Consider the following 55925-nt stretch of genomic DNA (forward strand, 5'->3'; position numbering starts at 1 on the left):
GACGTCACACCTGCCTTGCGCACCTACGTCACGAGCAAGCTGGACCGGATCACCCGACATTTCGACCAGCTCGTCGATGTGAAGGTGATCCTCACGGTGGAAAAGCAAAAGGAAAAGGAACGCCGCCAAAGGGCGGAATGCAACATCCACGTCAAGGGCAATGACATGTTCGCGGAATCGAGCCACGCTGATCTCTACGCCGCGGTCGATGAACTGGTCGACAAGCTCGACCGCCAGGTGGTGCGCCACAAGGACCGCCTGCAGGACCACCATCACGCCGCGCCCAAGCGCGTGATGTAGGAGGAGCCCTCGGGCTCGCATCCAAGGCCGCCTTCGGGCGGCTTTTTGTTTTCCGACTGCAGCGGTGGGGCTTTGGCAAGCTCCCAGAGGGCGCGCGAGGCCTCTGGGCAACATGTAGACAGAAAGTAAATAGGGGGACTGGGGGTTTTTACCAAGCGGGTGCATAATCGCCCCCGCCCTGCACCCACCATGAATCGCCTCGCGTCCATCCTGCCGCCCGCTCAAGTGCTTGTGAGCGTTGACGCTACCAGCAAGAAACGTGCTTTCGAAGAAGCCGGCCTGCTGTTCGAAAGCCTTCACGGTCTGGGCCGTGCCCTCATCACCGACAGCCTGTTTGCGCGCGAGCGCCTCGGTTCCACCGGTCTGGGCCATGGCGTGGCCATTCCGCATGGCCGCATCAAGGGCCTCAAGGCGCCGATGGCGGCCGTGTTCCAGCTGGCCAATCCCATCGGCTTCGACGCACCCGACGAGCAGCCCGTCGCGCTGCTGATCTTCCTGCTGGTGCCCGAAGCGGCCACGCAGAAGCACCTCGAAATCCTCTCTGAAATCGCCGAACTGCTGAGCGATGCCAGCCTGCGCGAACAGATCAAGTCCAGCACCGACGCGTCCGTCCTCCACGGCCTGATCGCTGGCTGGCAATCCACGCAAGTCGCCTGACCTGTGGCTCGCCCCCAGGCTTCGCGCACTTCGTGTCGCTTCGCCAACCCCCTACCGGGGGCAATACCAGCGGCCCGGCAAAGCCGGTTCCGCGGTATTCTGGCCTGCCCCAACTCTGGTGCGTGAGCGCCGTCTCCTGAACGCATGAAGCCGACCGTCATCAGTGCCGATGCCATGTTCGAGGAGTTCCGCGGGTCGCTCCGCTGGGAATGGCTCGCAGGGCTCGGCGCTTCAGAACGCCAGTTCGACTCCGAAGTCATCAGCCGGGCCCAATCGGCGGCCGACCTCGTCGGCTACCTCAACTACATCCACCCCTACCGCGTGCAGATCCTCGGCGCCCGCGAGGTGGCCTATCTGACGCGCGGCAGCGAGGAAGACTGCGCCCGGCGCATCGCCCGCATCGTCACGCTGGAGCCCCCGATGCTGGTGCTGGCCGACGGCCAGGCCGCGCCGGACGAACTGCTGTCGATCTGCGAACGCGCCCAGCTGCCGCTGTTCGCCACGCGCGAGTCGTCGGCCTTCGTGATCGACCTGCTGCGCGCCTACCTGTCCAAGCACTTTGCCGAGCGCACCTCGATGCACGGTGTGTTCATGGACATCCTGGGCATGGGCGTGATGATCACGGGCGAATCGGGCCTGGGCAAGAGCGAGCTCGGGCTGGAGCTGATCTCGCGCGGCAACGGCCTCGTGGCCGACGATGCGGTCGATCTTTTCCGCATCAACCAGAACACCATCGAAGGGCGCTGCCCCGACCTGCTGCTGAACCTGCTGGAAGTGCGCGGCATCGGCCTGCTGGACATCCGCGCGATCTTCGGCGAGACGGCGGTGCGCCGGAAGATGCGGCTCAAGCTCATCGTGCACCTCGTGCGGCGCGACAGCTTCGAGCGCGACTACGAGCGCATGCCATCGGCGCCGCTCACGCAGGACGTTCTGGGCATTCCGGTGCGCAAGGTCATCATCCAGGTGGTGGCGGGGCGCAATATCGCCGTGCTGGTGGAGGCGGCGGTGCGCAACTCGATCCTGCAGCTGCGCGGCATCGACACCTATGCCGACTTCGTGGCGCGCCACCACAAGGCGATGGAAAACGGCCGCGAAGGGGACTGACCGGTTGGGGGTATGCGGCCGCCGCCGGGCCGCCCCAAGGCGGGCCGCGCCTCCCCCTCGGGGGGGATTTACACGCAGCGAAGCGCAGTGAAAAGCCGGGGGGTCAACGTTTCTTGGCGCAGTCCCCGCAAAGGCCGTACAGCGACATGGCATGGTCCTGCAGGATCCAGTCCTTGTCCTTGGCGATCATCTGCTGGCGGCGTTCGATCTCGGCGTCGTAGAACTCCTCGACCTTGCCGCACGAGGTGCAGATCAGGTGGTCGTGGTGCGTGCCTTCGTTCAGTTCGTAGACCGCCTTGCCGCTTTCGAAATGGCTGCGCTCGAGGATGCCGGCCTGCTCGAACTGCGTGAGCACGCGGTAGACGGTGGCCAAGCCGATGTCGGAGTGTTCGTTCAGCAGCACGCGGAACACGTCTTCCGCCGTCATGTGCCGTTGGCTGCCGGTCTGGAAGATCTCGAGGATCTTCAGGCGTGGCAAAGTGGCCTTGAGGCCGGTATTCTTGAGTTCGTCGATGTTGGCCATGTGATTCCTGCGCCCTGGGCTGCGGCAAAGGCCCTGAAAAGGGCCAGCCGCTACAATGGCCGATCATATCGCTACCCCCCTTTTTCCTCCCATGCCTGCCATTCTCCAACGCCGTCCCTGGCTGCTGGTTGCTGCCGTTGCCGCAACGCTCTGCCTTGGTGCCTGCAGCGGTTTCAGCGATCGCACGCGTGGCGCGCTGGCCGCCGTCACTCCGTACAAAGTCGAAGTGGTGCAGGGCAATTTCGTGTCGAAGGAACAGGTCGCGGCGCTCAAGCCGGGCATGTCGCGCCAGCAGGTGCGTGAAATCCTCGGCACCTCGCTGTTGAACGACGTGTTCCACGCCAATCGCTGGGACTACGTGTTCACCATTCGCCGCCAGGGCGTGGACCCGCAGGAACGCCACCTGACCGTGTTCTTCAACGGCGAACTGCTCGACCGCTTCGAGGGCGACGAGATGCCCAGCGAGGAAGAGTTCGTCGCCACGCTCGACACCCGCAAGAAGTCCGGCAAGGTGCCCACGCTCGAGGCCTCGGAAGACGAGCTCAAGAAATTCGCACCCTCCAAGGACGAGAAAAAAACCGACTCCGCCGCGGGCGCATCGGCCTCCCTGCCGCCGCTGCCGGCTGCCTATCCTCCGCTCGAAGCCGCGCGCTGAGCGCGGCGCGAGCAGCATCGGCAGCGGGCGGCGCCCGCCGAGCCAGGCGGCGTCCGTCCCGTGTGCATGCATGCCATTGGCCGTTTCGAAATCCTCGAAGACTGAATCCGCGTGACTGAATCCAACTCCACTCCTGCCAATTCCACTCCCGCGCCACGCCGCATCGCCGTCGCGGGAGCATCCGGCCGCATGGGCCACATGCTGATCGAGGCGGTGCGCAATGCGCCTGACCTGCGCCTGGCCGGCGCGCTCGACATTGCCGGCAGCCCGGCACTCGGCACCGATGCCGGCGCCTTCCTGGGCTTCGAGAGCGGCGTGTCCATCGTGTCCGAACTGCGCGCAGGCCTGAAGGACGCGCAGGTGCTCATCGACTTCACCCGCCCCGAAGGCACGCTTGCGCACCTCGCGGCATGCCGCGAGCTCGGTGTGCAGGCGGTCATCGGCACCACCGGCTTCAGCGACGCGCAGAAGGCCGAGATCGCCGAGATCGCGAAAGACATCGCGATCATGATGGCGCCCAACATGAGCGTGGGCGTCAACGTCACCTTCAAGCTGCTCGAAATGGCGGCCAAGGCCATGTCGACCGGCTACGACATCGAGATCATCGAGGCGCACCACCGCCACAAGGTCGATGCGCCCTCGGGCACCGCGCTCAAGATGGGCGAAGTCATCGCCGATGCGCTGGGCCGCGACCTCAAGGACTGCGCCGTGTACGCCCGCGAAGGCATCACCGGCGAGCGCGATCCCTCCACCATCGGCTTCTCGGCCATCCGCGGCGGCGACATCGTGGGTGACCACACCGTGCTGTTCGCGGGCACCGGCGAGCGCATCGAGATCACCCACAAGTCGTCGAGCCGCGTCACCTACGCGCAGGGCAGCCTGCGCGCGGTGCGCTTCCTGGAGGGGCAGCGCGCCGGCCTGTTCGACATGTACGACGTGCTGGGCCTGCGCTAGCTCAAGGGACATCGATGAGCGTGCTCGAACTGCTGACCCATGGCGACGGCGTCAGCCGTTCGGTGGCGGCGCTGCTGCTGGCGATGTCGGTCGCGAGCTGGGTCATCATTCTCTGGAAGGCGTGGCTGCTGCGCGGCGGCACGCGCGATGTGCTGCGCAGCATCGCGGCGTTCTGGCAGTCGTCCACGCTGGCCGACGCAGAGCAGAAGCTCAAGGCCTTCGACCGCGCGACGCTCGTGTCGCCTGCCGTGTCGGCCATCAAGAGCGTGGCCGCCGGTGCGCCGGCCGGCACGCTGGGCGCCACGGTCGACCGCAACCAGCGGCTCACGCGCGTTCTGCGCGACGCCCTGCACGGCGCGCTGCGCCGGCTGCAGGCGGGGCAGATTCTGCTCGCCACGGTTGGCGCTACGGCGCCCTTCGTCGGATTGCTGGGCACGGTCTGGGGCATCTACGGCGCGTTGACGGGCATTGCCGGCCAGACCGGCGGCTTCACCATCGACAAGGTGGCAGGCCCGGTCGGCGAGGCGCTCATCATGACGGCCTTCGGCCTCGCCGTGGCCATTCCGGCCGTGCTGGCCTACAACGTCTTCGGCCGCGTCATCGGCCGCATCGAAGCCGAGCTCGAAGGCTTCGCGCACGACCTGCTGGGCAGCTTCGGTGAGGCGGCCGGGCCCGCGGCACCGCCGCCGGCGCGGCCGATGCCGGTCTAGGGAGCGCACGCGCCATGGCCTTCGGTCGCACTTCACTGGGCAGCAGCGCCGCAGGTGGCGGGCGGGCCATGGGCGCCGGTGCGCAGCGGCCGCTGTCCGACATCAACGTGACGCCCCTGGTCGACGTGATGCTGGTGCTGCTGGTGATCTTCATCATCACCGCGCCGCTGATGGCCAGCTCGATCAAGCTCGACCTGCCGCAGACCGATGCGGGCCAGCCCAACGACACGCCCAAGTTCGTGAGCCTGTCGGTCGACGCCTCGGGCAAGGTCTTCTTCAACGACAAGGCTGTGACCGACGAGGAACTGGCGCAGCAGCTCGAAAAGGCCGCCGCCGACAGCAAGGACACCGAGGTGCAGCTGCGCGCCGATCAGGCCGTGCCCTATGGCAAGGTGGTGGCGCTGATGGGCATCGCGAACAAGGCAGGGCTGAGCCGCATCGGATTCGTGACCGAGGCAGAGCCGGCAGGCGAGAAGAAGCCGCGCTGACCCTGTCTTGCTCCTTCCCCCTCTGGGGGAAGGCTGGGATGGGGGCTCGGCGGCATCGGCGGCTGCGCGGCGGTGGAGGCCGTCAGCCCCCACCCCAACCCTCCCCCAGCGGGGGAGGGAGCAAATATCGGATGCTCAGCTCAACACCACCGGCTTGGTGTGCCAGATCTCATGCGCGTACTGCGCAATGGTGCGGTCCGACGAGAACGCCCCCATCCCCGCCACATTGAGGATCGCCATCCGCGTCCAGGCATCCGAGTCGCGGTACAGCGCATCGACCTCGGCTTGCTTGGCCACGTAGCTCGCATAATCGGCCAGCAGCAGGTAGTGGTCGCCCCAGTTCACCAGCGCGTCGTAGATGCCCTGGTAGCGCGCCGGTTCGCCCGCTGAAAACGCGCCGTCCCGGATCGCGTCGAGCACGCGCTTGAGTTCAGCGTTCCCTTCGTAGATCTCGCGCGGCTGGTAGCCCCGCGCGCGGATGTCGGCCACTTCGGGCGTGGTGTTGCCGAAGATGAAGATGTTCTCCGGCCCTACGTTCTCGCGCATTTCCACGTTGGCGCCGTCCAGCGTGCCGATGGTCAGCGCACCGTTGAGCGCGAACTTCATGTTGCCGGTGCCCGATGCCTCGGTGCCGGCCGTCGAGATCTGCTCCGACAGGTCGGCCGCCGGCATGATGGTCTCGGCCAGGCTCACGCTGTAGTTCGGCAGGAACACCACCTTCAGCAGCTTGCCCACGCGCGCGTCGGCGTTGATGGTGCTGGCAACGTCGTTGATGAGCCGGATCACGAGCTTGGCCATCGCGTACGCCGACGCCGCCTTGCCCGCGAACACCACCACGCGCGGCACGATGTCCAGCGGCGTGCCCGCGGCCTGCGCGTCGAGGATGCGGTGGTAGCGCGCCACCACGTGCAGCACGTTGAGCAGCTGCCGCTTGTATTCGTGGATGCGCTTGACCTGCACGTCGAACATCGCGTCGGTGTCGATGTCGATCTTGAGGTGCTGCTCGATCCAGTTGGCCAGTCGCAGCTTGTTCTCGCGCTTGGCATGGCGGAATGCGCGCACGAAGGCCGGTTGCTCGGCCATGGGCCTGAGCGCCTCGAGCTGCGACAGGTCGCGCCGCCAGCCCTTGCCGATGCGCTGGTCGAGCAGCGCCGCCAGCGGCGGGTTGGCCTGCGCCAGCCAGCGGCGCGGCGTGACGCCGTTGGTCTTGTTGTTGAAGCGCTCGGGAAAGATCTTCGCGAAGTCCGAGAAGATCGACTGCTTCATCAGCTCCGAGTGCAGCCCCGACACGCCGTTGATCGAGTGGCTCGCCAGCACCGCCACGTAGGCCATGCGCACGCGGCGCTCGCCGGTCTCGTCCACCAGCGACAGGCGGCGCATCAGCTCCACGTCGTTGCCCACCTTCTGCGTCACCGTGGCGAGGAACTTCGCGTTGATGTCGTAGATGATCTGCAGGTGCCGCGGCAGGATGCGCCCCAGCATCTCGACCGGCCAGGTCTCCAGCGCCTCGTGCATCAGCGTGTGGTTGGTGTAGCTGAACACCTTCTGCGTGTGCGCCCAGGCCATGTCCCATGTGAGGCCGTACTCGTCGAGCAGCAGGCGCATCAGCTCCGGCACGGCGAGCACGGGGTGCGTGTCGTTCAGGTGGATGCTGACCTTTTCCGAGAGCTGGTCGAAGGTCTTGTGGTTGCGCAGGTAGCGCCGCAGCAGGTCCTGCACGCTCGCGCTGCAGAAAAAATACTCCTGGTGCAGCCGCAGCTCGCGGCCCGAGGGCGTGGAGTCGTCGGGGTAGAGCACGCGCGAGACGTTCTCCGAGTGGTTCTTGCTTTCCACCGCCTGCATGTAGTTGCCGCGGTTGAAGGCCGAGAGGTCGATCTCTTCGGTGGCGCGCGCCGACCACAGCCGCAGCGTGTTGGTGGCCTGCGTGCCGTAGCCGGGAATGATGGTGTCGTAGGCCACGGCCAGCACATCGTGCGTGTCGACCCAGTCGGCCGCGCCGTAAGGGGCGTTGGTGCCTTCCCGCTTCTGCACATGGCCGCCGAAGCGCACGCGGTAGTTCACCTCGGGCCGCTGGAACTCCCACGGGTTCCCGCGCGTGAGCCAGTAGTCGGGTGTTTCCACCTGCTGTCCATCGACGATGCGCTGGCGGAACATGCCGTATTCGTAGCGGATGCCGTAGCCCATGCCCGGCACGCCCAGCGTGGCCATCGAGTCGAGGAAGCAGGCGGCGAGCCGCCCCAGGCCGCCGTTGCCCAGCGCCGCGTCGGGTTCGCGCTCGGCCAGTGCGTCCATGTCGACGCCGAAGTCGGCCAGCGCCTCGCGCACGGTGTCGTAAAGGTCGACCGCCAGCAGCGCGTTGGTGAAGGTGCGCCCGATCAGGAACTCCATCGACAGGTAATAGACGCGCTTGAGGTCCTGCGCGTAGTTGGCGCGCGTGGTCATCATCCAGCGCTCGACCAGCTGGTCGCGCACGGCCTGCGAGGTGGCGTTGAGCCAGTCGTCCTGGCTGGCGGCGACCGGGTCCTTGCCGACTGCGTAGATCAGCTTGTTGGCCACCGCGCGCTTGAAGGCTGCGACGTCGCGGTCGGGGTGGTCGTAGGCGAAGTCTTTGATCGTCATGATTGGCGCTCTTCGGTGTGGGTGATGGTGTTTTGCTGCCGTGCGTTTGTCTTGGGTGCGTGCGAATGACACCGAGTGCTCCCCTGCGCGTGAGCGCACCCCGAATCACGAACGCATCGAATCGAGAAGAGGCGCGTCATCCCAGTGCCTGCCGATAAACGTCGATGTACTGTGCCGCCGCAGTGGCCCAGTCGGCGGGCCGGCGCATGGCGTTGCCCCGCACGCGCCGCCAGTCGGGCGCGCGTTGGTACAAGGCAAAGGCGCGGCGCACGGCGCGTTCGTAGCTCTGGACATCGAAGCTGTCGAACACGAAACCGGTGGCGCCCCCACTGGCGAGGTCTTCGAGCGAGCTGTCGACCACCGTGTCGGCCAGCCCGCCGACGCGGCGCACCAGCGGCAGGCTGCCGTACTTGAGGCCGTACATCTGCGTGAGGCCGCAGGGCTCGAAGAGCGAAGGCACCAGCGTCACGTCGCCCGCACCGAACAGCTGGTGGGCCAGCGTCTCGTTGTAGCCGATGGTGGCACTGACCGACTGCGGCGCGGCCGCCGCGCGCTGTCTGAAGGCTTCCTCGAGCCAGGCCTCGCCGCTGCCCAGCAATGCGAGCTGGCCGCCCTGGGCGAGCAGCGCGTCGAGCCCGCCGAGCACCAGATGCAGCCCCTTCTGCTCGGTGAGCCGGCTCACGAGGATGAAGAGCGGCGCATCCGGCCGATCGGCCAGCCCCAGCTGGTGCTGCAGCACCGACTTGCAGCGCGCCTTGCCGGCCATGTGGCGGCCTTCGGGCGTGTGATAGCCCTGCACCAGCGCGGCGTCGGTCGCCGGGTTCCAGACCTGGTCGTCGACCGCGTTGAGGATGCCGGTGAGCGCGCTGCTGCGCAGCCGCAGCAGGCCGTCGAGCCCGCAGCCCTGCTCGGGCGTCTGGATCTCGAGCGCATAGGTCGGGCTGACCGTGGTGAGCCGGTCGGCGAAATACAGGCCGCCCTTCATGAACGAAACCTGCCCGTGGTACTCGAGACCGTTCATCTGGAACGCGGGGCCGGGCAAGCCGAGCTCCGCGAAGTTCCACGGCGCGAAGAGGCCCTGGTAGGCGAGGTTGTGCACTGTGAAGACACTGCCCACACGCGGGCCACCGGCCTGCCGCGCGAAGTGCAGGTAGGCCGGCGCGAGCGCGGCGTGCCAGTCGTGCGCATGCACGACTTCGGGCTGCCACAGCGGATCGAGCCCTTGCGCCAATTGCGCCGCGGCCCAGCCGAGCAGGGCGAAGCGGCGGTGGTTGTCGCCGTAGGGCTGGCGCGAGGTGTCCTCGTAGGGATTGCCGGGCCGGTCGTAGAGCACCGGCGCATCGATCACGTAGGCCGGGATGCCGGGCGCCCCATCGATGTCGACATGCCCGAGGCTCAGCCCGAAGCGCTCGCCCCAGGGCGCGTCGAAACCGGCCACGGGCGCCAGGTCGCGCACGCCCGAGACGATGGCAGGAAAGCCCGGCAGCAGCACGCGCGCGTCCTGTCCTGCGGCCATGAGCGCCAGGGGCAGGGCACCGGCGACGTCCGCCAGGCCGCCGGTCTTGAGGAGGGGGAAGAGTTCGGCGCTGACCTGGAGGATTCGCATCGTCAGTGCTGCCTCCGTGCAAGGTGGGATGGCACAAAGACCTGGTTTCTTTCAGGAATACCGCGGAACCGGCTTTGCCGGGCCGCTGGTATTGCCCCCGGCGAGGGGGTTGGCGAAGCGACACGAAGTGCGCGAAGACTGGGGGCGAATCTCATGCAGCCAGTCGTTTGAGCATCTCGCGCGTGACCAGCACCACGCCGTTCTCGGTGCGCTCGAAGCGCGCTGCGTCGACTTCGGCGTCCTCGCCGATCACCATGTCGTCGGGGATCACGCAGCCACGGTCGATCACCACGCGGTTGAGCCGGGCACCGCGCCCGACTTCCACGTCGGGCAGCAGCACCGCCTCGTTGATCTCGCAGAAGGAGTGGATGCGCACGCCCGAGAACAGCACCGAGCTGCTGACCTTGGAGCCCGAGACAATGCAGCCGCCCGACACGATGGTGTTGACCGTCATGCCATGCTTGCCCTCGCGGTCGAGCACGAACTTGGCCGGCGGCAACTGCCGCTGGTAGGTCCAGATGGGCCAGTCGGTGTCATAGATGTCGAGCTCCGGGGTGATGGAGGCCAGGTCGAGGTTGGCTGCCCAGAATGCATCAATCGTGCCCACGTCGCGCCAGTAGGCCTTGGCGTCGGGTCCGCGCGAGGCCCGCGTGACGCACGACAGGCCGAAAGGATGGGCCAGCGCGCGGCCCTGGGCCACGGCGCGGGGAATGATGTCCTTGCCGAAATCGTGGCTCGAATCGGGGTTGACGCTGTCTTCTTCGAGCAGCTGGTAGAGGTACTCGGAGTCGAACACGTAGATGCCCATGCTCGCCAGCGCCACGTCGGGATGGCCGGGCATGGCGGGCGGGTCGGCGGGCTTTTCGAGGAAGTCGGTGATCCGGCGGCTCTCGTCGATGGCCATCACGCCGAAGGCCGTGGCTTCCATGCGCGGCACTTCGATGCAGCCGACCGTGCAGCCCAGACCGTGCTCGGCATGGTCCTTGACCATGATCGAGTAGTCCATCTTGTAGATGTGGTCGCCGGCCAGCACCACCACGTAGTCGTGCTTGGTGGAGCGGGTCTGGATGATGTCGAGGTTCTGGAACACCGCGTCGGCCGTGCCGCGGTACCAGTGCTCGTCGCCCACGCGCTGCTGGGCGGGCAGCACGTCGACCATCTCGTTGAGCTCGGCGCGCAAAAAGCTCCAGCCGCGCTGCAGGTGGCGCATGAGCGAGTGCGACTTGTACTGCGTGACCACCGCCATGCGCCGGATGCCGGAGTTCAGGCAGTTGGACAGCGCGAAGTCGATGATGCGGAACTTGCCGCCGAAGTACACGGCCGGCTTGGCGCGCCGGTCGGTCAGCTGCTTGAGGCGGGAGCCGCGTCCGCCGGCCAGCACCAGGGCGATGGTGCGGCGGACCAGTTGATGGGCCTGCAGCTCCTGCGGGGGCTGCGCTTGCGGTGTGAGGTTGTCCATCCTGAGTCTCCGTTCGTTCGCTTGTTGGAATTCATTCGCCGTCAGGGTCTCTGCATCGAGACTAGCACCGCGCCGTGCGCCTGGCTCCTACGTTCTTGCGATCCCGATGCTTGAAAAAGGCACTTGCGCCGTGCCGCCGAGCGGCCGGCCCATCTCACCCGGATCGTCCTCGGGATCGGTGGACAGGCGCAGGCGCCAAGCGCCCGCGGGCAGCCTGAAGGACACAGCCTGCGGGCCTGCGTTCACCAGCACCAGCCACGAGCCGCCGTCGCCGGCGCCATCGCCGAAAAGGATTGCAAGTGCCGTGCCCGTGCGCCAGTCGCCGGCCGTCATCGGTTCGCCGTCGGGGCGCAGCCAGCGGATGCCCGGCGGCATGCCCTGCGGCGTCTCGGGTGGCCACCAGCGGGTGCTGCGCAGGGCCGGGGCTTCGCGGCGCAGGGCGGCCAGGCGCGCCACGAAGGCGCTCGTGCGGGCCGCGTCGCTGTCGGGGGCGGAGGCGCCGATCCACGCGAGCCATGTGGTCTCGTTGTCCTGGCAGTAGGCGTTGTTGTTGCCCTGCTGGCTGTGGCCCAGCTCGTCGCCGGCCAGCAGCATGGGTGTGCCCTGTGACAGCATCAGCGTGGCGAGCAGCGCGCGCTGCAGGCGGCTGCGCAGGGCCAGCACGGCGGGGTCGTTGCTCGGCCCCTCGACGCCACAGTTGTTGCTCATGTTGTGGCCATGGCCGTCACGGTTGCCCTCGCCGTTGGCGAGGTTGTGGCGCTCGTTGTAGCTCACGAGGTCGCGCAGCGTGAAGCCGTCGTGCGCGGTGACGAAGTTGACGCTCGCGGCCGGCGCGCGGCCGCGATGGGCGAACTGCGTGCTGGAAGCGGTGAAGCGATGGGCGAAGTCGCCCAGGCCGGCCCTGTCGTCGTGCGCCTGGCGCAGCCAGAAGCCGCGCTGCGTGTCGCGGTAGCGGTCGTTCCATTCGAGCCAGCCCGGCGGGAACTCGCCGAGGCGGTAGCCGCCGGGGCCGATGTCCCAGGGCTCGGCGATGAGCAGGGTGCGCGAGAGCACCGGGTCTTGCGCGATGGCGGCGAAGAAGGGCGCGCGTGGGTCGAAGCCTCGCTGCGCGTCGCGCCCGAGCACCGGGGCGAGATCGAAGCGGAAACCGTCGACACCCATCTCGCAGGCCCAGAAGCGCAGGCTGTCCGTCACCAGCTGCAGCACGCGCGGCTCGCCGAGATTCAGGCAGTTGCCCGTGCCGGCCCAGTTCTCGTAGAGGGCGCGGTCGTCGGGGCGCAGGTGGTAGTACAGCGCGTTGTCGATGCCGCGCAGCGAGAGCGTGGGACCGAGCTCGTCGGTCTCGGCGCTGTGGTTATAGACCACGTCGATCACCAGCTCCATGCCACGTGCGTGTATGGCGTCGGCCATCGCGCGGAACTCGCTGGCGGGCGTGGTGCCGGCGCGGCCGCTCCAGTAGCGGGCCTCGGGAGCGAACCAGCCGATGGTGGTGTAGCCCCAGTAGTTGCTCAGGCCCATGCGCAGCAGGCGCTGCTCGTCGGCGCGGTGCTGCACGGGCATGAGGCTCAGGGTGGTGGCACCCAGGCGCTGGAGGTGGTCGAGCACGGCGGGCTCCGCGAGGCCGGCGTAGGTGCCCCGGAGTGCCGCGGGGACTGCGGGGTGGAGCCTGGTCTGGCCTTTGACGTGCAGCTCGCAGAGCACGCGCTCGCCGGCGGGGATGCGGGCGTGGCCGGATGCCGCTGCCGGACCGGCGGGTTGCGCGACGCGGGCCTTGAGCGCGACGGCTGCGTTGTCGCGGGCGTCCCTCTGGGCCGGGTTCGCGGGGTCGTGGCCCAGGAAGATGTCGCTGCCGTCGTAGCTGCCGACGATCTCTCGGGCGTAGGGGTCGAGCAGCAGCTTGGCTGGGTTGAAGCGCTGGCCTTCGTGGGGGGACCACGGGCCGTGGACTCGGTAGCCGTAGACGAGGCCGGGCTTGCCGCTGGGCAGGTGGCCGTGCCAGATGCCGTCGGTGCATGCCGGTAGGTTGAGGCGCTGCTGCTCGCTCTTGCCGGTGCTGTCGAAGATGCAGAGCTTTACTGCTTCTGCTGTTGGCGCTGCTATTGCGAAGTTGACTCCCTGTTGCGAGGGTGTTGCGCCCAAGGGGTAGGGGGTGCCTGGGCTCAGCATGTTGCTACCTCCGGCGGGTGGTTGCTTTCCGGGGCCGGGACTCGCCCCGGCGGGCGACTCACTTTCTTTTGCTTCGCCAAAAGAAAGTGAGCAAAGAAAAGGCGACCCCACTGTCTGCGACCCCTTCGCTGCGCTACGGGGCAACCTGCGGTGCTCGCGTTTCGCGGGGTCTCGCAGAACTCGCTTCGCTCAAACAAGGGCGAGCCCTGATCCGCGAAACGCTCCGCTCCTCGGCGCAGCCAGAGGGGAGGGGAACCCTCCCGGGCCTTCGCTTCGCTCGGCCCCCATGCGGCTGCAGGCGCGCAGCGCCTGCAGCCGCCCCGCGCCGAGCGAAGCGATGGCGCGTTCGGTTTTCCAATCCCTTCTGGCTGCGCCGAGGAGCGCAGCGGTTCGCGGATCAGGGCCCGCCCTTGTCTGAGCGAAGCGAGTTTGGGCGGGACCCCGCGAACCGCGAGCACCGCAGGTTGCCCGGAGCGAAGCGCAGGGACGCAGACAGTAGGGTCGCCTTTCTTTTGCCTACGTTTCTTTGGCGAAGCAAAGAAAAGTAGGTCGCCCGCCGGGGCGAGACCCGGCCCCGGGAAACAAACCAAGTCAAGCAACGTCAAGCCAACACCCACATCACGGTAGCCAGTGGCGGCACACTGATCGAAACAGAGTCCGCCTTCCCATGCCATGGCACGGGAGAACTCTCGACAACGCCGTTACCGACCCCACTGCCCCCATAAATCGAGCCGTCCGTATTGACAATCTCCCGATAAGAGCCAGCACAAGGAACCCCCAGCCGATACCCATGCCGAGGCACCGGCGTGAAATTGCAGACCGCCACCACGAACGCCCCATCCCGAGCCCGCCGAACAAACGCAAACACCGACTGGTCCGCATCGTCATGCACGATCCATTCGAACCCCGCGCCCTCATGGTCGAGCTCATGCAGCGCAGGAAAGTGCCGATACACGTTGTTCAGGTCGCGCACCAGCCGCCGCACCCCTTGATGCGCCGCATGCTCCAGCAGATGCCAGTCGAGGCCGCGGTCGGCATTCCACTCCGCGTACTGCGCGAACTCGCCCCCCATGAACAGCAGCTTCTTTCCCGGATACGCCCAGAGGTAGCCATACAGGTTACGCAGGCCCGCGAACTTCTGCCACTCGTCGCCAGGCATCCGCCCGATCATCGAGCCTTTGCCGTGCACCACTTCGTCGTGCGACAGCGGCAGCACGAAGTTCTCGCTGTGCGCGTACATCAGCCCGAAGGTGATCTGCTGGTGGTGATGCTTGCGGTAGACCGGATCGGTGCCCGCATACGCCAGCGTGTCGTTCATCCACCCCATGTTCCACTTGTAGTGAAAGCCCAGCCCGCCGTCTTCCGGCGGCCGGGTCACGCCGGGGAAGCTCGTAGATTCCTCAGCCACCGTCACGGCCCCGGGCCGCTCGATGCCCACCACGCGGTTCATGCGCCGCAGGAAGTCGATGGCCTCCAGGTTCTCGCGCCCGCCGAGCACGTTCGGCACCCACTCGCCGGCCTTGCGGCTGTAGTCGCGGTACAGCATCGAAGCCACCGCATCCACGCGCAGGCCGTCCACGCCGTAGCGCTCCAGCCAGTACAGCGCATTGCCGACGAGGTAGTTGCGCACCTCCGTGCGTGCGTAGTTGAAGATCAGCGTCTGCCAGTCGTTGTGGAAGCCTTCGCGCGGGTCGGCGTACTCGTACAGCGCGGTGCCGTCGAAGCGGCCGAGGCCGTGCGAATCGGTCGGGAAGTGCGCGGGCACCCAATCGAGGATCACGCCCAGCCCTGCGGCATGCGCCGCTTCCACGAAATGCCGGAAGTCGCCCGGCGTGCCGAAGCGCGAGGTGGGCGCGTAGAGCCCGATCGGCTGGTAGCCCCATGAGCCGTCGAAGGGGTGTTCGCTGATCGGCAGCAGCTCGATGTGCGTGAAGCCCATGTCGCGCGCGTAGGGCACCAGCGTGTCGGCCAGCTCGCGGTAGTCCAGCCATTCGTGGCCGTTGTTCTTGCGGCGCCACGAGCCCAGGTGCACTTCGTAGATGCTGATCGGCGTATGGCGCCCGTTCGCGGCGGCGCGGCCTTCGGGCAGCTTCACCGGCGCGGGCAGGGGCTGCACCACGCAGGCGGTGTCGGGCCGCAGCTGCGACGAGAACGCGAAGGGATCGGCCTTGCGCAGCACCTCGCCCTGCGCCGACAGGATCTCGAACTCGTAGCTGTCGCCCACCGTCACATGCGGCGCGAAGATCTCCCACACGCCGCACTCGCGGCGCAGCCGCATCATGTGGCGCCGGCCGTCCCAGTTGTTGAAGCTGCCCACCACCGACACGCGCTTTGCGTTCGGCGCCCAGACGGCAAAGGCCACGCCCTTCACGCCGTCCATCTCGCGCAGGTGCGCACCCAGCCGCTCCCACGGCCGCAGGTGCGTGCCCTCGGCCAGCAGCCACACGTCGGTTTCGCCGAGCACGAACGGAAAGCGGTAGGGGTCTTCGAGCCGCGAGGTGTGCGCCTCCCAGTCGACCTGGAACGAGTAGCCCATGCGGGCCTCCGCGGCCGGGACCAATCCGCTGAACAGGTCCGATTCGGCATGCCGTGCCAGGATCGCAAGCGGCCAGCCGGTGCGCGAATGCAGCACGGCCACGCGCTGCGCACCGGGCAGCAATGCGCGCACTTCCAGGCCTTCGGGCGTCTCGTGCGGGCCCAGCACGGCGAACGGGTCGCCATGCTCCGCGCGCATCAGCGCATGGACTTCGGATTCGGGCAGCGGCTTGGAGGAGGGCATGGTGCTCAGCTTTGTCCTTCGGCGGCGGGCGTGCCGAAGAAGACGCCGTACGGCGCCAGCGCGAGCATGCGCTTTCCGCCTTCGGCCTGCATGACGGCGCTCGGCGCGAGCGGATGTCCGACGAGAGGCATCAGGGCTTCGGCCAGCGGCATCGAAACCGGTTCGCTCCCGAGGTTGAAGACCGCCTGCAGCGACGAATGCCCGTCGCGCCGCTCGAAATGCAGCAGAGGGTCGGGCGCATCGATGAAGCGGATGCCGCCGGTGCGCAGCAGGGGCTGCGTGCGCCGCCAGTGCAGCAGCGTGCGGCTGAAGGCGAACATCGAATCGGGCCGCGCGGCCTGCCGTTCGACGGCCAGCGGAAGGTGGGGGCCGTACACCGGCAGCCAGGGCGTACCGGTGGTGAAGCCGCCGTTCGGCGCCGCGGTGGTCCACGGCATCGGCGTGCGGCAGCCGTCGCGGCCCTTGAACTCGGGCCAGAACGCGCGGCCGTACGGGTCCTGCAGCAGTTCGAAGGGCACTTCGGCCTCGGGCAGGCCCAGTTCCTCGCCCTGGTAGATGCTGGCGCTGCCGCGCAGTGCGAGCAGCAGCGCCAGCCAGAGCCGGTCGCGCCGGGCGTCGGCCGGGCCGCCGTCGCTCCATCGCGTGGCGACGCGCGGCACATCGTGGTTCGACACCGCCCAGCAACCCCAGCCGCCGGTGGGCGCCAGCGCGTCGTCGAGCGCCTCGACCTGGTGGCGCAGGTGGGCGGGGCGGTGGTCTGCCGTCAGCAGGCTGAAGCTGTAGGCCAGGTGCAGGCGCTTGCCGAGCTCGGTGTATTGCGCCATGACGGGCGGCGCGTTCTCGTCGCCGACCTCTCCCAGCGCCACCGCGCCGTAATCGTCGAGCAGGCGGCGCAGGCTTTCGAGGAAGGCCAGGTTCTCCATCTGGCTCTTGTCGTACAAGTGCTGCTGCATCGCGTAGGGGTTGTCGGCGCGCACTGTGCTGACCCCGTCGATCGACGCCGGTGAGGCCGGCGGGTTGTCGCGCAGCAGCGCATCGTGAAACTGGTGGTTGCAGGCGTCGAAGCGAAAGCCGTCCACGCCGCGCTCGCACCAGAAGCGCACCTCGCCCAGCAGGGCCTCCTGCACGGCGTCGCAGTGGAAGTTGAGGTCGGGCTGCTCGGCGAGGAAGCTGTGCAGGTAGTACTGCCGCCGGCGCGAGTCCCACTGCCAGGCCGAGCCGCCGAATACCGACAGCCAATTGGTCGGCGGCGTGCCGTCGGCCTTGGGGTCGGCCCAGACGTACCAGTCGGCCTTGGGGTTGTCGCGGCTGCTGCGGCTTTCGGCGAACCAGGCGTGCTGGTCGGAGGTGTGCGAAAGCACCTGGTCGATGATGAGCTTCAGGCCCAGCGCGTGCATGCGCGCCAGCATGGCGTCGAAGTCGGCCAGCGTGCCGAACAGCGGGTCGACTGCGCGGTAGTCGGCCACGTCGTAGCCGAAGTCCTTCATCGGCGAGCGGAAGAAAGGGGAAACCCAGACGGCATCGACGCCGAGGCTGGCCACGTGCTCGAGCCGGGACGTGATGCCCGGCAGGTCGCCGATGCCGTCGCCATCGCTGTCCATGAAGCTGCGCGGGTAGATCTGGTAGATCACCGCGCCGCGCCACCATTCGCTGTCGCTCTTGCTGCCCATGCCGGCCCCTGTGGTCTGAAAATCATTGTGGCATGCGAAATCCGGGCCACCCGCGAAGCTTTCTACACTGGGCGTCGTTCCCCGCTCTTCAAGATGACATCAGATTCCGCTTCCTCCCTCGCCGCGCTCGAAGCGCGGCTCGCCCAGGACCTCGAATATCTCGGCTGGCCCGGCCGCAACTGGATGCCCGCCCGACAGGCCGGCGATGAATCCATGCTCGACGTGGCCATCATCGGCGGCGGCCAGGCCGGCCTGGCCGCCTCGGTCGCGCTGGCGCAGCTGGGCATTCGCGCCGTGGTGTTCGACCGCTCGCCCGCGGGCAGGGAGGGCCCCTGGGCGACGACGGCGCGCATGGAGACGCTGCGCTCGCCCAAGGAGCTCACCGGCCCCGCGCTCGGCCTGCCGTCACTCACCTTTCGCGCCTGGTTCGAGGCCCAGTTCGGGCTGGAGGCCTGGACCGCGATGGACAAGATCCCGCGCCTGCAGTGGATGGACTACCTGGTCTGGTACCGCCGCGTGATGGACGTGGACGTGCGCAACGACACCGCGGTGGTCGGCATCCACCCGCTGCCCGATGCGTCCGGCGTGCGGCTGGCCCTGCGCACGCCGCAGGGCGAGCGCAGCGTGCTGGCGCGCCGCGTCGTCCTTGCGACGGGGCGTGACGGCCTCGGCGGGCCGGCCGTTCCGGCTTTCGTCGACGCACTGCCGCGCTCGAAATGGGCGCATTCGTCCGACGACATGGACTACGGCCGGCTCGAAGGCCTGCGCGTGGGCGTGGTCGGCGCTGGCTCCTCGGCCATGGACAGCGCGGCCACCGCGCTGGAGGCCGGTGCGCGCAGCGTCGAGCTGCTGATCCGCCGCAGCGACCTGCCGCGCGTCAACAAGGGCAAGGGGGCGGGTGTGCCGGGGCTCACGCAGGGGCACTACGATTTGCCCGACGAGCTCAAGTGGCGCATCCGCCACTACATCAACGTGGCGAACGTGCCGCCGCCGCACGGCAGCACGCTGCGGGTGTCGGGGCACACCAATGCCTTCTTCAACTTCGGTTGCCCCATCCTCGCCATCGAGCCGCGGGGCGAGGCCATGCGCGTGTCGACGCCGAAGGGGGTTTTCGAATTCGACTTCCTGATCGTCTCGACCGGCTTCAAGGTCGACTGGCCGAACCGTCCGGAGTTTGCCGGCATCTCGGCCCACATCCGGACATGGAAAGACCGCTTCGAGCCCGCGCCCGGCGACGAAGACCAGGAACTGGCCGACTCGCCCGACCTCGGGCCCGCCTTCGAATTCCGGCAGCGCGTGCCGGGCGAATGCGCGGGGCTCGGGCGCATCCACTGCTTCTGCTACCCGGCCGCGCTGTCGCACGGCACGGTGTCGGGCGACATCCCGGCCATCAGCGATGGCGCCAGGCGGCTGGCGAGCGGCATTGCCAGCCTGTTCTACCGCGAGGACTTCGACCACCACTACGCCAACCTCGAGGCCTACGCCGAGCCGGAACTGTTCGGCGACGAATGGACGCCCGCGCTGCCGCCCCAAGAAAGAAACCGACCATGACAAGCACTCCCCACGATGTGATCGATGCCGCCGTCCCGCTGGCGCCGGACCACCCCCTCTGGGCGCTGCGGCGCCAGCGCGACAAGGTCGTTGCAGCCACGCAGGGCAGCTATGACGCGATGTTCTCGCCGGCCGTCGAAGGCCTGTCGGTAAGCGAGCGGCTGCTCGTGGCGCTGCATGCCTGCCGCGTGTCGAAGGCGGACAGCCTGGCCGCGCACTACCGCGACAGGCTGGCGGCCGAAGGCGCGGATGGCGACGTGATCGCTGCCGTGGACGCCGGGCGGCCCGTGGCCGATGCGCGCCTGCAGGCCGTGCTGGCCTTCACCGGCAAGCTGATCGAGCGCCCCATCGAGGGCGACAAGGCCGCCGTGCAGTCGCTGGCCGCGAGCGGCCTCTCGACGCCCGCCATCGTGGCGATGAGCCAGTTGATCGCCTTCCTCTCGTACCAGATCCGCGTTGCCGCGGGCCTGAAGGCGCTGGTCGCCGCGGAGGCTGCGGCATGACGGCCCCGATCCGCATCAAGGGCTTCACCACCGAGGTGCTCCAGTGGAAGCCGTGGCTCGACACGGTGAACCTCGACACCGCCACGCCGGCCCAGCTGGCCGCACTCGACGAGATGAGCCCGCAGGCGCGCAGCTCGCCGTACTTCCTGGTGCTGGCGCATCAGCCCGAGATACTGCTGCAGCGCTCCATCGCTTTCAACGCGATCATGTTCGCACCGGGCGGCATGCCGCGTGCCGAGCGCGAGCTGGGCGCCACGGTGGAATCGCGCGTCAACGGCTGCGTGTACTGCGCCTCGGTGCATGCGCAGCGCTTCGAGCAGCTGGCCAAGCGCAACGACGTGATCTCGCAGGTGTTCGAGGAGCCGCAAGGCGCCGGCACCACGGCGCGCGAGAAGGCCATCGTCGCGTTCTCGATCCGTCTCGGTGCCGAGCCCGACAAGGTCTCGGCCGACGACGTGCGCGGGTTGAAGGAGGCCGGGCTGACCGAGCAGGAGATCCTCGACCTGATCCATTCGGTCGCCCTGTTCGCCTGGGCCAACCGGCTGATGCTCAACCTCGGGGAGCCGGTGTTCCCCGAAGCCGACGCTTCATAGGCGCTCGAGCAGCCCGGCGACGGTTTCGTTCGCCAGGCCCAGCGGTTCGAGCAGGTCGTTCTCGCAGCGGAAGTCGATGCCGTTGACCAGCGAGGCCGCATCCACGATGGTACGGGTCGCGGGCGTCGGCACGCCGGCGATGGCGCCCAGCGCCTCGACGAACGCCAGGCCGTAGGGCATGTCCTCGGTGACGTAGCGGGTGTTGGCCTGCGTGGGGCCGGGCGGACCGCCGCGCTTGGCGTGCAGCTCGGCGGCGATGTCCTCCAGCTTTGCCGACGCGGTGCCGAAGGAGCGCGCGAAATGCGCTTCGATGGGACCGAGCTCGATGCCGAACGCGGCGGCCACGGCGCGCCGCTCCCGGTCCAGCGCCTCGATCACGCGCGACACGCCGGGCGTCATGCAGTGGTACTGCGGCCAGTTCTCGGCGCGCTCGATGCGCGTCCAGTTGAACACCGCGAGCGGGCCGTGGGACTGCGGATTGACGTTGGCCAGGGCGCTCGCGAGGGCGCTGCCGTCGGGGAAGAAGCCGTCACCGAAGAGGGCGGTGCACAGCGCGACGGCCTCTTCCACCCGCGAGCCGGGCAGGGCGGAGACGCCGACCGCCTTGCGCCGCGTCATCACCCTGACCTGCGTGCCGGACTCGCGGCGCGCGGTCAGCACGGTCGTGCCGAAGCTGGCGACCGTGATCCGCCGGCCTGCGCGCGCAGCTGCTTCGTGCAGATAGAGCGAGGACAGCGAGGCCATCGAGCTGACGATCACGGTCTGGCCGTCGCGCAGGAAAGGGAGCAGCGCGTCCATCACGCGCCTGTGGCCGTTGACGGGGAGGGCGAGCAGCAGCACGTCCGAAGCGGCGCAGAGCCCGGCCGCGCCGTCGGCGACCTCGACCTTCACCGAGAACGACTGGATGCCGCAGGCTTCCAGCGGCTGAGTGCGCAGCCCGTCCGCGCCCCGGCCGCCCGGCGACCACATCGTGACGCCATGGCCCGCCCGCCGCAGCCACGCCGCGCCGGCCAGCGCGATCGCCCCGGCACCCGCAATGCCGACGTGATACCGCTTCGCCGCGACCGTCACAGGCGCATCCCCATTCGTGAACACCGTGGAACCGGCTTTGCCGGGCCACCGGTGTTGCCCCCGGCGGGGGGGTTGGCGAAGCGACACGAAGTGCGCGAAGCCTGGGGGAGAGCCAAGCTAGTCAACCTTGATTCCGCCTTGCTTGATCACTTTCGCCCAGCGCTGGCTGTCTTCCGCCACCACCTTGCCCAGCGCGGCCGGGCCGCCGCAGGTATTGACCGCGCCCAGCTGGGCGAAGCGCTGCTTCGTCTCCGGCAGGTTGCACACCTCGACCAGCGCCGCGGACAGCTTCTCGACGCTCGCCGCCGGCATGCGCGCCGGCGCCATCACGCCGACCCAGACCGGCACTTCCATGCCCGGCAGGCCCGTGGCCTCGCCGATGGTCGGGGCCGTGCCCATGCCGGGCAGCGCCGCATGGGAGAAGGTGCCGAGCACGCGCGCCTTGCCGCTGGCGACCATCGGCTCGATCGAGGCCACGCTGGTCACGATGGCCGCCACCTGCCCGCCCAGCAGGTCCGTCATGGCGGGCGCGGCGCCCCGGTAGGGCACGTGCAGCAGGTTCACGCCGCTCGCCTGCGCCAGCAGCGCCCCGGTCAGGTGTGACACGGTGCCGTTGCCGGTCGAGGCGTAGGTAACCTGGCCTGGCCTGGCCTTGGCGTCGCGCAGCACGTCGGCCACGGTCTTGTAGGGGCTTTCGGTGCGCACGGACAGCGTCATCGGCGTGTCCGCCACGAGGGCCACCGGCACCAGTTCGTGCACCGGGTCGTAGGGGAGCTTGGCCTGCAGGTGGGGTGCGATGGTGATGGCGCCGCCCGTTGCCAGCAGCACCGTGGCCCCGTCCGCCGCCTTGGCCACCGCGTCGGCGGCCACGATGCCGCCGGCGCCGGCCTTGTTGTCGACGATGACGCTCTGGCCAAGCCTGTCGGTGAGCTTGGCGCCCAGGTAGCGGGCGATGACATCCTGGGCGCCGCCGGTGGCGAAGGGCACGACGAGGCGCAGGGGCTTGTCGTTCTGCTGGGCCCACAGCGGCGTGGCGGCAAGGCCGGCGGCGGCCGCGAAGGACAGGGCGAGATGTTTCCAGAGCAATTTCATTGTGTCTTTCCGTCCGCATGAGGCGGCAAGCTGGGGAGCGAGTCTAGTCCGGCGCGATAATCCGTCCTCCCCGGCCACCCCGCGCCGGGTCTTGCCGAACCCGTCATGAATCCCAGCTACAAACCCAGCGACGTCGAGTCCGCTGCCCAGGCGCAATGGAGCGCCGCCGATGCCTACCGCGTCACCGAGGACGCGAGCCGCAAGAAGTACTACGCCTGCTCGATGCTGCCGTACCCCAGCGGCAAGCTGCACATGGGCCACGTGCGCAACTACACCATCAACGACATGCTCACGCGCTACCTGCGCATGAGCGGCTACAACGTGCTGATGCCCATGGGCTGGGACGCCTTCGGCCTGCCGGCCGAGAACGCGGCGCTGAAGAACGGGGTGCCGCCGGCCAAGTGGACCTACGAGAACATCGACTACATGCGCGGTCAGCTCCAGGCCATGGGCCTGGCGATCGACTGGAGCCGCGAGATCGCCACCTGCGATCCGAGCTACTACAAGTGGAACCAGTGGCTGTTCCTGAAGATGCTCGAGAAGGGCATCGCCTACCGCAAGACCCAGGTCGTCAACTGGGACCCGGTCGACCAGACCGTGCTGGCCAACGAGCAGGTGATCGACGGCAAGGGCTGGCGCACCGGCGCCACGGTCGAGCGCCGCGAGATCCCTGGCTACTACCTGAAGATCAGCGACTACGCCGAAGAGCTGCTCGAACACACCCAGCACAAGCTGCCGGGCTGGCCCGAGCGCGTCAAGCTGATGCAGGAGAACTGGATCGGCAAGAGCGAGGGCCTGCGCTTCGCCTTCACGCATGACATCCATGGCGCCGACGGCAAGCTCATCCAGGACGGCCGCATGTACGTGTTCACCACGCGTGCCGACACCATCATGGGCGTGACCTTCTGCGCCGTCGCGCCCGAGCATCCGCTGGCCGCACACGCCGCCACGCTCGATCCGAAGGTCGCGGCCTTCATCGAGGAGTGCAAGGCCGGCGGCACCACCGAGGCCGAACTCGCCACGCAGGAGAAGAAGGGCGTGCCCACCGGCCTCACGGTGATGCATCCGATCACCGAGGAGCAGGTGCCGGTGTGGGTCGGCAACTACGTGCTCATGGGCTATGGCGACGGCGCCGTGATGGGCGTGCCCGCGCATGACGAGCGCGACTTCGCCTTCGCCAACAAGTACGGCATCGAGATCATCCAGGTCGTGCTGGTCGACGACGAGCCGCACTTCGACTATCACAAGTGGCAGGACTGGTACGGCGACAAGCAGCGCGGCGTGACCATCAACTCCGACAACTTCAGCGGCATGACCTACAAGGAGGCCGTGGCCGCCGTGGCGCATGCGCTGGGCCAGAAGGACCTGGGCGAGCTGCAGACCACATGGCGCCTGCGCGACTGGGGCGTGAGCCGCCAGCGCTACTGGGGCACGCCGATCCCGATCATCCATTGCGAAGAGCACGGCGCGGTGCCGGTCCCCGAGAAGGACCTGCCCGTGGTGCTGCCGACCGACTGCGTGCCCGACGGCTCGGGCAACCCGCTGAACAAGCACGAGGGCTTCCACGCCGGTGTGACCTGCCCCGTGTGCGGCAAGGCCGCGCGGCGCGAGACCGACACGATGGACACCTTCGTGGACAGCTCGTGGTACTTCATGCGCTACTGCGACCCGAAGAACGACGACGCCATGGTGGCCGGCGGCGCCGACTACTGGATGCCGATGGACCAGTACATCGGCGGCATCGAGCACGCGATTCTTCACCTGCTGTACGCGCGCTTCTGGACCAAGGTGATGCGCGACCTCGGCCTAGTGAAGGCCGACGAGCCCTTCAGCAAGCTGCTCACGCAGGGCATGGTGCTCAACCACATCTTCTACAAGCGCAACGAGAAGGGCGGCAAGGACTACTTCCCGCCCCTCGAAGTCACGGCGGTGCTCGACGCGCAGGGCCGCATCACCGGCGGCACGCTGGCCGACGGCACGAAGGTCGAGTACGGCGGCGTCGGCAAGATGGGCAAGAGCGAGCGCAACGGCGTCGACCCGCAGGACCTGATCGAGAAGTACGGCGCCGACACCGCGCGCCTGTACACCATGTTCACCGCGCCGCCCGAGGCCACGCTCGAGTGGAACGACGCGGCCGTCGAAGGCAGCTACCGTTTCCTGCGCCGCGTGTGGAACTTCGGCGTGGCGCAGGCGGACGTGGCGCCGGTCGCGATCGAGGGCCAGAGCTTCGGCAAGTCCGCCCAGGCGCTGCGCCGCGAGGTGCACACCGTGCTGCGCCAGGTCGACTACGACTACCAGCGCATGCAATACAACACCGTGGTGTCGGGCGCGATGAAGCTGCTCAACGCGCTGGAGGGCTTCAAGCCCGACGGCAGCACCGGCGACGCGGCCGCGCTGCGCGAAGGCTTCGGCATCCTGCTGCGCTGCCTCTACCCGGCCACGCCGCACATCGCCCAGCAGCTCTGGAACGAACTCGGCTACGACAAGGACCTGGGCGGCCTGCTCGACGCGGCCTGGCCCACGGTCGATGTCGGCGCGCTGGTGCAGGACGAGATCGAACTGATGCTGCAGGTCAACGGCAAGCTGCGCGGCAAGCTCAGCGTGCCGGCCGGCGCTTCGAAGGACGAGATCGAGAAGCTCGCACTCGCCTGCGACGACTTCGTCAACTTCGCCGAAGGCGCTCCGCCCAAGCGCGTGATCGTGGTTCCCGGCCGCCTGGTCAACGTGGTTCTCTGAACGACTCAAGCAAGCATGAACACTCGCAATGCCTCGCTGCCGCGCCGCGGCTTTCTTCTCGGGCTGACGGTGGCGGGCGCTTCGCTCGGCCTGGCGGGCTGCGGCTTCGAGCTGCGCAAGGCGCCGGTCTTCGCCTTCAAGACGCTGTCGGTGTCGGGCAACTCGGCCATGATCAATCAGATCCGGCGCGAGCTGCGGGCCACCGGCTCGGTGACGTTGGTGCCGGCCGACCAGTCCTCCACCGCCGACGTGGTGCTCGAGATCCTCGGCGAGGACCGCAACCGCTTCGTGATCTCGACCAATTCGGCCGGCCTCGTGCGCGAGCTGCAGCTGCAGTTGCGCGTGCGCTTCCGCCTGCGCACGCCGGGCGGCAAGGACCTGCTGCCGGCCTCCGAGGTTTCGCAGACGCGCGACCTGAGCTTCAACGAAACCAATGCGCTGGCCAAGGAAGGCGAGGCCGATCTGCTGTTCCGCGACATGCAGGCGGATATCGCGCAGCAGCTGATGCGCCGCCTGGCAGCCGTCAAGGAACTCTGAGGCCGCGCGCTCCGGCCTCCATTCGATTGCCATGCAACTCGCCAGCGCCCAGCTCGGGGCCCACCTGCAGAAGGGCCTGAAGCCGCTCTACACGATCCACGGCGACGAGCCGTTGCTCGCGCAGGAGGCGGCCGACGCCATCCGCACCGCCGCGCGTGCGCAGGGCTACACCGAGCGCAGCTCGTACACCGTGGCCGGCGCGCACTTCGACTGGAGCGCAGTGCTTGCGGCCGGGGGCTCGCTCTCGCTGTTCGCCGACAAGCAGATCGTCGAGATCCGCATTCCCTCGGGCAAGCCCGGCAAGGACGGCAGCGCGGCGCTTCAGCAGCTGGCCGAGGCTGCGCCGGGCAACGACAGCACGCTCACGCTCGTGATGCTGCCGCGGCTGGACAAGGCCACGCGCACCGGCGCCTGGTTCTCGGCGCTGGAGAACAACGGTGCGAGCATCCAGGTCGACCCGATCGAGCGCAACGCGCTGCCGCAATGGATCGCGCAGCGCCTGGGCCAGCAGGGCCAGCGCGTGATGCCCGGCGACGAAGGCCAGCGCACGCTGCAGTTCTTCGCCGATCGCGTGGAGGGCAACCTGCTCGCCGCGCACCAGGAAATCCAGAAGCTCGCGCTGCTGCACCCGGCCGGCGAGCTGAGCTGGGAGCAGGTCGAGGCTGCGGTCAACAACGTGGCGCGCTACGACGTGTTCAAGCTGTCCGAAGCCGTGCTGGCCGGCAATCCGCAGCGCGTGGCGCGCATGCTCGACGGCCTGCAGGCCGAGGGCGAGGCCGAGGTGCTGGTGCACTACACGATCGCGGAGGACATCCGTGCGCTCAAGCGCGTGAAGGACGCCATGGCCTCGGGGCGCCCGCTGCCGATGGCGCTGCGCGAGAACCGCATCTGGGGCCCGCGCGAGCGCGCCTTCGAGCGCGTGCTGCCGCGCCTGGACGACCGCATGCTGGCCCGGCTGCTGCGCGCGGCGCACGTGGTGGACGGCATCGTGAAGGGCCTGAAGCAGCCCGACTGGCCCGCCAGCGGCTGGCAGGCCCTGCAGCGGCTGGCGCTGATGCTGTGCCGCGCGTGCAGCAGCGCGGCGACCGCTCCGCGACGCGCCTGACTCGGCCCGCGCACGATGGCTCCAGCCATCAAAAGGCCCGTGTAAGCCGGGTCACAGGTCGGCGTGGGAAAATGAACACATGAATGCGTTCAACGTCAGCGAGCACATGCAGACCCTGGGTCTGCAAGCCAAAGCCGCTGCATTCCTCATGGCCCGTGCGGATGCAGCCACCAAAAACAAGGCATTGAAGGCGCTGGCCCGGCGCCTGCGCGAAGCCGGCCCGGTGCTGGCCGTAGCCAACCAGAAGGACCTCGAGCGCGCCACGGCCGCCGGCCTCTCGGCGCCGATGGTGGACCGCCTCAAGCTCACGCCCAAGGTCATCGAGACCGTGGCGCTCGGCTGCGAGCAACTCGCCGGCATGGCCGACGTGATCGGCGAGATCATCGGCATGAAGCAGCAGCCCAGCGGCATCCGCGTGGGCCAGATGCGCGTGCCGATCGGCGTCTTCGGCATGATCTACGAGAGCCGCCCCAACGTGACCATCGAGGCCGCGAGCCTGGCCATCAAGAGCGGCAACGCAGCCATCCTGCGCGGCGGCTCGGAAGCCATCGAGTCGAACAAGGCGCTGGCGCTCCTGGTGTCCGAGGCGCTGGCCGAAGCCGGCCTGCCGGTCGATGCGGTGCAGCTGGTACAGACCACCGACCGCGAAGCCGTCGGCCAGCTGATCGCCATGCCCGAGTTCGTCGACGTGATCATTCCGCGCGGCGGCAAGGGCCTGATCGAGCGCATCAGCCGCGACGCCAAGGTGCCGGTCATCAAGCACCTGGACGGCAACTGCCACGTCTACGTGGACGATACGGCCGAGTTCGACATGGCGCTGCGTATCGTCGACAACGCCAAGACCCAGAAGTACAGCCCCTGCAATGCCGCCGAAGGCCTGCTGGTGTCGGCCTCGGTGGCCGACGACTTCCTGCCCGAGATCGCCGCCATCTTCGCGGCCAAGGGTGTGGAAATGCGCTGCGACCCGGCCGCCGCCGCCATCCTGCGCGCCGACGGTGCGATCGATCCGAAAGCCAGGGTGGTCGATGCGGTCGAATCCGACTGGTCCGAGGAATACCTGGCCGCCGTCATCAGCATCAAGGTGGTGGCTGGCGTGGACGAGGCCATTGCGCACATCAACCGCTATTCGAGCCACCACACCGACGCCATCGTCACGCGCGACCACGTGCATGCGCAGCGCTTCCTGCGCGAGGTTGATTCGGCCAGCGTGATGGTCAATGCGAGCACACGCTTCGCGGACGGTTTCGAGTTCGGTCTGGGCGCCGAAATCGGCATCAGCACCGACAAGTTCCATGCGCGCGGACCGGTGGGGATCGAAGGGCTGACCTCGCTCAAGTACGTGGTGCTGGGCCAAGGCGAAGTGCGGACCTGATGCGCGCCGCTGTCGTGGTCTTGTCTTCGGGATGGGCACCCCCAATTCCTACAATTCCGCTCTACCTTTAAGCACAAAACCAACAAGGCCGCCCGCATGGTTCCGCATCTCGTCACCGCCCTGACCGGCCCGATCAACGAACTGGAGCAGCGGGTGCTCGACTCGATGCCTGCCATCGAGCGCTGGTTCCGGCTCGAGTGGATGGAGCACACGCCGCCGTTCTACAGCGCCGTCGACATCCGCAACGCCGGCTTCAAGCTGGCCCCGGTCGACACCAACCTGTTCCCGGGCGGCTGGAACAACCTCACCAAGGAAATGCTGCCGCTGGCGGTGCAGGCCGCGCAGGCGGCCATCGAGAAGATCTGTCCGGAAGCGCGCAACCTGCTCGTCATTCCGGAAAATCACTCCAAGAACACCTTTTATCTCGCCAACGTTGCGCAACTGGTGCGCATCTTCCATATGGCGGGGCTCAATGTGCGCATCGGGTCCATCGACCCCGCCATCAAGACTTCCAAGAAGATCGAGTTGCCCAACGGCGACACCGTGACGCTCGAGCCGGTGGTGCGCAGCAAGCGCCGCCTGGGGCTGAAGAACTTCGATCCCTGCACAATTCTCCTCAACAACGAGCTTTCTGCAGGAACGCCCGGCATCCTCGAAGACTTGCACGAGCAGTATCTGCTGCCGCCGCTGCATGCAGGCTGGTCGGTGCGCCGCAAGAGCAACCACCTGCACAGCTACGAGGAGCTGTCCAAGCGCTTCGGCAAGCTGCTGGGCATCGACCCCTGGCTCATCAACCCGATCTATGCGCGCGCCGAAGGCGTGGACGTGGCCGAGGGCCGCGGCATCGACGTGCTGACCAGCCATGTGGACGCGGTGCTGACCAAGGTGCGCCGAAAGTACAAGGAATACGGCATCAACGAGAAGCCGTTTGTGGTCGTCAAGGGTGGCCACAGCGGCAGCGGCAGTCCGGGCGTGGTGACGGTGCGCGACGCCAAGGACGTGGAGGCGCTGATCGGCAAGCCCCGCGCTGCGGCCGGCATTCCCGCCGCCAAGCCGGGCGCCAGCCGCGATCTGCGCGACCCCACCGAGCTGATCGTGCAGGAAGGCGTGCTGACCAACGAGCGCGTGCACAACGGCGTGGCCGAACCGGTGGTCTACATGATGGATCGCTACGTGGTGGGCGGCTTCTACCGCGTGCATGCCGAGCGCGCCGCCGACGAGAACCTGAAGCTGCCGGGCGCGAGCTTCGTGCCGCTGGCTTTCTCTGAAAGTGCGCACTTGCCTCAGCCCGGCGCCAAGCCCGGCGCCAGTGCCCCGAACCGCTTCTACATGTACGGCGTGGTGGGCCGGCTGGCCATGGTGGCCGCCAGCTACGAAATGGAAGCGACCGATCCGGACGCCGAAATCTACGAATGATTTCCCGGGGTGGCTGGCGGCGGCTTGCGCCGGTCGCAAGCAGCGGCAAAATAGCGGCCCCACAGCAACGGAAACAAAAGGGCGGGAGGGGTGACAATGGTGAACTAAAGTTCCCCCCGTGTCGCACCCTGGCGTGTCTGACGCGTCGATTCCAGCAGCCTGTCCTTTTCCCATCGACCTCGTGTCAGCCCCCAAAAATCTCTCAGCCGGCCTGATCGTCGGCGCCATCGGCGTCGTCTATGGCGACATCGGCACCAGCGTGCTGTATGCCGTCAAGGAAGTGTTCGGCCACGGCCATGTGCCGTTCACCGTCGGGAACGTCTACGGCATCCTCTCGATGTTCTTCTGGACGCTCACCGTCATCGTCTCCATCAAGTACGTCGTGCTCGTGCTGCGCGCCGACAACGAAGGCGAAGGCGGCCTCGTCGCCATGCTCGCGCTGGCCTCCCGCGCGGTGGCCGACAAGCCCAGGCTGCGCCACGTGCTGCTGGTGGTCGGCATCTTCGGCACCTCGCTTTTCTATGGCGACGGGGTCATCACCCCGGCCATCTCGGTGCTCTCGGCGGTCGAGGGCCTGGAGGTGGTGTCGCCACACTTCACGCACTACGTCATTCCGCTCACGCTGGTCGTGCTGTTCTGCCTGTTCGTGGTGCAGAAGCGCGGCACGGCAGGCATCGGCAAGTTCTTCGGGCCGATCACGCTGGTGTGGTTCCTGGCGATCGCCGTGCTCGGCGTGTCCCAGATCCTGCACCACCCCGAGATCCTGAAGGCGCTGAATCCGTTCTACGCGCTGAAGTTTATGTGGGACAACCCCGGCACCAGCTTCATCCTGCTGGGCGCCACCGTGCTGTGCGTGACCGGCGCCGAGGCGCTGTACGCCGACCTGGGGCACTTCGGCAAGAGCCCGATCCGCATCGCATGGTTCTCGGTGGTGATGCCGGCGCTCACGCTCAACTACTTCGGCCAGGGCGCGCTGCTGCTGGAGAACCCCGAGGCGGTGAAGAACCCGTTCTTCATGATGGCGCCCGAATGGGCGCTCATCCCGCTGGTGCTGCTGGCCACCGCGGCCACCGTGATCGCGTCGCAGGCCCTGATCACGGGCGCCTTCAGCGTCACGCGCCAGGTCATCCAGCTGGGCTACCTGCCGCGCCTGAACATCGAGCACACCAGCGTGCGTACGGCGGGCCAGATCTATATCCCGCTGGTCAACTGGGGCCTGTTCGTGGCCATCGTGCTGGCGGTGGTCATGTTCCGCTCGTCGAGCAGCCTGGCCGCGGCCTACGGCATCGCCGTGACCACCGACATGCTGATCACCACGGTGCTGACCTTCTTCGTGATCCGCTATGCGTGGAAGCTGCCGCTGGCGCTGTGCATCGCGTCGACCGCGGTCTTCTTCGTCGTCGACTTCCTGTTCTTCGCGTCGAACCTGCTCAAGCTGTTCGAAGGCGGCTGGTTCCCGCTGCTGATCGGCGGCTTCGTCTTCACGCTGATGATCACGTGGAAGGAAGGCCGCCGCCTGATGGGCGAGGCGCAGCATGCCGATGCGATCGACCTGAAGTCCTTTCTCGGCTCGGTGTTCGTGAGCCCGCCGGCACGCGTGGACGGCACGGCGGTGTTCCTCACGGCCGAGCCGGGCACCGTGCCCAACGCGCTGCTGCACAACCTGAAGCACAACAAGGTGCTGCACGAGCAGAACATGTTCGTGACCGTGCGCAACCACGAGGTGCCATGGATCCCGATGGACAAGCGCATCGAGATCGAGGCGCTCGGCCACCACTGCTGGCAGATCATGGTGCACTACGGCTTCAAGAACGACATCGACCTGCCGCGCGCACTCGAAAACGCGCGCATGCGCGGCTGCCAGCTGGAACAGATGACGACCAGCTACTTCCTGTCGCGCGACGTGGTCATCCCCACGCTCGGCAGCGGCATGGCGCCGTGGCGCGAGAAGCTGTTCGCGCAGATGCACCACAACGCGAGCGGAGCGGCGGCGTTCCTGGGGCTGCCGAACAACGCGGTGGTGGAGCTGGGGTCGAAGATCGAGATCTGAGGCCTGGCGCGGTGCGCCTCAGCCGAACTCCCCGGGCCGATCCCTCTCGAGCCTCGCCACATGCGAGGCGATCGCGCCCGGCGTGGTGAACCAGACATCGCCTCGCTCGCGCGCCTGCGCCAGGCGCGCGAGCGCGGTGCGCAGGTGTCTCAGCCGGTACGGCTGCCCGACGATGTACGGATGCAGCGCCAGGCCCATCACCAGCGGCTGCGCGCGCGACTGGTCAAGCATTTCCTCGAAGTTGTCGATCACCATGGCGCTGAAGTCCTTCGCGTCCATCAGGCGGCCGACGATCATCGGGATGTCGTTGAGTTCCTGCGGGTACGGCACCGACCACAGCGAACCGCCACCGCGCGTGCGCATGCGCAGCGGCTGGTCGTCGTGGCACCAGTTGAGGGTGTAGCCGTAGCCGGTTTCGGCCAGCAGGTCGGGCGTGAGGACGCTTTCGGAGATCCATGGCGAGAGCCAGCCGGTGGGCGCCTGCCCGCTTTCGCGCAGCATGCGCTCGCGGCAGCGCAGCAGCAGTGCGCGCTCGTGCTCCTCGTCGAGCACGCCCTGACGCTCGGCATTGCTGTGGCCGTGGCCGATCAGTTCGTCGCCGCGCGCCACCAGCGCCTGGACCAACTCGGGGCAGTGGTCGTACAGCGCGGTGTTGACGAGCGCGCCTGTGGGCAGCGCGAGCGCGTCGAACAGTTCGAGGCAGCGCCACGCACCGACGCGGTTGCCGTACTCGCGCCAGCCGTGGTTGAGCACGTCGGGCTGCGGCGAGGCCGGGCCGATGCATGCGCCCAGCCCGTCGCCGAAGGCGAAGTGCTCGACGTTGAAGCCGATGTACACCGCCAGCCGCGCGCCGTTCGGCCAGACATAGTCGGGCCGCCGCGTGATGGGCCGGTAGTCGAAGCGATCGTGCGTGGGGAGCCGGTCGGGCCAGCGCGTCGTCATGCCGCTGGCCTCACAGCACGGCGAGGCCGGCGCGCACCAGCAGCCATTCGGCGCTGTCGTTCCAGACGTCCATCTGCACGATCAGGCCGTGGCGCACCACATAACGGTCGACATAGCGATTGCCTTCGAAGGCCGTGCCGTCGGGCCATGCACCGTAGAGCGTGCCGAGGCTGTAGACCACCGTTTCCTCGGGCGTGCCGCCAGCCACCGTTTCGGTGCGCTCGATCTTCTTCTTGACCCATGCATAGCGCTTCGCGTTGAAGGCCGAGGTGTCGCCGGGCGCCTTCATCGGGCGGTTGCCGGTGAAGCGGATGCGGATGTCGGGCGCGGTGAAGCGGGAGGCCGACTGCGGGTCCGGGATCATCACCAGGCGAAGGAATTCGTCGACCACGGCGGCGGGATCGGGAGCGGGGCTGCCCTGCGAAACGGATGTCTCCACGAGGTTCTCCGGTAGTTGTCGGAGCCGGATTCATGCAATTCCCGTGCCGAATGGTTGACGTTACGAGGCCGGGATTGTTGACAATCCTGCGATTGCGGGCTCCCGGCACAATCGTCCGATGCTGCGGGTTCAAGAGGGGAAAAAGCCCCCGCCGGCAAGGACATCGCCGCTTCCGGCAACATCGCGCCCGATATCCCATGCCATTGGCCACCGTACCCCGGCACCGCAAGAAAGAACGCCTGATGAAAAACATCCTCTTCGTCGCCGATCCGCTCGATCACTTCAAGATCTACAAGGACACGACCTTCTCGATGATGCGCGAGGCGCAGCGCCGCGGTTATCGCATCGCCGCCTGCCTGCCGCAGGACATCCAGTGGAAATCGGGCGGCGTGGTCACGGCCACGGTGCAGCAGATCACGCTGACCGGCGACGCCCGGGACTGGTACGCCGTCGACATCACCGAGGCCAAGGCGCTGAAGGATTTCGACGCCGTGCTGATGCGCAAGGACCCGCCCTTCGACGCCGAATACATCTATGCCACGCACCTGCTGGAGCAGGCCGAGCGCGAGGGTGCGCAGGTGGTGAACTCGCCGCGCGCGCTGCGCGACCACCCCGAGAAGCTCGCGATCATGGAGTTTCCGCAGTTCGTCACGCCCACGTTGGTCACGCGCAGCGCGCAGGCCGTGCGCGACTTCCACGCGGAGCACGGTGACATCATCCTGAAGCCGCTCGACGGCATGGGCGGCATGGGCATCTTCCGCGTGAAGCAGGACGCGCTGAACCTCGGCTCCATCGTCGAGACGCTCAACAAGGACGGCGCCGAAACGATCATGGTGCAGCGCTTCGTGCCGGAAGTGGTACAGGGCGACAAGCGCATCCTGATCATCGCGGGCGAGCCGGCGCCTTTCGTGCTGGCGCGCATTCCGCAGGGCACCGAGGTGCGCGGCAATCTGGCGGCCGGCGGCAAGGGCGTGGCGCAGCCGCTCACGGCGCGCAATCGCGAGATCGCCGAGACCGTGGGACGCACGCTCGCGCCGCGCGGTCTGCTGCTGATCGGGCTCGACGTGATCGGCGACTCGGTCACCGAGATCAACGTGACCAGCCCGACCTGCTTCCAGGAAATCACCGAGCAGACGGGCTTCGACGTGCCGGCGATGTTCGTCGATGCGCTCGAGGCGCACCTGGCCCGGGCTTCAGCGCACTGAGCGCTGACCGTCCACGAACACATGCAGTTCGCCTGGCGTGAACTGCGTCCATGTCTCGTTGGTGGTCAGCGGTGCGGTCACGACCACGGCCACGCGGTCGTTGGGCGTGGTGTGCCGTGCGAAGTCGATCTCCAGGTCTTCGTCCGACAACTGCGCCGTCACGAAGGGATGGCGGCGCTCCACGTACCAGAGGTTGGTCGAGGCATGCGCCCACAGCGCCTGCCCGTTGGACAGCATGAAGTTGAAGGTGCCGTGCGCCGCGAGCTGCGGTGCCAGTTCGCGCAGCGTGAGCGTCAGCTCATCGATGCTCGGCACGCCCGCATGCGACTTGGCCAGCTCCTGCATGATCCAGCAGAAGGCGTGCTCGCTGTCGGTGTTGCCCACCGGATGGAAGTTGCCGTGCAGGCGCGGGCGGAATTCCTTCAGGTCGCCGTTGTGGGCGAACACCCAGTAGCGCCCCCAGAGCTCCCGCACGAACGGGTGGCAGTTCTGCAGGTTGACCTCGCCCTGCGTCGCCTTGCGGATGTGCGCGATGACGTTGCGGCTCTGTATGGGGTAGCGCCGGATCAGCTCCGCCACCGGCGATTCGCACGCCGGCTGGTGATCGACGAAGTGGCGCAGCCCGCGGTCCTCGAAGAACGCGATGCCCCAGCCATCGGCGTGATGATCGGTGCGGCCGCCGCGTTGAGCGAAGCCGGTGAAGCTGAAGGTCACGTCCGTGGGCGTGTTGCAATTCATTCCAAGCAATTGGCACATGGCGCCATTAAAGCGCGAGCGCCAGCCGCTTGGCGAATCCGCTCGCCCTTTCAGCGCACGAAGCGGCCTTCGGGCGTGACGCGCACCATCTCGATGAAGCGCGAGCCGGTGGTGCCGCCGGTCGAGAAATCGATGTCCATGCCGGCCAGGCGCAGCTTGAGCGCGCGCAGCGTCGCATGCAGGCGCGCGCGCGTCAGGTCGCGGCCGGTGCGCTTGAGCGCCTCGATCATCACCAGTGCGTTCAGGTAGCCCTCGAAGCTGCCGTAGCCCACCGGCACCTGCGCCCGCTCGGCCAGCCGGCGATAGTCGCGCGTCACGGTTTCCACCTCGCCCCAGGGATAGGGCATGACCTGCGAGATCGCCAGGCCGCCCGCCTGCAGGGACACCACCTTGGCCGTGACCTCGCCCGGCACGATCGACATGCCATAGAACATCGGCTTGCTGCCGGCGTCGTAGGTGGCCTTGATCACCTCGCCCGCCACGGTGCCGGCCAGGTACATCAGGATGGCCTGGGACTGGCTGTCGGCCAGCGCCTTGCCGGCGGCGGCGGCGTTCGAGCCGTCGCCCTTGACCATGACCGTGGCCGTCGGCGCGAGCTTGCGGGGGGCCATGGCCGCCTCGATCAGCTTGACCGCCTCGGCGCCGCCGGGGTTGTCGAGGTGGGCGATGGCGATCTTGTTCACGCCGATGGTGGCCAGGTGCTCGACCAGGGCCTGTGCTTCGCGTGCGTTGCTGGCGCGCACGAAGTAGGCCGAGCCCGCCACGCGTTCGCGCGCGCTGTCGCCCACCCCGTAGCCGCCCACGCTGGGCGCGCCGCTCTGCTGCAGCAGCTTGGCCGCAGCGGCCGTCGTGCCCGAGCCCACGCAACCGAAGAAGGCGAACACGCGGTGGTCGTTCAGCAGCTTGCCGTAGTTTTCCACCGCCTTGTCGGCCTTCAGTTCGTCGTCCAGCGCCACCATCTTGATCTTGCGTCCGCCCACGCCGCCCTGTTCGTTGACCGAATCGAACGCCAGCGCGGCACCGTTGTGCACGACCTTGATCTGCGAGCCGAGCGGACCGCTCAGCACGGCCGAGCTGCCGAGCACGATTTCACTGTCGCTCACCCCCGCCTCGGCGGCTTGCACAGACGAGAGCCGCGCGAGGCCGCCGGCGAGAACCGCCGTCGAGGCGATAAAACTTCTGCGTTGCATGATGTAAGACCCACTCTAACTGTGTTTAACAACTGTTAACAATTAGAAACGATGGGATCTTAGGTAGTACTGAGTGCTTACCCTTGTTGCGGTGGGTGGCGCAACTGCCAGGCCGCGCAGATGGCAATCGCGCAAAGCCCTGCCAGCATCGCGAACACCTCATCGAAGGCGGCCAGCCGCGCCGGGCTGCTCATCGGGTTGGCGAGCGAATCGCCATGCGCCGCCAGCCGCCACTCGAGAACGATGGCGCACAGGCTCACGCCCGCCGCGCCGCCCAGCATGCGTACGAAGTTGATGGCGCTCGCGCCCTGCGGGATCAGCGGCTTGGCCAGCGGCCGCATCGAGCCCAGGTTGAGCGAGGGCAGGATGAAGCCCAGCCCGATGCGCCCGATGATCGCGAAGGCCACCAGCAGCCACAGCGCGCTGTCGAGCCGCAGCACCATCATCAGCGCGAACGATGCCGCCAGAAGCGCGAGGCCGATCGTCACCAGTACCCAGGTCGGGTGCTGGTCGGCCAGCCGGCCGACGCCGGCGATGGTCAGCGCAAGCACGATGCCCGCCGGCAGCAGGATGGTGCCCACGTGCGAGGCCGACAGATGCAGGCCCACCTGCATGTATACCGGCAGCAGGTAGGTCGAACCGAACAGCGCCGTGCCGTAGATGAAGGCCACCACGCTGCCCATGGCGAATTGCCGGTACTGGAACAGCGCGAGGTTCATCAGCGGCGTGCCGCCCGAGGCCGCGAGCCGCCGCTGCCACCACACGAAGGCGGCGAACGACACCAGCGCGCCCGCCAGCAGCAGGCCGGCCTGCAGGGGCGAATCGCCGCGCAGCGCGACCAGCCCGTTCAGCAGGCACAGCGTGCCGACCGTGCCCAGCGCCAGCCCGCGCGCGTCGAGCCCGCCGCCGCGCGCCGCGGCCACGCCGCCCGGCGCGGTGGTCGGCACGAACTTGTAGGCCAGCCACAGCGAGGCCAGGCAGAACGGCACCACCATGAAGAAGATCGAGCGCCAGCCGAACAGGTCGACCAGCACCCCGCCGATGCTCGGCCCCACCGCCGGCGCCAGCACCACGCCCATGCCGAAGATGCCGCTCGCGCGTCCCTGCTCGTGCGGCTCGAAGGCGCGCAGGATGATGATGGCCGGGATGGGCTGCACCACGCCCGCCGCCAGCCCCTCGGCCACGCGCGCGAGCAGCACCAGCGAGAAGTCGTTGGCCACGCCGCCCACGATACCGCCTGCGAGCAGCAGCAGCATGGTGCCCACGTAGGTGCGCCGGTAGCCGTAGCGCGACAGCAGCCAGGGCGTGGTGAGCATCGACACCGTCATCGCCACCATGAAGCCGGAGCTCACCCACTGCGCGCGTTCCTGGCCGAGCGAGAAGTGGTGGCTCATGCCCGGGATCGCCACGTTGACGATGGTCGAGGACATGATCGACGCCATCGTGCCCACCATGACCGACAGCAGCAGGTACCAGCGGTAACGCTCGCCATAGCGTTCGCGCAGCGTGCCGACGGAGGGCGGGGCCGGCGTGGTCGCTGCTTCGGAGGTCTGTGGGGAGGTCATGGGGCGGCGGAATGTCTCGGGTCCGTCGTCCTACAAGCATATCGGTCTTTGCGCGGACGGGGGCGCGACGGGTGGCCCGCACAATGCGTCGGCTGTCCCCTCAGCGTCAGGAAGAAGATCGAGACAACACATGGACGCCATGCCCGACGAACAACAAGCCAACGCCCAACCGGCCCCCGCCGAGCCGGAAGGCACCCCCACGCTCGCGACCGAGCTGGCCGCGCCGACCGTGAGCCGCGCCTACCGCTGCCAGTGCGGCCGCCCCGTGTTCCTGCGCAACAGCAAATGCCTGGCCTGCCACACGCCGCTCGGCTACGTGATCGACCGGCTCGGTGTGATGCCGCTCGCGCCGGCGGTGGGCGAGGGCGCCCAGCCCGACACCTTCACCGTGTTCGGCGATCCGCATGGCAAGACCTACCGCCGCTGCACGAACCTCATGACCCCGGCCGCCTGCAGCTGGATGGTGCCTGCCGCACGCGAAGGCGAGACCCTGCCCGACGACACCCAGGGCCTCGCGCCCGGCTACTGCCTGGCCTGCAGCGTCACCCGCACCATTCCCGATCTTTCGGTGGAAGCCAACGGCGAACTCTGGGGCAAGCTCGAGACCGCCAAGCGCCGGCTCATCTCGCAGCTGCTCGCACTCGGCCTGCCGGTGGTGAGCCGCCACGCCGATCCCGTGCACGGGCTGACCTTCGACTTCCTGAGCAACATGCCGGGTGGCCCGCACGTGATGACCGGCCACCAGCACGGCGTGATCACGCTCAATGCCGAGGAGGCCGAGGACGCCGTGCGCGAGCGCATCCGCGCCGAGATGCGCGAGCCCTACCGCACGCTGCTGGGCCACTTTCGCCACGAGGTCGGCCACTACTACTGGGACCTGCTGGTGCTGCCCACGCCGTGGATCGACGACTTCCGCGCGCTCTTCGGCGACGAACGCGCCGACTACGCCGCTGCGCTGCAGCACCACTACGAACAGGGCCCGCCGCCCGACTGGGCCGACCGCTTCGTGAGCAGCTACGCGAGCACGCATCCCTGGGAAGACTGGGCCGAGACCTGGGCCCACTACCTGCACATGGCCGACACGGCCGACACCGCGATGAGCTTCGGTGTCGACGCAACCAATGTCGAGCTGGCAAGCGACCTCTTCACCACCGACGACCTCTGGCAGCCGGACGCTCCCGATGCCGGCAAGTTCCTCGACTTCATCAACGGCTGGGTGCTGCTCACCAACGTGCTCAACGAGCTGTCGCGCAGCATGGGGCAGCCCGACTACTACCCCTTCGTGCTGCCGCACGCGGCCGTGGGCAAGCTGCAGTTCATCCACCGGGTGATCACTCAGCAGCGGCCGGGCAGTGCGCCGACGATGGTGGTGGCCAGCGATGTGGCCGATTCCGCAACCGACGAACAGGAGCAGTCACAGGGGCAATCGCAGAGCCCTGCTCAGTCCTGAGCCGGCGGTGCGCCGGTCGCGCAGCGCATGCAGATGCACGCCAGCCCGCGCATGTCTTCCGGCAGATTCGTGAGCGGCGCCTTGCCGAAGTCGGCCTGCATGCACCAGCAGGGCGGCTGCGCCTGGCCCGTCTCGCGTTCGATTTCCATTGCGCAGCGGTTCGCCTCGCCGCACAGCGGGCAGCGCGTGGCGTCGATCAGGCCGGTGGCCGCCGCCGAAGTCGTCATGCGATCTCGAACGCCGGCAGCTTCTTCGCCACCGCCACGTTCTGCAGCGTCACGTAGACCGGCAACCCGCCGCTGTAGGCCGGGTAGTCCTCGCCCTCGATCAGCGGCAGCAGGTAGCGCCGGCACTGCTCGGTGATGCCGTAGCCATCGTCCGAGATGAAATCGCGCGGCATCGGCTTCTCGACGTTGGCCACGGATTCGAGCGGCGCGCAGCCCAGGCGGTAGGCATAAGGCACATCGGACGTGCGCTCGATGGTGGGCATGACGGCATTGCGGCCTTCGAGCGCCAGCTCCACCGCACGCTGTCCCAGCTCGTAGGCCTGCTTCACGTCGGTGGCCGAGGCGATGTGGCGCGCCGCGCGCTGCAGGTAGTCGGCCACCGCCCAGTGGAACTTGTGGCCCAGCGCTTCCTTGATCATCTGCGCCACCACCGGCGCCGCGCCGCCGAGCTGCGCATGGCCGAAGGCGTCGCGCGTGCCCTGTTCGGCAAGGAAGGTGCCGTCGGGGTGGTGGCAGCCTTCGGACACCACCACCGAGCAATACCCGTGCTGCTTCACCAGTTCGTCGACGCGCGCGATGAAGCGCGGCTTGTCGAACTCGATCTCCGGGAACAGCACCACCACCGGAATGCCCTGGTCCGCCGCCAGCCCGCCCGCCGCGGCGATCCAGCCCGCGTGCCGCCCCATCACTTCGAGCACGAACACCTTGGTCGATGTTGCCGCCATCGAACGCACGTCGAACGAGGCCTCGATGGTCGACACCGCCACGTACTTCGCAACCGAGCCGAAGCCCGGACAGCAGTCGGTCAGCGGCAGGTCGTTGTCGATGGTCTTGGGCACGTGGATGGCCTGCAGCGCATAGCCCATCGACTGCGACAGCTGGCTCACCTTGAAGCAGGTGTCGGCCGAATCGCCGCCGCCGTTGTAGAAGAAGTAGCCGATGCCGTGCGCCTTGAACACCTCGATCAGCCGCTCGTACTCGCGCCGGTTCTTCTCGAGCGACTTGAGCTTGTAGCGGCACGAACCGAAAGCGCCCGAGGGCGTGCTGCGCAGCGCCGCGATCGCCTCGGGCGATTCGGCGCCGGTGTCGATCAACTCCTCGGTCAGCGCGCCGATGATGCCGTTGCGCCCCGCGTAGAGCTTGCCGATGCGGTCGGGATGTTTTCGCGCCGTCTCGATCACGCCGCAGGCCGACGCGTTGATGACCGAGGTGACACCGCCCGACTGGGCGTAGAAGGCGTTGAGGATGGGCATGCGCGGCATTCTCCCGCAGCCCCCCGGCAGGCGCCAGTGTCAGGGTGACAGGATGTCAGCGGCTTTCGAAGACCGGCGGGCGTTTCTGCAGGAAGGCGCTCACGCCTTCGCGGAAGCTCGGGCGGTCGATCAGCTCGCGCTGGCGCTCGCTCTCGTAGTGCAGCTGCTCCTTCAGCGTGTGGCGCTCCGAGGCCTCGAAGGCCTCGCGTGCCTCGAGCACTGCATGCGCCGGCAGGCGGGCGAGGCGCTGCGCGATGCCCTTGGCCTCCTCCATCAACTGCTCGTCGTCCACGCAACCCCAGATCAGGCCCCATTGCACAGCACGCCCCGCGCCCACGCGCTCGTCGAGCAGCGCCATGCCCATGGCGCGCGCCCGGCCGGCGCGGCGCGGAATGGCCCAGGTGCAGCCTAGGTCCGGCACGATGCCGAGCTTGGGCAGAAAGGGCAGGTAGAAATACGCGCTGCGCGCGGCAATGGTCACGTCGGCTGCCAGCGCAAGGCCCACGCCGGCGCCGGCCGCGGGGCCATTGACGGCGGCGACCACGGGAACAGGCAGCGTGCGCAGCGCCTCGATCAGCGGATTGCTGAGCTCCTGCATCCACTCGGCCGTCTGCGTGCCGAGGGACTTGCCCTCGTCGCCCGGCGCCATCGCGCTCAGGTCGGCGCCCACGCAGAAGGCCTTGCCGGCGCCCGTGAGGATCACTGCGCGCACCGCGCGGTCGTCGCGGATGCGTTCCAGCGCATCGCGCAGTTCGACCTGCAGCTCGCGCGCGATCGGGTTGAGCTTGGCGGGAAGATTCAGCGTGAGCGTGGCGATGCCGTCGGCCAGCTCCTGGAGGATGTAGGGCTGGTCGTTCATCTGGCGGTGGAGGTGGGTGCGTCGGGGCTCATGGACATCGATGGTTCGATGCACGCGAGCCCGGGTCAAGCCGGGGACAACCCGTGTGACGGAAGTCGCCAAGGCGACCGGGTGCCCGTGCCCTTCGACAGAGGCATGGCGGCCGGCCGCGCATCCGACACGGTGATGCACGACGCCTCCAGCGCCGACACCAGCACGCGCCGGTGCTCGGTGCTCTCGAAGCGATTGCCGGGCTCCAGCACGATGTCGCGCGGGTCGCGGTCGAGCGTGACCCAGACCGAGCCGCTTCGGCATTCGATGCCCACGCCCGCGCCATCGGGTACGGCGAAGACGGAACGTTTCGGCAGGCTGACGTGGAAGCGGGAAGAAGCGGGGGAAGAGGTGCTCATGGCAAGCTCCATTGCATTCGTGATACGAATGAATATAGTGAGCTGGTCCCTCATTTGCACACGGTCATTCGGAACTCTTTGCATGCGCCTAGAGAATGTCAAACCCTCCGGCGCCATGAATGGCGAGCTGCCGCCGCTCGAATTGCTGCGCAGTTTCGAGGCGGCCGCGCGCCGGCTGAGCTTCACGCTCGCGGCCGGCGAGCTGCACCTGACGCAGTCGGCCGTGAGCCGGCAGATCCAGCAGCTCGAAGCCAGCCTGGGCGTGCTGCTGTTCGAGCGCCGCCACCGCGCGCTGTCGCTCACCGAGGCCGGCGGCGTGCTGCAGCGTGCCGTCACCGACAGCCTGGAGCGCCTGCGCGACGCCACTGCGCGCGTGCGCGCCAGTGCCGCGCCGCGCCAGGTGGCGATCACCACCACGCCGGGCTTCGCATCGCTGTGGCTCATTCCGCGGCTCGTGCGCTTCACCGGCAGCCATCCGCAGGTCGACGTGCGCGTGTCGGCCACGCTCGACGTGCTCGACCTGGAGCGCAGCCGCATCGACCTGGCGGTGCGCTTCGTGCCGATCGATCGCGGCGTCGGCGCGGCGCTGTTCGAGGAGTCGGTGGTGCCGCTGTGTGCCCCGCAGCTCGCGGCGGCCTTGCACGTGCCCTCGGATCTTTCGGGACTCACGCTGCTCACCATCGAGTACCCGGACCACAGCGAAGCACCGACGACCGACTGGGAGCCCTGGCTCAAGGTCATGGGGCTCGCCGACCTGCGCATGAAGAGCACGCTGCGCTTCACGCAATACGCCGACGCGGTGGCCGCGGCCGTGGCGGGCCAGGGCGTGGTGATCGGCCGGTTGCCGCTGCTGCAGGACCTGGTGAGAGACGGCCACCTGGTCGCACCGCTGGGCGAGGGCGCCGCGTCGCGCCGCGGCTACTTCGTCGAGATGTCGAAGCGCGCCGGGAGCAACCGCGACGCGCAGGATTTCGCGCAGTGGCTGCGCGACGAAGCGGAAGCGGCGCGGCGGACCTGAAGGCCCGTCGCGCCGGCGCTGAAGAAGGTTGCGATCAACCCGGCAGCAGCACCTTGTTCACGACGTGGATCACCCCGTTCGATTGGTAGACGTTGGCGATCGTCACCATCGCCGTGCCGCCCTTGGCATCGGTCACCATCACGTTGCTGCCGCTCATCGTCGCGATCAGCGTGCCGCCGCTCGCGGTCTTCAGCGTGGCCTTGCCGCCGCCTGCGTTGATGGCGCTCATCAGCGCCGGGCCATCCATCCGGCCGGGCACCACGTGGTAGGTCAGCACCTTGCTCAGCGTGGGCTTGTTCTCGGGCTTGAGCAGCGTGTCGACCGTGCCGGCCGGCAGTGCAGCGAAGGCCGCGTTGGTCGGTGCGAACACGGTGAACGGGCCGGGGCTCTTGAGCGTGCCCACGAGGTCCGCGGCTTTCACGGCCGCGACCAGCGTGGTGTGGTCCTTCGAATTCACGGCGTTGTCGACGATGTCCTTCGTCGGGTACATCGCCGCGCCGCCGACCATCGGGTTCGACGACATGCCGCCGCCGCTGTCGCTCATGGCCGTGCCGCTCGCGCAAGCGCCGAGCAGGACCGAAACGCCGACTGCAATCATGAGTTTCTTCATTGAAGGCTCCTGGAAAGAAAGGTTCTTGGTGGAAGGTGACTGTGGAAACCGCCAGCAGCTCGGAGGCGCGATGCGCTTGAGTCGGATACGGCGCGGCCGCGCAACTGGATTCACGCGACGGCACCGCGTCGGCTTCGCGCCACAACCACCCATGCGGCGCTTGCGCGTCGCATGCGGGCTCGCCAAAATCCGCCCTTCGTTTTTCAGCGACTGTTTCTTTTCACCGCGCCTGGCGACGACCAACCTCCCGGGCGACAAACCAATCCAATGAACCGTTTCCTGAACACCTGATCCGCACACCGACCGCCCCGGCCGGACGTGCATCCATGCACCCGCCCGAGGCCCGTCGACAAAGGCCCCGCGCAGCCATTCGCCGGGGCCTTTCTGTTTTTCGGAGTGTGCGCACATGAGTGCTCAACGAAAGGCCAGAGACGACGACAAGCGTCTGGGCCGGTTTTACTTTTCGGTGCCCGGCGTGGCACCTCGCAATCCTGTAGTGGCCGCGATGGCGCGCGGCGAATCGAACCAGAAGGCAGGGCGCCACCTGCGCACGCATCGCGCCGAGCGGCGTGCGCAGAAAGTTGCGCTACAGAAGGCGGCCCGCAGCCTGCAGGAAGACTGACGGCATGCGCGAAGACATGGACGAGGCCGTCGTCGCAATGATCGCGGGCGGCGTGCTGATGCTGGCGATCAAGCGCTGAGCCGCACCGGCGCCGCGCGCGGCAGCACGAGGAACGCGAGCGTGCCCGCGGCCAGCATGCCCGCGACCGTGAGGAACACCGCGCGGAACGGCTCGACGCCATTCGCCACGGCCCACGACGCGGCCACGCCCGTCGTCCACTGCATCAGCGACACGCCGAGGAACATCGCCATGTTGAGCAGCGCCATCGCGCGTCCCGTCATCGCAGCGGGGTAGGCGTTCCTGGTGTAGGCGTACTGCAGCACGCTGTAGCCCGAAAGCAGGCCGTAGAAGACCGGCAGGCCGATGTCCACCGCGCGCGATTGCGTCAGCGCCATGGCGCCGAACATCAGCGCGCCGGCGAACGAACATCCCATCATCCAGTGTGCGCGGCGTGCGCCGCCCGGGTCCATCCGGCCGAACAGCGCCGGGCTGAGCATGCCGGCGACCGTCATGACCAATGCGACATTGCCGCTGGCCACCAGCGACAGGCCGTGCCGGTCGTGCAACACCGGCCCGAGCCACAGGCCGCGCAGCGTGATGAAGGCCGCGTACGACACGCAGGCGAAGCACAGCAGGCCCAGGGTGTGCGGCATCGCGAACAGCGGCAGCAGCTCGCGCACCGCCTTGCGCAGCGACTGGCGCTCGGCCGGCACTGCCTGCGGGCTCGCCTGGTCCACCGCACGCACCGGCTCGTGCACGCGCCAGAAGATGACGATCCACGAGAGCACGGCGAACCCGGCCAGCACCGCGTACCCCGCGCGCCACGAGGAAGCCTCGATCAGCAAGGCCAGCGGCGTGCCGGTGAACAGGATGCCCAGGCCGGCCATGCTCATCACCAGTCCCGACATGGCGGTGAAGCGCGAGGCGTCGAAGTGCCGTGCGATGAACACCGTGCACACCAGGAAGGCCGGCGCGCAGCCGACGCCGATCAGCGCCTGCCCCAGCAGCAGGGCGCCGAAGCTCGACGCCATTGCGCACAGCGCCGCGCCCGCGATGGCCAGCGGAAAGGCGACCAGCACCGTACGGCGCACGCCGAACATGTCGATCGACACGCCCATCGCGAGCTGCATGATGCCGAACATGAAGTGAAAGGTGCCGGCCCAGGTGCCGAGCTGTTGTGGCGTCAGGCCGAAGTGACTGGCGAGCGGCGTTGCCATCATGGCGCCGACGGTGCGGAAGGCCTGGCTCAGGGCGAAGGCGCTGGCGAGTGCGACCAGCATCGCGGCGGCCGAGGTTGACCAGCGCGGCGGAGGCGGCAATGCCGCATTCGTGTTCATTGAAAGGGAAGGATCGGGAAGAGAAGGGGGCGCCAAGAATGCTAACGGCACGCGGCCCTCATGCAGAACGGCGCCCTCGGGCGCCGTTCGTTCGCTTGAACCCCGGCAGGGTGCCGGGGATGCAGATCAGGCCTCGCCCTTCACCTTCAGGCGCCACGCATGCAGCAGCGGCTCGGTATACCCGCTCGGCTGCTCGATGCCCTTGAACACCAGGTCCTGCGCCGCCTTGTAGGCCGACGAGGTCGTGAAGTTGCCGGCCATCGGCTGGTACAGCGGGTCGCCCGCGTTCTGCTCGTCGACCACCTTGGCCATGCGCTGGAAGGTCTCGTCGACCTGCGCCTTGGTCACCACGCCGTGCAGCAGCCAGTTGGCGATGTGCTGGCTGGAGATGCGCAGCGTCGCGCGGTCTTCCATCAGGCCGACGTTGTGGATGTCGGGCACCTTGGAGCAGCCCACGCCCTGGTCGATCCAGCGCACCACGTAGCCGAGGATGCCCTGCACGTTGTTGTCGATTTCCTGCTGGCGCTCTTCGGGCGTCCACTTGGCCTCGGGCGTGATCGGCACCTGCAGCAGCGCATTGAGGATGTTGTCGCGCTCGGCATCGGCGTCGATCTTCTCCAGCTCCTGCTGCACGGCGGTCACGCTGACCTGGTGGTAGTGCAGCGCGTGCAGCGTGGCGGCGGTGGGCGAGGGCACCCAGGCGGTGTTGGCGCCGGCCTTGGGGTGGCCGATCTTCTGTTCGAGCATGGCGGCCATCAGGTCGGGCATGGCCCACATGCCCTTGCCGATCTGCGCCTTGCCGCGCAGGCCGCACGAGAGGCCGACCAGCACGTTGTTCTTTTCATAAGCGCCGATCCAGGCACTCGACTTCATGTCGCCCTTGCGGATCATCGGGCCGCCCTGCATGGCGGTGTGCATCTCGTCGCCGGTGCGGTCGAGGAAGCCGGTATTGATGAAGGCCACGCGCGCGGCCGCTTCGGCGATGCAGGCCTTGAGGTTCACGCTGGTGCGGCGCTCCTCGTCCATGATGCCGAGCTTCACGGTGTTGGCCGGCAGGCCCAGCAGTTGCTCGACGCGGCCGAACAGCTCGCTGGCGAAGGCCACTTCGGCCGGGCCGTGCATCTTCGGCTTGACGATGTAGATGCTGCCGGTGCGCGAGTTGCCCTTGCGCTTGAGGTCGATGGTGGCGATGGTGGTGGTCACCACGGCGTCGAGGATGCCCTCGGGGATTTCCTTGCCGCCGGCATACAGCACGGCGGGGTTGGTCATCAGGTGGCCCACGTTGCGCAGGAACATGAGCGAGCGGCCGTGCAGCTTCACGGGTTGGCCGTTGGCGCCGGTGTATTCGCGGTCGGGGTTCAGGCCGCGCGTGAAGGTCTTGCCGCCCTTGGCGACTTCTTCCGTGAGCGTGCCTTCGACGATGCCCAGCCAGTTCGAGTACGCGACCACCTTGTCGGCCGCGTCGACCACGGCCACCGAGTCTTCGAGGTCGAGAATGGTCGAGAGCGCGGCTTCGAGCACGAGGTCGCTCACGCCGGCCGCGTCGGTCTTGCCGATGGCGGTGTTGCGGTCGATGCGGATGTCGAGATGGATGCCGTTGTGCTTCAGCAGCACGGAAGACGGTGCCGCCGCATCACCCTGGTAGCCGATGAACTGGGCGGGGTCGGCCAGGCCGGTGCTGCTGCTCTGCAGCGCAACGACGAGCTTGCCGTCCTTCACGCTGTAGCCGGTGGCGTTCTTGTGCGAGCCGTTGGCCAGCGGCGCGGCCTGGTCGAGCACGTTGCGCGCGAACTCGATGACCTTGGCGCCGCGCACGGGGTTGTAGCCCTTGCCCTTCTCGGCGCCGCCGGCTTCGGAAATGGCGTCGGTGCCGTAAAGCGCGTCGTACAGCGAGCCCCAGCGTGCGTTGGCGGCGTTGAGCGCATAGCGTGCGTTCAGGATCGGCACCACCAGCTGCGGGCCGGCCTGCAGCGCGAGTTCGGAGTCGACATTCGCGGTGGTGGCCTTCGCGCCCTTGGGCTGCGGCAGCAGGTAGCCGATCTTCTCGAGGAAGGCGCGGTAAGCCGGCATGTCGGCGATCGGGCCGGGATTCTTCTTGTGCCAGGTGTCCAGCTCGGTCTGCAGGCGGTCGCGTTCGGCGAGCAGGGCGATGTTCTTCGGTGCGAGGTCGCTGACGATGGCGTCGAAGCCCTTCCAGAAGACGTCGCTGGCCACGCCGCTGGCGGGCAGGACCTTGTCTTCGATGAAGCGGTGGAGCTCGGTCGCGACCTGAAGTCCGTGGGCGGTGGTGCGAGTGGTCATGGGGTTTCTCCTTGAGAAAGATGCAATCCTGAACCGAACTTTATTCGATACTTTGCTGGCGAGTAAGGGCCGGGGGCGGGATTTATCTGTGACAAAAATAGAGGTAATCGAAGCTCTTCCGCGATGGCGTCAGACCTGCCCGGTGAGCTCGCGCGCGGCCGCGCGCACTGGCTCGATATAGCGCTCGTCGTAGCGGTGCGTGGGCATCGTCAGCGTGACGGCCGCCGCGAGGCTGCCATCGGCATGGAACACCGGCGCCGAGATCCCCGCCAGTTCGGCCGTGCGGTCGCCCACCAGCGCGCAATAACCCTGCGTGCGGATGGCGTCGTACAGCTTGCGTTCCCTGGTGCCGCGCGGCCGCTCGGCCTCGGGTCCGAAGGCGATCAGCACGCGCGCCCCCGCGCCGCGGTCGTTGGGCAGCAGGTCGCCAGCGCGCACGTGGTCGCGCACCACATGCGATGAGTCGACCCGGAACTGGCACAGCCGCACCCAGCTGTCGCCCTGGTCCTGCCGCACGTGGTACGCGGCGCTTTCGCCCGTTGTTGCGGCGAGCGCGCGAAGCACCGGCGGCACGATGCGGTCGAGCGACAGCGACGCCGCGTACAGCCCGTGCAGCCGCGCGATCTCCATGCCCAGCGCGTAGCGGCCGTCGTCCTGCCGGCGGATGAGCCGCGCATGTTCGAGCGAGGCCAGCAGCCGCAGCACCGTGCTCTTGTAGAGCTGCGTGCGCTCGGCGAACTGCGCGAGCGACAGCGCCTCGTCGCCCGGCTGGAAGGCGCAGAGCAGGCTCAGCGCGCGATCGACCGCGGCGGCGCCGCCGGGGGCGGCATTGAGGTCGGACACCGATTCGGTCAGGGCTTTGCGGGGCATGGCGTGGCTTGACAGTCGATCGGATCGACTGTCTAATTCTGTTTGTTGGAATATAGTTCTATAAGATAGAACAGTCAAGCCCAAGGAGACAAGTTTGATGACCCCCCCCGACGTCCTCATCAGCGAGGTCGGTCCGCGCGACGGCCTGCAATCGGTCAAGGCCACCATGCCCACGGACCACAAGCTGCGCTGGATCGACGCGCTCCATGCGGCCGGCGTGCGCGAGATCGAGGTCGCCTCCTTCGTGCCCGCGAAGCTGCTGCCGCAAATGGCCGACGCCGCCGAGGTGGTGCGCCACGCCATCACGCTGCCCGGCCTCACGGTGATGGCGCTGGTGCCCAACCGCAAGGGCGCGCAGGCCGCGCTCGAAGCGGGCGTGCACAAGCTCACGATGCCGGTGTCGGCCAGCGTGGCACATTCGCTGGCCAACGTGCGCAAGACGCCGACGGAAATGGTGGAAGAAGTGCGTGCCATCGCCGAACTGCGCAACGCCGTCGCGCCGCAGGTGAAGCTGGAGGCCGGCATCTCCACCGCCTTCGGCTGCACGCTGCAGGGGCGGGTGCCGGAAGACGACGTGATCCGCCTTGCCGCGCAGTGCATCGAGGCCGGTGCCGACGAGTCGGGCCTGTCCGACACCGTGGGCTACGCCAACCCGGCACAGGTGCGCCGCCTGTTCAAGCGGCTGCGCGCCGAACTCGGCCAGCACGCCGGCGCGGCCCACATGCACAACACGCGCGGCCTCGGCATCGCGAACTGCCTCGCCGCGTGGGACGAGGGCGTGCGCACCTTCGATGCCTCGCTCGGCGGACTCGGCGGCTGCCCTTATGCACCGGGTGCGTCGGGCAATGCGGTCACCGAAGATCTCGTCTTCATGTTCGAGGCCATGGGCGTGCGCACCGGCATCGACCTGGAAAAACTCATCGCGGCGCGCGCGCCGCTCATGGCCGGGCTGCCCGGCGAACCGGTCTATGGCATGACGCCCGAGGCCGGCCTGCCCAAAGGTTTTGTTCAGGGCTTTGTCCAGGAAACCAGCGCACATGTCTGAAGCCAACCCACTTCCCTACGCCGGCGTGCGCGTCGTCGAGTTCACCCACATGGTCATGGGCCCGACCTGCGGCCTGCTGCTGGCCGACCTCGGTGCCGAGGTCATCAAGGTCGAGCCCATCGAGGGCGACAGCACGCGGCGGTTGCTCGGCTCGGGATCGGGCTTCTTCCCGACCTTCAATCGCAACAAGAAGAGCATCGCGCTCGACCTCAAGAAGCCCGAGGGCGTGGAGGCCGCGCTGCGCCTGATCGCCACCGCCGACATCGTGAGCGAGAACTTCAAGCCCGGCACCATGAAGAAGCTGGGGCTCGACTACGACACGCTCGCCAAGCTCAACCCGCGCCTCATCTACGTGAGCCACAAGGGCTTCCTGCCCGGTCCCTACGACCACCGCACCGCGCTCGACGAAGTGGTGCAGATGATGGGCGGCCTCGCCTACATGACGGGCCGCTCGGGCGACCCGCTGCGCGCGGGCACCAGCGTGAACGACATCATGGGCGGCATGTTCGGCGCCATCGGCGCAATGGCCGCGCTGCGCCAGCGCGACCTCACCGGCAAGGGCTGCGAAGTGCAGTCCGCGCTGTTCGAGAACAACGTGTTCCTGGTCGCGCAGCACATGATGCAGTTCGCCGCCACCGGCAAGGCGGCCGACCCGATGCCCAGCCGCATCTCGGCCTGGGCTGTGTACGACGTGTTCACCGTGAAGGACGGCGAGCAGATCTTCCTGGCGGCCGTGAGCGACAAGCAGTGGGCCATCTTCTGCAAGGCCTTCGGCCTCGAGGAGATGCTGGCCGACCCGCGCCTGAAGACCAACAACGACCGCGTGCTGGCGCGCGAATGGATGATGCCGATCCTGCGCTCGCACCTCGCGAACCACAGCGCGGCCGAACTCAGCGCGGTGTTCGAGCAGAACGAGCTGCCCTTCGCGCCCATCACCAAGCCGCAGGAGCTGTTCGACGACCCGCACCTGAACGCCACCGGCGGCCTCGCGCCGGTGCGCATGAACGACGGCAGCATGGCGAAGGTGCCGCTCATGCCGTTCACGCTGGCCGGCGAACGCCCGGGCATCCGCCTGCAGCCGCCGCGCGTGGGCGAGCACGGCCGCGAGCTGCTGAAAGAAGTGGGCTACAGCGACGAGGAAATCGCCGCGCTCCAAACGCACAACATCACCCTCGGAGACTGAACTCATGTTTTTCAATGCACGGCGCGCCTTTCTGGCGTGCGCCGCGGCCGCCGCATGGCTGAACGCCGCACCTGCCTTCGCCGACACCGCCTGGCCCGACAAGCCGGTGCGGCTCATCGTTCCCTACACGCCCGGCGGCGCCACCGACATCGTGGCGCGGCTGGTCGCGCAGAAGCTGGCCGACGACACCAAGTGGACCTTCATCGTCGACAACCGCGCGGGCGGCAACGGCAACATCGGCATGGACGTGGTGGCCAAGGCCAAGCCCGACGGCTACACCATCGGCCTGGGCCAGACCGCCAACCTCGCGATCAACCCGACGCTTTTTCCGAAGATGCCCTACGACGCATTGAAGGACCTGATGCCGGTGTCGGTCGTGGCCTCGCAGCCGGTGGTGCTGGTGGTGCGTGCCGACGCGCCGTTCAAGACGCTGGCCGAGCTGGCCGCCGCCGCCAAGGCCAAGCCGGGCGAGATCCGCCAGGCGCTCGCGGGCACCGGCACGCTCGGCCACATGGCCGGCGAGGTGCTCGCCAAGCGCGCGGGCTTCAAGGTGCTCAACGTGCCCTACAAGGGCGCCGCGCCCGCCATCACCGACCTGCTCGGCGGCCAGACCGACTACATGTTCGCCACGCCGCAGGGCGCGCTCTCGATGGTCAAGGGCGGCCGTCTGCGCGCGCTGGCCGTCACCTCGGCCAAGCGCCTGCCGGTGATGCCGGACGTGCCCACCGTGGCCGAGAGCTACAAGGGCTTCGAGGCGGTGGACTGGAAGGCGCTGGTCGCGCCGGCCGGCACCAGCCCCGAGATCGTGAAGAAGCTCAGTGCCGCCGTCGACAAGGCGCTGGCCAAGCCTGCGACCATCTCTCAGCTGCTGGCCGAAGGCAGTACGCCCGTCGGCGGCAGCCCGGAGCAGGCGGCGCAGTACATCAAGTCGGAGCACGCGCGCTGGGGTGCCGCGGTGCGCGAGGCGGGCGTGCGGCCCGAATAAAGAAGAGGGCGGAACAAGGCGGGCGATATAGTTTCCGCCCCATGGACCGCCTCAAGCAGCTCGAATCCTTCGTTTCCGTCGCAACCCGCGGCGGTCTCACGGCCGCGGCCAAGGCCGAAGGCGTGGCGCCGGCCATCATGGGCCGCCGGCTCGATGCGCTCGAGGAGCGGCTGGGCGTCAAGCTGCTGGTGCGCACCACGCGTCGCATCACGCTCACGCACGAGGGCAGTGCCTTTCTCGAAGACTGTCAGCGCCTGCTGACCGAGTTCGCCAACGCCGAGGCCAGCGTGAGCGCCGGCGGCGTCAAGGCCAGCGGCCACCTGCGCGTGACCGCACCAGCGGGCTTCGGCCGCCGCCACGTCGCGCCGCTCGTGCCGCGCTTTCATGCGCTGCACCCCGAAGTGACGATCTCGCTGAACCTCAGCGACCGCGTGGTCGACGTCACCGGCGAGAGCTTCGACTGCGCCGTGCGCGTGGGCGACCTGCCGGATTCCTCGCTGGTGAGCGTGCGGCTGGCCGACAACCGCCGCCGCTGCGTCGCCACGCCGGAGTTCGTGCGGCGCCACGGCAAGCCGAAGCACCCGGGCGAGCTCTCGCGCTTTGCCTGCCTCGCGCTGTCCAGCGATGCCTCGCAGACGCGCGGCTGGGCCTTTCGCATTACCGCCGAGAGCGGCACGCAGGAACTGATCCACCTGCGCCCCAGCGGCCCGCTCGATTGCTCCGATGGCCAGGTGCTGCACGACTGGTGCCTGGCAGGCCACGGCATTGCATGGCGCAGCACCTGGGAGGTCGAGGCCGAGATCGACGCCGGCCTGCTGGTGCCGCTGCTCGACGAATTCGCCGCGCCGCCCAACGGCATCTACGCGGTGTTCGCGGGCGCCAAGCACCTGCCGCTGCGGGTGCGGCTGTGGCTTGATTTCCTCAAGGAGCAGTACGGGAAGCCGGAATTCTGGGGCGGGAGGGCGTAGAGCGCTTTCGCCGCGTCACAATCTGTTTACATTCCAATTCCATTGACGCTCCACCCACGCTGAAGGTGATCGCGGCTTCTTCGCGGAACACCGAGGGACCGGCTTTGCCGGGCCTCAGGTGTTGCCCCCGGCAGGGGGAAGGAGAAGCGACACGAAGTGCGCGAAGCCTGGGGGCGAGTCACAGCCTTGAAAGCCAACGATGACGCTCGAAGCCATCCTCGCCTATCTGCATTTGCTCGCCATCCTGACGATGGTCGTTTTCATTTCCAGCGAAGCGGCGCTGTGCCGTGTGCAGTGGCTCAACGCGGCCGTGGTGGAGCGGCTGGCCAGGGTCGACATGGTCTACGGCATGGCCGCCATCGCGGTGCTCGCCACGGGCATCGCGCGCACCTGGTGGGGCGTGAAGGGCACGGCCTGGTACTGGACCAACCCGCTGCTGCATGTGAAGCTGGGGCTTTTCATCATCGTCGGCGTGATCTCGATCTTCCCGACGCTGACCTACTTCCGCTGGCGCAAGACGCTGCGCGCCACCGGCAAGCTGCCGGCCGAGGCCGACGTGAAGAAGACGCGCCGGCTGGTGATGATCCAGGCGCACCTGATCGCGCTGATTCCGCTGGTGGCGGTGTTCCTGGCGCGCGGCTTCGGCAAGTAGGCCTCCGGGCGGGAAAAATCGCACGGGGTTCGCCGGACTTCAGGGCCGGTCACGGACATGAAAAAGGCCCGCACGCGGCGGGCCTCGTTTCACAAGCTGTGCCGTTTTCAGGCCTTGGCTGCATCCGCCGTGCACTTCTTCATGAAGCTGTTCTTGGCGGCGCCGGCCAGAGCTTTGCCGTTCTTGTCGACCGCCTTGGTTGCGCATGCGGGGGTCGCTGCAGCCTTGGCTTCCTTTTCGCACTTCTTGATGGAGCTGCTCTTGGCGGCGCCTGCCAGGGCCTTGCCGTTCTTGTCGACCGCCTTGGCTTCGCAGCTGGCGGCGGGTGCGGCCGCAGCGGCCGGGGCCGCCGCAGGCGCGGCCGCCTTGTCTTGTGCCTGTGCGGCACCGAAGGAAAGACAAGCGCCGAGTGCGAGCAGGGAAAGGAGCTTCTTCATGGTGATATGTCCTTGCAGGGTTGAGTTGTGACAGGAGCCCCGCCTTTGGGGCCGGCCCTCCTAACGGCCGAAGACAACAATCGGATGACGATCGTTAAATGGGCCCGGGTTTGCCCCCGGTAAAATTCGCGGATGCTATTGGTCAAACAGGAGCTGCTCGCGGCGCTCGCGAACACGCTCGAATCCCTCTCGCCCGGCGCCGGCTCCAAAGCCGCGTTCGAGTCGCCCAAGGTGGCTGCGCATGGCGATTTCGCCAGCACGGCCGCGATGCAGTTCGCCAAACCGCTAGGGCGCAAGCCTCGCGAGCTGGCCGAGCAACTGAGCGCTGCGCTGCTCGCCACCCCCGCTTTCGGCCAGTGGGTCGAGGCGATCGAGATCGCCGGCCCCGGCTTCCTCAACATCCGCCTGAAGACGGCGGCCAAGCAGCAGATCGTGCGCGAGGTGCTGTCCGCCGCGAATGCTTTCGGGCAGCAGCCGGCCTCCGGCGAGAAGGTGCTGGTCGAGTTCGTCTCGGCCAACCCGACCGGCCCGCTGCACGTCGGCCACGGCCGCCAGGCCGCGCTCGGCGACGCCATCTGCAACCTGCGCGCCTCGCAGGGCGAGAGCGTCTGGCGCGAGTACTACTACAACGACGCCGGCGTGCAGATCCAGACGCTGGCCAACAGCACGCAGCTGCGCGCCCGCGGCTTCAAGCCCGGCGATGCCGAGTGGCCCAGTGGCGATAAGGCCCCGGCCTACAACGGCGACTACATCGCCGATATCGCGGCCGACTTCAAGGCGAAGAAGACCGTCAAGTCGGAAGACCGCGAAGTCACCGCCAGCGGCGACATCGAGGACATCGACGCCATCCGCGAGTTCGCCGTGGCCTACCTGCGCCGCGAGCAGGACCTGGACCTGCAGGCTTTCCGCGTGCGCTTCGACCAGTACTACCTGGAGTCCAGCCTGTACACCAGCGGCCGCGTCGAGGCTGCGGTGCAGAAGCTCGTAGCCGCTGGCAAGACCTACGAGCAGGACGGCGCGCTGTGGCTGAAGTCGACCGACTACGGCGACGACAAGGACCGCGTGATGAAGAAGCAGGACGGCACGTACACGTATTTCGTGCCCGACGTCGCGTACCACATCGCCAAGTGGGAGCGCGGCTTCCACAAGGTCATCAACATCCAGGGCACCGACCACCACGGCACCATCGCGCGCGTGCGCGCCGGCCTGCAGGCCGCGGGCGAAGGCATTCCCGAGGGCTACCCCGACTACGTGCTGCACACCATGGTGCGCGTCATGAAGGGCGGCGAAGAGGTCAAGATCAGCAAGCGCGCCGGCAGCTACGTCACGCTGCGCGACCTGATCGAGTGGACCAGCACCGATGCCATCCGCTTCTTCCTGCTGAGCCGCAAGCCCGACACCGAATACACCTTCGACGTCGACCTCGCGGTGACGAAAAACAACGACAACCCGGTTTATTACGTGCAGTACGCGCATGCGCGCATCTGCTCGGTGCTGGCCGGCTGGGGCGGCGACGCCGCCACGCTCAAGGACGTCGACCTGTCGCCGCTCGAAAGCCCGGCGGCCCAGGCGCTGATGCTGCTGCTGGCCAAGTACCCGGCCATGCTCACGGCCGCGTCGAAGGACTTTGCCCCGCACGACGTCACGTTCTACCTGCGCGAGCTGGCCGCCAGCTACCACAGCTACTACGACGCCGAGCGCATCCTGGTCGACGACGAAAAGGTCAAGCTGGCCCGCCTGGCGCTGGTCGCCGCGACCGCGCAGGTGCTGCACAATGGCCTCGCGATTCTCGGCGTCAGTGCGCCGAGCAAGATGTGAACTCCTCACCATGAAGAAGACAACCAGACAACGCGGCAACATCGTCATCGGCCTGATCATCGGGCTGGTGCTCGGCCTGGGCGTCGCG

At 68.0% G+C, this 55925-nt stretch carries 50 protein-coding genes (2 of these 50 only partly in view); 27 read left to right on the top strand and 23 right to left on the bottom strand.

Annotated features, from left to right (window positions below; genetic code table 11):
• From hpf to hprK, 3 genes are all read left to right on the top strand, one after another.
• Window positions 1–300, top strand: the 3' portion of a protein-coding gene (hpf, locus tag AC1DFC_RS17250; RefSeq protein WP_007832687.1) for a ribosome hibernation-promoting factor, HPF/YfiA family. The gene continues 30 nt to the left of window position 1, outside the view; only the last 300 of its 330 coding nucleotides appear in the window; its start codon lies off the left edge, out of view; the stop codon is at window positions 298–300.
• A 189-nt stretch (window positions 301–489) separates the two neighbouring features.
• Window positions 490–957, top strand: coding sequence for a PTS sugar transporter subunit IIA (locus tag AC1DFC_RS17255; protein WP_007832688.1), 468 nt, complete (start codon window positions 490–492; stop codon window positions 955–957).
• A gap of 144 nt (window positions 958–1101) precedes the next feature.
• Window positions 1102–2061, top strand: a complete 960-nt coding sequence (gene hprK / locus AC1DFC_RS17260; protein ID WP_007832689.1) for an HPr(Ser) kinase/phosphatase — start codon at window positions 1102–1104, stop codon at window positions 2059–2061.
• Between the two features lie 103 nt (window positions 2062–2164).
• On the opposite strand, the gene fur is transcribed toward hprK, so the two are convergent.
• The gene (gene fur / locus AC1DFC_RS17265) at window positions 2165–2584 is read right to left on the bottom strand and encodes a ferric iron uptake transcriptional regulator (protein ID WP_007832691.1); all 420 of its coding nucleotides are present in this window, start codon (window positions 2582–2584) and stop codon (window positions 2165–2167) included.
• Window positions 2585–2675: 91 nt separating this feature from the next.
• Between fur and AC1DFC_RS17270 the strand changes: the two genes are divergently transcribed.
• The 4 genes from AC1DFC_RS17270 (at window position 2676) to AC1DFC_RS17285 (ending at window position 5391) form a co-directional block, all read left to right on the top strand.
• The gene (locus AC1DFC_RS17270; protein ID WP_007832693.1) at window positions 2676–3239 is read left to right on the top strand and encodes an outer membrane protein assembly factor BamE; all 564 of its coding nucleotides are present in this window, start codon (window positions 2676–2678) and stop codon (window positions 3237–3239) included.
• A gap of 111 nt (window positions 3240–3350) precedes the next feature.
• Window positions 3351–4193 carry a 4-hydroxy-tetrahydrodipicolinate reductase gene (dapB, locus tag AC1DFC_RS17275; RefSeq protein WP_081502647.1) on the top strand — a complete coding sequence of 281 codons (843 nt, stop codon included), beginning with the start codon at window positions 3351–3353 and terminating at the stop codon, window positions 4191–4193.
• Between the two features lie 14 nt (window positions 4194–4207).
• A complete protein-coding gene (locus tag AC1DFC_RS17280; RefSeq protein WP_007832697.1) occupies window positions 4208–4903 on the top strand; it encodes a MotA/TolQ/ExbB proton channel family protein in 696 nt (231 codons plus the stop codon).
• Between the two features lie 14 nt (window positions 4904–4917).
• The gene (locus tag AC1DFC_RS17285; protein ID WP_007832699.1) at window positions 4918–5391 is read left to right on the top strand and encodes an ExbD/TolR family protein; all 474 of its coding nucleotides are present in this window, start codon (window positions 4918–4920) and stop codon (window positions 5389–5391) included.
• A 135-nt stretch (window positions 5392–5526) separates the two neighbouring features.
• On the opposite strand, the gene AC1DFC_RS17290 is transcribed toward AC1DFC_RS17285, so the two are convergent.
• The 6 genes from AC1DFC_RS17290 to AC1DFC_RS17315 all read right to left on the bottom strand — a co-directional run bounded on the left by AC1DFC_RS17290 (window position 5527) and on the right by AC1DFC_RS17315 (window position 17690).
• Complete coding sequence (locus AC1DFC_RS17290; protein ID WP_413336283.1) at window positions 5527–8010, bottom strand: glycogen/starch/alpha-glucan phosphorylase; 2484 nt, start codon at window positions 8008–8010, stop codon at window positions 5527–5529.
• Window positions 8011–8146: 136 nt separating this feature from the next.
• Window positions 8147–9616, bottom strand: a complete 1470-nt coding sequence (gene glgA / locus AC1DFC_RS17295; RefSeq protein ID WP_007832706.1) for a glycogen synthase GlgA — start codon at window positions 9614–9616, stop codon at window positions 8147–8149.
• A gap of 151 nt (window positions 9617–9767) precedes the next feature.
• The gene (gene glgC, locus AC1DFC_RS17300; protein ID WP_007838645.1) at window positions 9768–11075 is read right to left on the bottom strand and encodes a glucose-1-phosphate adenylyltransferase; all 1308 of its coding nucleotides are present in this window, start codon (window positions 11073–11075) and stop codon (window positions 9768–9770) included.
• Between the two features lie 87 nt (window positions 11076–11162).
• Window positions 11163–13241 (bottom strand): glycogen debranching protein GlgX, encoded by a 2079-nt coding sequence (glgX, locus tag AC1DFC_RS17305; RefSeq protein ID WP_478179655.1) that lies wholly within the window; start codon window positions 13239–13241, stop codon window positions 11163–11165.
• A gap of 601 nt (window positions 13242–13842) precedes the next feature.
• On the bottom strand, window positions 13843–16020 hold the full coding sequence (glgB, locus tag AC1DFC_RS17310; RefSeq protein ID WP_478179656.1) for a 1,4-alpha-glucan branching protein GlgB: 2178 nt from the start codon (window positions 16018–16020) through the stop codon (window positions 13843–13845).
• 5 nt (window positions 16021–16025) lie between these two features.
• A complete protein-coding gene (locus AC1DFC_RS17315) occupies window positions 16026–17690 on the bottom strand; it encodes an alpha-amylase family glycosyl hydrolase (protein WP_478179657.1) in 1665 nt (554 codons plus the stop codon).
• A gap of 93 nt (window positions 17691–17783) precedes the next feature.
• On the opposite strand from AC1DFC_RS17315, the gene AC1DFC_RS17320 reads away from it, so the two are divergent.
• Genes AC1DFC_RS17320 through AC1DFC_RS17330 form a run of 3 tightly spaced genes read left to right on the top strand, consistent with a single transcriptional unit; the run spans window position 17784 to window position 20337 of the window.
• Complete coding sequence (locus AC1DFC_RS17320) at window positions 17784–19241, top strand: NAD(P)-binding domain-containing protein (protein WP_478179658.1); 1458 nt, start codon at window positions 17784–17786, stop codon at window positions 19239–19241.
• Entirely contained in the window at window positions 19238–19744 is a 507-nt protein-coding gene (locus AC1DFC_RS17325; RefSeq protein ID WP_413334159.1) for a CMD domain protein, read from the top strand. The genes AC1DFC_RS17320 and AC1DFC_RS17325 overlap by 4 nt, the downstream gene beginning before the upstream one ends.
• Window positions 19741–20337, top strand: coding sequence for a peroxidase-related enzyme (locus AC1DFC_RS17330; RefSeq protein ID WP_413334158.1), 597 nt, complete (start codon window positions 19741–19743; stop codon window positions 20335–20337). Before AC1DFC_RS17325 ends, AC1DFC_RS17330 begins: the two co-directional genes overlap by 4 nt.
• Here the strand turns inward: AC1DFC_RS17330 and AC1DFC_RS17335 are convergent.
• A complete protein-coding gene (locus AC1DFC_RS17335; RefSeq protein ID WP_478179659.1) occupies window positions 20332–21432 on the bottom strand; it encodes an NAD/NADP octopine/nopaline dehydrogenase family protein in 1101 nt (366 codons plus the stop codon). The two genes, AC1DFC_RS17330 and AC1DFC_RS17335, sit on opposite strands and share 6 nt — an antisense overlap.
• 93 nt (window positions 21433–21525) lie before the next feature.
• Entirely contained in the window at window positions 21526–22500 is a 975-nt protein-coding gene (locus tag AC1DFC_RS17340; protein WP_007837633.1) for a Bug family tripartite tricarboxylate transporter substrate binding protein, read from the bottom strand.
• Between the two features lie 105 nt (window positions 22501–22605).
• On the opposite strand from AC1DFC_RS17340, the gene leuS reads away from it, so the two are divergent.
• The 6 genes from leuS to AC1DFC_RS17370 all read left to right on the top strand — a co-directional run bounded on the left by leuS (window position 22606) and on the right by AC1DFC_RS17370 (window position 31716).
• Window positions 22606–25236 (top strand): leucine--tRNA ligase, encoded by a 2631-nt coding sequence (gene leuS / locus AC1DFC_RS17345; RefSeq protein ID WP_478179660.1) that lies wholly within the window; start codon window positions 22606–22608, stop codon window positions 25234–25236.
• A 15-nt stretch (window positions 25237–25251) separates the two neighbouring features.
• Window positions 25252–25773 (top strand): LPS-assembly lipoprotein LptE, encoded by a 522-nt coding sequence (locus tag AC1DFC_RS17350; protein ID WP_413315453.1) that lies wholly within the window; start codon window positions 25252–25254, stop codon window positions 25771–25773.
• A 31-nt stretch (window positions 25774–25804) separates the two neighbouring features.
• Complete coding sequence (gene holA, locus AC1DFC_RS17355) at window positions 25805–26878, top strand: DNA polymerase III subunit delta (protein ID WP_478179661.1); 1074 nt, start codon at window positions 25805–25807, stop codon at window positions 26876–26878.
• A gap of 79 nt (window positions 26879–26957) precedes the next feature.
• Window positions 26958–28250 carry a glutamate-5-semialdehyde dehydrogenase gene (locus AC1DFC_RS17360; RefSeq protein WP_007837640.1) on the top strand — a complete coding sequence of 431 codons (1293 nt, stop codon included), beginning with the start codon at window positions 26958–26960 and terminating at the stop codon, window positions 28248–28250.
• A 96-nt stretch (window positions 28251–28346) separates the two neighbouring features.
• Entirely contained in the window at window positions 28347–29666 is a 1320-nt protein-coding gene (gene gshA, locus AC1DFC_RS17365) for a glutamate--cysteine ligase (RefSeq protein WP_413315455.1), read from the top strand.
• A gap of 181 nt (window positions 29667–29847) precedes the next feature.
• On the top strand, window positions 29848–31716 hold the full coding sequence (locus AC1DFC_RS17370; protein ID WP_007837644.1) for a potassium transporter Kup: 1869 nt from the start codon (window positions 29848–29850) through the stop codon (window positions 31714–31716).
• An 18-nt stretch (window positions 31717–31734) separates the two neighbouring features.
• On the opposite strand, the gene AC1DFC_RS17375 is transcribed toward AC1DFC_RS17370, so the two are convergent.
• Both AC1DFC_RS17375 and AC1DFC_RS17380 read right to left on the bottom strand, forming a co-directional pair.
• A complete protein-coding gene (locus AC1DFC_RS17375) occupies window positions 31735–32658 on the bottom strand; it encodes a polysaccharide deacetylase family protein (RefSeq protein ID WP_413334145.1) in 924 nt (307 codons plus the stop codon).
• Between the two features lie 10 nt (window positions 32659–32668).
• Window positions 32669–33097, bottom strand: a complete 429-nt coding sequence (locus tag AC1DFC_RS17380) for a hypothetical protein (protein WP_007837651.1) — start codon at window positions 33095–33097, stop codon at window positions 32669–32671.
• A 242-nt stretch (window positions 33098–33339) separates the two neighbouring features.
• On the opposite strand from AC1DFC_RS17380, the gene gshB reads away from it, so the two are divergent.
• Window positions 33340–34302, top strand: a complete 963-nt coding sequence (gshB, locus tag AC1DFC_RS17385; RefSeq protein WP_413315457.1) for a glutathione synthase — start codon at window positions 33340–33342, stop codon at window positions 34300–34302.
• On the opposite strand, the gene AC1DFC_RS17390 is transcribed toward gshB, so the two are convergent.
• The 3 genes from AC1DFC_RS17390 to AC1DFC_RS17400 form a co-directional block, all read right to left on the bottom strand.
• Window positions 34291–35058 carry a class II glutamine amidotransferase gene (locus AC1DFC_RS17390; RefSeq protein ID WP_042674183.1) on the bottom strand — a complete coding sequence of 256 codons (768 nt, stop codon included), beginning with the start codon at window positions 35056–35058 and terminating at the stop codon, window positions 34291–34293. The two genes, gshB and AC1DFC_RS17390, sit on opposite strands and share 12 nt — an antisense overlap.
• Before the next feature lie 50 nt (window positions 35059–35108).
• On the bottom strand, window positions 35109–36248 hold the full coding sequence (locus AC1DFC_RS17395; RefSeq protein WP_478179662.1) for an ABC transporter substrate-binding protein: 1140 nt from the start codon (window positions 36246–36248) through the stop codon (window positions 35109–35111).
• Between the two features lie 77 nt (window positions 36249–36325).
• Entirely contained in the window at window positions 36326–37813 is a 1488-nt protein-coding gene (locus AC1DFC_RS17400; protein WP_478179663.1) for a DHA2 family efflux MFS transporter permease subunit, read from the bottom strand.
• 130 nt (window positions 37814–37943) lie between these two features.
• Here AC1DFC_RS17400 and AC1DFC_RS17405 point away from each other — a divergent pair, with 130 nt between their 5' ends.
• Window positions 37944–39263: a zinc-binding metallopeptidase family protein gene (locus AC1DFC_RS17405; RefSeq protein ID WP_478179664.1), complete on the top strand. Its 1320-nt coding sequence runs from the start codon at window positions 37944–37946 to the stop codon at window positions 39261–39263.
• On the opposite strand, the gene AC1DFC_RS17410 is transcribed toward AC1DFC_RS17405, so the two are convergent.
• The 4 genes from AC1DFC_RS17410 to AC1DFC_RS17425 all read right to left on the bottom strand — a co-directional run bounded on the left by AC1DFC_RS17410 (window position 39254) and on the right by AC1DFC_RS17425 (window position 41991).
• Entirely contained in the window at window positions 39254–39490 is a 237-nt protein-coding gene (locus AC1DFC_RS17410) for a cysteine-rich CWC family protein (protein ID WP_007837657.1), read from the bottom strand. The genes AC1DFC_RS17405 and AC1DFC_RS17410 overlap by 10 nt on opposite strands.
• Window positions 39487–40743 (bottom strand): 6-phosphofructokinase, encoded by a 1257-nt coding sequence (locus AC1DFC_RS17415; RefSeq protein WP_478179665.1) that lies wholly within the window; start codon window positions 40741–40743, stop codon window positions 39487–39489. The genes AC1DFC_RS17410 and AC1DFC_RS17415 overlap by 4 nt, the downstream gene beginning before the upstream one ends.
• 55 nt (window positions 40744–40798) lie before the next feature.
• Window positions 40799–41602: an enoyl-CoA hydratase-related protein gene (locus AC1DFC_RS17420; protein WP_478179666.1), complete on the bottom strand. Its 804-nt coding sequence runs from the start codon at window positions 41600–41602 to the stop codon at window positions 40799–40801.
• Between the two features lie 65 nt (window positions 41603–41667).
• Entirely contained in the window at window positions 41668–41991 is a 324-nt protein-coding gene (locus tag AC1DFC_RS17425) for a DUF2917 domain-containing protein (RefSeq protein ID WP_007837663.1), read from the bottom strand.
• Window positions 41992–42073: 82 nt separating this feature from the next.
• Between AC1DFC_RS17425 and AC1DFC_RS17430 the strand changes: the two genes are divergently transcribed.
• Entirely contained in the window at window positions 42074–43009 is a 936-nt protein-coding gene (locus tag AC1DFC_RS17430) for a LysR substrate-binding domain-containing protein (RefSeq protein ID WP_007837665.1), read from the top strand.
• A gap of 34 nt (window positions 43010–43043) precedes the next feature.
• Here AC1DFC_RS17430 and AC1DFC_RS17435 read toward each other — a convergent pair whose 3' ends face one another.
• Window positions 43044–43619, bottom strand: a complete 576-nt coding sequence (locus AC1DFC_RS17435; protein ID WP_007837667.1) for a fasciclin domain-containing protein — start codon at window positions 43617–43619, stop codon at window positions 43044–43046.
• A 406-nt stretch (window positions 43620–44025) separates the two neighbouring features.
• Here AC1DFC_RS17435 and AC1DFC_RS17440 point away from each other — a divergent pair, with 406 nt between their 5' ends.
• Window positions 44026–44241 carry a hypothetical protein gene (locus AC1DFC_RS17440; protein WP_007837669.1) on the top strand — a complete coding sequence of 72 codons (216 nt, stop codon included), beginning with the start codon at window positions 44026–44028 and terminating at the stop codon, window positions 44239–44241.
• A 68-nt stretch (window positions 44242–44309) separates the two neighbouring features.
• On the opposite strand, the gene AC1DFC_RS17445 is transcribed toward AC1DFC_RS17440, so the two are convergent.
• The 3 genes from AC1DFC_RS17445 to AC1DFC_RS17455 all read right to left on the bottom strand — a co-directional run bounded on the left by AC1DFC_RS17445 (window position 44310) and on the right by AC1DFC_RS17455 (window position 48749).
• The gene (locus tag AC1DFC_RS17445) at window positions 44310–45578 is read right to left on the bottom strand and encodes an MFS transporter (protein WP_007837671.1); all 1269 of its coding nucleotides are present in this window, start codon (window positions 45576–45578) and stop codon (window positions 44310–44312) included.
• Between the two features lie 126 nt (window positions 45579–45704).
• A complete protein-coding gene (locus tag AC1DFC_RS17450) occupies window positions 45705–47879 on the bottom strand; it encodes a malate synthase G (protein WP_007837673.1) in 2175 nt (724 codons plus the stop codon).
• A 129-nt stretch (window positions 47880–48008) separates the two neighbouring features.
• The gene (locus AC1DFC_RS17455; protein WP_007837677.1) at window positions 48009–48749 is read right to left on the bottom strand and encodes an IclR family transcriptional regulator; all 741 of its coding nucleotides are present in this window, start codon (window positions 48747–48749) and stop codon (window positions 48009–48011) included.
• Window positions 48750–48846: 97 nt separating this feature from the next.
• Here AC1DFC_RS17455 and AC1DFC_RS17460 point away from each other — a divergent pair, with 97 nt between their 5' ends.
• The 5 genes from AC1DFC_RS17460 (at window position 48847) to AC1DFC_RS17480 (ending at window position 53582) form a co-directional block, all read left to right on the top strand.
• Entirely contained in the window at window positions 48847–49794 is a 948-nt protein-coding gene (locus AC1DFC_RS17460; protein WP_413334128.1) for a hydroxymethylglutaryl-CoA lyase, read from the top strand.
• A complete protein-coding gene (locus tag AC1DFC_RS17465) occupies window positions 49787–50977 on the top strand; it encodes a CaiB/BaiF CoA transferase family protein (RefSeq protein WP_478179667.1) in 1191 nt (396 codons plus the stop codon). Before AC1DFC_RS17460 ends, AC1DFC_RS17465 begins: the two co-directional genes overlap by 8 nt.
• A gap of 4 nt (window positions 50978–50981) precedes the next feature.
• Window positions 50982–51962 carry a Bug family tripartite tricarboxylate transporter substrate binding protein gene (locus tag AC1DFC_RS17470; protein ID WP_478179668.1) on the top strand — a complete coding sequence of 327 codons (981 nt, stop codon included), beginning with the start codon at window positions 50982–50984 and terminating at the stop codon, window positions 51960–51962.
• A 41-nt stretch (window positions 51963–52003) separates the two neighbouring features.
• Window positions 52004–52930 (top strand): LysR family transcriptional regulator, encoded by a 927-nt coding sequence (locus AC1DFC_RS17475; RefSeq protein WP_007837687.1) that lies wholly within the window; start codon window positions 52004–52006, stop codon window positions 52928–52930.
• A 199-nt stretch (window positions 52931–53129) separates the two neighbouring features.
• The gene (locus AC1DFC_RS17480) at window positions 53130–53582 is read left to right on the top strand and encodes a DUF2214 family protein (protein WP_007829859.1); all 453 of its coding nucleotides are present in this window, start codon (window positions 53130–53132) and stop codon (window positions 53580–53582) included.
• 107 nt (window positions 53583–53689) lie between these two features.
• Here the strand turns inward: AC1DFC_RS17480 and AC1DFC_RS17485 are convergent, their stop codons facing one another.
• Window positions 53690–54019: a hypothetical protein gene (locus tag AC1DFC_RS17485; protein ID WP_007829861.1), complete on the bottom strand. Its 330-nt coding sequence runs from the start codon at window positions 54017–54019 to the stop codon at window positions 53690–53692.
• 132 nt (window positions 54020–54151) lie between these two features.
• On the opposite strand from AC1DFC_RS17485, the gene argS reads away from it, so the two are divergent.
• Complete coding sequence (gene argS, locus AC1DFC_RS17490; protein WP_413334121.1) at window positions 54152–55837, top strand: arginine--tRNA ligase; 1686 nt, start codon at window positions 54152–54154, stop codon at window positions 55835–55837.
• A 10-nt stretch (window positions 55838–55847) separates the two neighbouring features.
• Window positions 55848–55925, top strand: the beginning of a protein-coding gene (locus AC1DFC_RS17495) for an SPOR domain-containing protein (protein ID WP_007829865.1). It continues 690 nt past the right edge of the window; only the first 78 of its 768 coding nucleotides appear in the window; it begins with the start codon at window positions 55848–55850; its stop codon lies beyond the right edge, outside the window.

It is taken from the genome of Variovorax sp. 10L421 (assembly GCF_056395365.1).

Coding starts and splice junctions, on each gene's coding strand:
- AC1DFC_RS17255 (WP_007832688.1), top strand. CDS start 490: ATGAATCGCCTCGCGTCCATCCTGCCGCCCGCTCAAGTGCTTGTGAGC.
- hprK (WP_007832689.1), top strand. CDS start 1,102: ATGAAGCCGACCGTCATCAGTGCCGATGCCATGTTCGAGGAGTTCCGC.
- fur (WP_007832691.1), bottom strand. CDS start 2,584: ATGGCCAACATCGACGAACTCAAGAATACCGGCCTCAAGGCCACTTTG.
- AC1DFC_RS17270 (WP_007832693.1), top strand. CDS start 2,676: ATGCCTGCCATTCTCCAACGCCGTCCCTGGCTGCTGGTTGCTGCCGTT.
- AC1DFC_RS17280 (WP_007832697.1), top strand. CDS start 4,208: ATGAGCGTGCTCGAACTGCTGACCCATGGCGACGGCGTCAGCCGTTCG.
- AC1DFC_RS17285 (WP_007832699.1), top strand. CDS start 4,918: ATGGCCTTCGGTCGCACTTCACTGGGCAGCAGCGCCGCAGGTGGCGGG.
- AC1DFC_RS17290 (WP_413336283.1), bottom strand. CDS start 8,010: ATGACGATCAAAGACTTCGCCTACGACCACCCCGACCGCGACGTCGCA.
- glgA (WP_007832706.1), bottom strand. CDS start 9,616: ATGCGAATCCTCCAGGTCAGCGCCGAACTCTTCCCCCTCCTCAAGACC.
- glgC (WP_007838645.1), bottom strand. CDS start 11,075: ATGGACAACCTCACACCGCAAGCGCAGCCCCCGCAGGAGCTGCAGGCC.
- glgX (WP_478179655.1), bottom strand. CDS start 13,241: ATGCTGAGCCCAGGCACCCCCTACCCCTTGGGCGCAACACCCTCGCAA.
- glgB (WP_478179656.1), bottom strand. CDS start 16,020: ATGCCCTCCTCCAAGCCGCTGCCCGAATCCGAAGTCCATGCGCTGATG.
- AC1DFC_RS17315 (WP_478179657.1), bottom strand. CDS start 17,690: ATGGGCAGCAAGAGCGACAGCGAATGGTGGCGCGGCGCGGTGATCTAC.
- AC1DFC_RS17320 (WP_478179658.1), top strand. CDS start 17,784: ATGACATCAGATTCCGCTTCCTCCCTCGCCGCGCTCGAAGCGCGGCTC.
- AC1DFC_RS17325 (WP_413334159.1), top strand. CDS start 19,238: ATGACAAGCACTCCCCACGATGTGATCGATGCCGCCGTCCCGCTGGCG.
- AC1DFC_RS17330 (WP_413334158.1), top strand. CDS start 19,741: ATGACGGCCCCGATCCGCATCAAGGGCTTCACCACCGAGGTGCTCCAG.
- AC1DFC_RS17340 (WP_007837633.1), bottom strand. CDS start 22,500: ATGAAATTGCTCTGGAAACATCTCGCCCTGTCCTTCGCGGCCGCCGCC.
- leuS (WP_478179660.1), top strand. CDS start 22,606: ATGAATCCCAGCTACAAACCCAGCGACGTCGAGTCCGCTGCCCAGGCG.
- AC1DFC_RS17350 (WP_413315453.1), top strand. CDS start 25,252: ATGAACACTCGCAATGCCTCGCTGCCGCGCCGCGGCTTTCTTCTCGGG.
- holA (WP_478179661.1), top strand. CDS start 25,805: ATGCAACTCGCCAGCGCCCAGCTCGGGGCCCACCTGCAGAAGGGCCTG.
- AC1DFC_RS17360 (WP_007837640.1), top strand. CDS start 26,958: ATGAATGCGTTCAACGTCAGCGAGCACATGCAGACCCTGGGTCTGCAA.
- gshA (WP_413315455.1), top strand. CDS start 28,347: ATGGTTCCGCATCTCGTCACCGCCCTGACCGGCCCGATCAACGAACTG.
- AC1DFC_RS17375 (WP_413334145.1), bottom strand. CDS start 32,658: ATGACGACGCGCTGGCCCGACCGGCTCCCCACGCACGATCGCTTCGAC.
- gshB (WP_413315457.1), top strand. CDS start 33,340: ATGAAAAACATCCTCTTCGTCGCCGATCCGCTCGATCACTTCAAGATC.
- AC1DFC_RS17390 (WP_042674183.1), bottom strand. CDS start 35,058: ATGTGCCAATTGCTTGGAATGAATTGCAACACGCCCACGGACGTGACC.
- AC1DFC_RS17395 (WP_478179662.1), bottom strand. CDS start 36,248: ATGCAACGCAGAAGTTTTATCGCCTCGACGGCGGTTCTCGCCGGCGGC.
- AC1DFC_RS17400 (WP_478179663.1), bottom strand. CDS start 37,813: ATGACCTCCCCACAGACCTCCGAAGCAGCGACCACGCCGGCCCCGCCC.
- AC1DFC_RS17405 (WP_478179664.1), top strand. CDS start 37,944: ATGGACGCCATGCCCGACGAACAACAAGCCAACGCCCAACCGGCCCCC.
- AC1DFC_RS17410 (WP_007837657.1), bottom strand. CDS start 39,490: ATGACGACTTCGGCGGCGGCCACCGGCCTGATCGACGCCACGCGCTGC.
- AC1DFC_RS17415 (WP_478179665.1), bottom strand. CDS start 40,743: ATGCCCATCCTCAACGCCTTCTACGCCCAGTCGGGCGGTGTCACCTCG.
- AC1DFC_RS17420 (WP_478179666.1), bottom strand. CDS start 41,602: ATGAACGACCAGCCCTACATCCTCCAGGAGCTGGCCGACGGCATCGCC.
- AC1DFC_RS17425 (WP_007837663.1), bottom strand. CDS start 41,991: ATGAGCACCTCTTCCCCCGCTTCTTCCCGCTTCCACGTCAGCCTGCCG.
- AC1DFC_RS17430 (WP_007837665.1), top strand. CDS start 42,074: ATGCGCCTAGAGAATGTCAAACCCTCCGGCGCCATGAATGGCGAGCTG.
- AC1DFC_RS17435 (WP_007837667.1), bottom strand. CDS start 43,619: ATGAAGAAACTCATGATTGCAGTCGGCGTTTCGGTCCTGCTCGGCGCT.
- AC1DFC_RS17440 (WP_007837669.1), top strand. CDS start 44,026: ATGAGTGCTCAACGAAAGGCCAGAGACGACGACAAGCGTCTGGGCCGG.
- AC1DFC_RS17445 (WP_007837671.1), bottom strand. CDS start 45,578: ATGAACACGAATGCGGCATTGCCGCCTCCGCCGCGCTGGTCAACCTCG.
- AC1DFC_RS17450 (WP_007837673.1), bottom strand. CDS start 47,879: ATGACCACTCGCACCACCGCCCACGGACTTCAGGTCGCGACCGAGCTC.
- AC1DFC_RS17455 (WP_007837677.1), bottom strand. CDS start 48,749: ATGCCCCGCAAAGCCCTGACCGAATCGGTGTCCGACCTCAATGCCGCC.
- AC1DFC_RS17460 (WP_413334128.1), top strand. CDS start 48,847: ATGACCCCCCCCGACGTCCTCATCAGCGAGGTCGGTCCGCGCGACGGC.
- AC1DFC_RS17465 (WP_478179667.1), top strand. CDS start 49,787: ATGTCTGAAGCCAACCCACTTCCCTACGCCGGCGTGCGCGTCGTCGAG.
- AC1DFC_RS17470 (WP_478179668.1), top strand. CDS start 50,982: ATGTTTTTCAATGCACGGCGCGCCTTTCTGGCGTGCGCCGCGGCCGCC.
- AC1DFC_RS17475 (WP_007837687.1), top strand. CDS start 52,004: ATGGACCGCCTCAAGCAGCTCGAATCCTTCGTTTCCGTCGCAACCCGC.
- AC1DFC_RS17480 (WP_007829859.1), top strand. CDS start 53,130: ATGACGCTCGAAGCCATCCTCGCCTATCTGCATTTGCTCGCCATCCTG.
- AC1DFC_RS17485 (WP_007829861.1), bottom strand. CDS start 54,019: ATGAAGAAGCTCCTTTCCCTGCTCGCACTCGGCGCTTGTCTTTCCTTC.
- argS (WP_413334121.1), top strand. CDS start 54,152: ATGCTATTGGTCAAACAGGAGCTGCTCGCGGCGCTCGCGAACACGCTC.